The organism is Streptomyces sp. bgisy159 (assembly GCF_057707805.1).
Map to the genome: position 1 here is coordinate 115,019 of NZ_JBYIQX010000013.1, position 54,462 is coordinate 169,480.

General features: G+C 73.6%; 52 protein-coding genes and 1 riboswitch (1 of these 53 running past the window's edge). Of the genes, 25 read left to right on the forward strand and 27 right to left on the reverse strand.

Annotation, left to right across the window (positions count from 1 at the left end):
• Positions 1-148 carry the final stretch of an alpha/beta hydrolase gene (locus AC3ET3_RS15595; RefSeq protein WP_435612332.1) on the forward strand. The gene continues 2,639 nt to the left of window position 1, outside the view, so only the last 148 of its 2,787 coding nucleotides appear in the window; its start codon lies off the left edge, out of view; the stop codon is at positions 146-148.
• Positions 149-231: 83 nt separating this feature from the next.
• Here the strand turns inward: AC3ET3_RS15595 and AC3ET3_RS15600 are convergent, their stop codons facing one another.
• Positions 232-612: a PPOX class F420-dependent oxidoreductase gene (locus AC3ET3_RS15600; RefSeq protein WP_432136443.1), complete on the reverse strand. Its 381-nt coding sequence runs from the start codon at positions 610-612 to the stop codon at positions 232-234.
• A 357-nt stretch (positions 613-969) separates the two neighbouring features.
• On the opposite strand from AC3ET3_RS15600, the gene AC3ET3_RS15605 reads away from it, so the two are divergent.
• Together AC3ET3_RS15605 and AC3ET3_RS15610 are read left to right on the forward strand one after the other, a co-directional pair.
• A complete protein-coding gene (locus tag AC3ET3_RS15605) occupies positions 970-1,800 on the forward strand; it encodes an SAM-dependent methyltransferase (protein WP_432155229.1) in 831 nt (276 codons plus the stop codon).
• A 110-nt stretch (positions 1,801-1,910) separates the two neighbouring features.
• Entirely contained in the window at positions 1,911-3,302 is a 1,392-nt protein-coding gene (locus AC3ET3_RS15610; protein ID WP_432136441.1) for a S1 family peptidase, read from the forward strand.
• A gap of 63 nt (positions 3,303-3,365) precedes the next feature.
• Here AC3ET3_RS15610 and AC3ET3_RS15615 read toward each other — a convergent pair whose 3' ends face one another.
• Together AC3ET3_RS15615 and AC3ET3_RS15620 are read right to left on the reverse strand one after the other, a co-directional pair.
• Positions 3,366-3,539 carry a hypothetical protein gene (locus AC3ET3_RS15615; RefSeq protein WP_432136440.1) on the reverse strand — a complete coding sequence of 58 codons (174 nt, stop codon included), beginning with the start codon at positions 3,537-3,539 and terminating at the stop codon, positions 3,366-3,368.
• A 156-nt stretch (positions 3,540-3,695) separates the two neighbouring features.
• Positions 3,696-4,391, reverse strand: coding sequence for a L,D-transpeptidase family protein (locus tag AC3ET3_RS15620; protein ID WP_432136439.1), 696 nt, complete (start codon positions 4,389-4,391; stop codon positions 3,696-3,698).
• A gap of 182 nt (positions 4,392-4,573) precedes the next feature.
• On the opposite strand from AC3ET3_RS15620, the gene AC3ET3_RS15625 reads away from it, so the two are divergent.
• Positions 4,574-5,131: a hypothetical protein gene (locus AC3ET3_RS15625; RefSeq protein WP_432136438.1), complete on the forward strand. Its 558-nt coding sequence runs from the start codon at positions 4,574-4,576 to the stop codon at positions 5,129-5,131.
• Here AC3ET3_RS15625 and AC3ET3_RS15630 read toward each other — a convergent pair.
• From AC3ET3_RS15630 to AC3ET3_RS15645, 4 genes are all read right to left on the reverse strand, one after another.
• Complete coding sequence (locus AC3ET3_RS15630) at positions 5,122-6,036, reverse strand: SDR family oxidoreductase (RefSeq protein ID WP_435612333.1); 915 nt, start codon at positions 6,034-6,036, stop codon at positions 5,122-5,124. The genes AC3ET3_RS15625 and AC3ET3_RS15630 overlap by 10 nt on opposite strands.
• 106 nt (positions 6,037-6,142) lie before the next feature.
• Positions 6,143-6,772 carry an MBL fold metallo-hydrolase gene (locus AC3ET3_RS15635; RefSeq protein WP_432136436.1) on the reverse strand — a complete coding sequence of 210 codons (630 nt, stop codon included), beginning with the start codon at positions 6,770-6,772 and terminating at the stop codon, positions 6,143-6,145.
• Entirely contained in the window at positions 6,772-7,857 is a 1,086-nt protein-coding gene (locus AC3ET3_RS15640; RefSeq protein WP_435612334.1) for an S-(hydroxymethyl)mycothiol dehydrogenase, read from the reverse strand. Before AC3ET3_RS15640 ends, AC3ET3_RS15635 begins: the two co-directional genes overlap by 1 nt.
• A 212-nt stretch (positions 7,858-8,069) precedes the next feature.
• The gene (locus AC3ET3_RS15645) at positions 8,070-8,369 is read right to left on the reverse strand and encodes a hypothetical protein (RefSeq protein WP_432155231.1); all 300 of its coding nucleotides are present in this window, start codon (positions 8,367-8,369) and stop codon (positions 8,070-8,072) included.
• 172 nt (positions 8,370-8,541) lie between these two features.
• Here AC3ET3_RS15645 and AC3ET3_RS15650 point away from each other — a divergent pair, with 172 nt between their 5' ends.
• Complete coding sequence (locus AC3ET3_RS15650) at positions 8,542-8,910, forward strand: nuclear transport factor 2 family protein (protein ID WP_432136433.1); 369 nt, start codon at positions 8,542-8,544, stop codon at positions 8,908-8,910.
• Positions 8,911-8,986: 76 nt separating this feature from the next.
• A riboswitch (ZMP/ZTP riboswitch) is annotated at positions 8,987-9,072 on the forward strand.
• A 22-nt stretch (positions 9,073-9,094) separates the two neighbouring features.
• Entirely contained in the window at positions 9,095-9,940 is an 846-nt protein-coding gene (locus AC3ET3_RS15655) for a bifunctional 5,10-methylenetetrahydrofolate dehydrogenase/5,10-methenyltetrahydrofolate cyclohydrolase (RefSeq protein WP_432136432.1), read from the forward strand.
• A gap of 407 nt (positions 9,941-10,347) precedes the next feature.
• Here AC3ET3_RS15655 and AC3ET3_RS15660 read toward each other — a convergent pair whose 3' ends face one another.
• A complete protein-coding gene (locus AC3ET3_RS15660) occupies positions 10,348-10,716 on the reverse strand; it encodes a VOC family protein (protein WP_432136431.1) in 369 nt (122 codons plus the stop codon).
• Positions 10,717-11,207: 491 nt separating this feature from the next.
• On the opposite strand from AC3ET3_RS15660, the gene AC3ET3_RS15665 reads away from it, so the two are divergent.
• Entirely contained in the window at positions 11,208-12,473 is a 1,266-nt protein-coding gene (locus tag AC3ET3_RS15665; protein WP_435612335.1) for a YncE family protein, read from the forward strand.
• On the opposite strand, the gene AC3ET3_RS15670 is transcribed toward AC3ET3_RS15665, so the two are convergent.
• The 6 genes from AC3ET3_RS15670 to AC3ET3_RS15695 form a co-directional block, all read right to left on the reverse strand.
• Complete coding sequence (locus tag AC3ET3_RS15670) at positions 12,466-14,319, reverse strand: endoglycosylceramidase (protein ID WP_435612336.1); 1,854 nt, start codon at positions 14,317-14,319, stop codon at positions 12,466-12,468. The genes AC3ET3_RS15665 and AC3ET3_RS15670 overlap by 8 nt on opposite strands.
• Positions 14,320-14,434: 115 nt before the next feature.
• Complete coding sequence (locus tag AC3ET3_RS15675; RefSeq protein ID WP_435612352.1) at positions 14,435-14,920, reverse strand: metallophosphoesterase family protein; 486 nt, start codon at positions 14,918-14,920, stop codon at positions 14,435-14,437.
• A gap of 37 nt (positions 14,921-14,957) precedes the next feature.
• Positions 14,958-15,914 carry a dTDP-glucose 4,6-dehydratase gene (gene rfbB / locus AC3ET3_RS15680; RefSeq protein ID WP_435612337.1) on the reverse strand — a complete coding sequence of 319 codons (957 nt, stop codon included), beginning with the start codon at positions 15,912-15,914 and terminating at the stop codon, positions 14,958-14,960.
• Positions 15,915-15,964: 50 nt separating this feature from the next.
• A complete protein-coding gene (locus tag AC3ET3_RS15685) occupies positions 15,965-16,159 on the reverse strand; it encodes a hypothetical protein (RefSeq protein WP_435612338.1) in 195 nt (64 codons plus the stop codon).
• Positions 16,160-16,199: 40 nt separating this feature from the next.
• Positions 16,200-16,565, reverse strand: a complete 366-nt coding sequence (locus AC3ET3_RS15690; protein ID WP_432136426.1) for a DUF6479 family protein — start codon at positions 16,563-16,565, stop codon at positions 16,200-16,202.
• 66 nt (positions 16,566-16,631) lie between these two features.
• Positions 16,632-19,079, reverse strand: coding sequence for a SpoIIE family protein phosphatase (locus tag AC3ET3_RS15695; protein WP_432136425.1), 2,448 nt, complete (start codon positions 19,077-19,079; stop codon positions 16,632-16,634).
• Between the two features lie 239 nt (positions 19,080-19,318).
• On the opposite strand from AC3ET3_RS15695, the gene AC3ET3_RS15700 reads away from it, so the two are divergent.
• Complete coding sequence (locus AC3ET3_RS15700) at positions 19,319-21,469, forward strand: SpoIIE family protein phosphatase (protein WP_435612339.1); 2,151 nt, start codon at positions 19,319-19,321, stop codon at positions 21,467-21,469.
• A 119-nt stretch (positions 21,470-21,588) separates the two neighbouring features.
• Here the strand turns inward: AC3ET3_RS15700 and AC3ET3_RS15705 are convergent, their stop codons facing one another.
• A complete protein-coding gene (locus tag AC3ET3_RS15705; RefSeq protein WP_435612340.1) occupies positions 21,589-22,932 on the reverse strand; it encodes a S1 family peptidase in 1,344 nt (447 codons plus the stop codon).
• Positions 22,933-23,630: 698 nt separating this feature from the next.
• On the opposite strand from AC3ET3_RS15705, the gene AC3ET3_RS15710 reads away from it, so the two are divergent.
• From AC3ET3_RS15710 to AC3ET3_RS15735, 6 genes are all read left to right on the forward strand, one after another.
• Complete coding sequence (locus tag AC3ET3_RS15710; RefSeq protein WP_432136422.1) at positions 23,631-23,846, forward strand: type A2 lantipeptide; 216 nt, start codon at positions 23,631-23,633, stop codon at positions 23,844-23,846.
• 95 nt (positions 23,847-23,941) lie between these two features.
• On the forward strand, positions 23,942-24,748 hold the full coding sequence (locus tag AC3ET3_RS15715; protein ID WP_435612341.1) for an HlyD family efflux transporter periplasmic adaptor subunit: 807 nt from the start codon (positions 23,942-23,944) through the stop codon (positions 24,746-24,748).
• 116 nt (positions 24,749-24,864) lie between these two features.
• Positions 24,865-26,982, forward strand: coding sequence for an NHLP family bacteriocin export ABC transporter peptidase/permease/ATPase subunit (locus AC3ET3_RS15720; RefSeq protein WP_435612353.1), 2,118 nt, complete (start codon positions 24,865-24,867; stop codon positions 26,980-26,982).
• A gap of 1 nt (position 26,983) precedes the next feature.
• A complete protein-coding gene (locus tag AC3ET3_RS15725) occupies positions 26,984-29,818 on the forward strand; it encodes an NHLP bacteriocin export ABC transporter permease/ATPase subunit (protein ID WP_435612342.1) in 2,835 nt (944 codons plus the stop codon).
• Between the two features lie 74 nt (positions 29,819-29,892).
• On the forward strand, positions 29,893-30,894 hold the full coding sequence (locus AC3ET3_RS15730; protein ID WP_432136419.1) for a Ppx/GppA family phosphatase: 1,002 nt from the start codon (positions 29,893-29,895) through the stop codon (positions 30,892-30,894).
• 46 nt (positions 30,895-30,940) lie between these two features.
• The gene (locus tag AC3ET3_RS15735) at positions 30,941-31,135 is read left to right on the forward strand and encodes a hypothetical protein (protein ID WP_432155238.1); all 195 of its coding nucleotides are present in this window, start codon (positions 30,941-30,943) and stop codon (positions 31,133-31,135) included.
• On the opposite strand, the gene AC3ET3_RS15740 is transcribed toward AC3ET3_RS15735, so the two are convergent.
• Positions 31,132-31,740 carry a flavodoxin family protein gene (locus AC3ET3_RS15740; RefSeq protein WP_435612343.1) on the reverse strand — a complete coding sequence of 203 codons (609 nt, stop codon included), beginning with the start codon at positions 31,738-31,740 and terminating at the stop codon, positions 31,132-31,134. The genes AC3ET3_RS15735 and AC3ET3_RS15740 overlap by 4 nt on opposite strands.
• A gap of 23 nt (positions 31,741-31,763) precedes the next feature.
• Here AC3ET3_RS15740 and AC3ET3_RS15745 point away from each other — a divergent pair, with 23 nt between their 5' ends.
• Genes AC3ET3_RS15745 through AC3ET3_RS15755 form a run of 3 tightly spaced genes read left to right on the forward strand, consistent with a single transcriptional unit; the run spans position 31,764 to position 33,674 of the window.
• Positions 31,764-32,768 carry an iron-containing redox enzyme family protein gene (locus AC3ET3_RS15745; protein WP_432136416.1) on the forward strand — a complete coding sequence of 335 codons (1,005 nt, stop codon included), beginning with the start codon at positions 31,764-31,766 and terminating at the stop codon, positions 32,766-32,768.
• 53 nt (positions 32,769-32,821) lie between these two features.
• Positions 32,822-33,478, forward strand: a complete 657-nt coding sequence (locus AC3ET3_RS15750) for a HemK2/MTQ2 family protein methyltransferase (protein ID WP_432136415.1) — start codon at positions 32,822-32,824, stop codon at positions 33,476-33,478.
• Entirely contained in the window at positions 33,459-33,674 is a 216-nt protein-coding gene (locus AC3ET3_RS15755) for a CDGSH iron-sulfur domain-containing protein (protein WP_432136414.1), read from the forward strand. The genes AC3ET3_RS15750 and AC3ET3_RS15755 overlap by 20 nt, the downstream gene beginning before the upstream one ends.
• A 156-nt stretch (positions 33,675-33,830) precedes the next feature.
• Here the strand turns inward: AC3ET3_RS15755 and AC3ET3_RS15760 are convergent, their stop codons facing one another.
• On the reverse strand, positions 33,831-34,253 hold the full coding sequence (locus AC3ET3_RS15760) for a subtilase-type protease inhibitor (protein WP_432136413.1): 423 nt from the start codon (positions 34,251-34,253) through the stop codon (positions 33,831-33,833).
• A 325-nt stretch (positions 34,254-34,578) separates the two neighbouring features.
• Between AC3ET3_RS15760 and AC3ET3_RS15765 the strand changes: the two genes are divergently transcribed.
• Complete coding sequence (locus AC3ET3_RS15765; protein WP_432155241.1) at positions 34,579-35,184, forward strand: hypothetical protein; 606 nt, start codon at positions 34,579-34,581, stop codon at positions 35,182-35,184.
• Positions 35,185-35,430: 246 nt separating this feature from the next.
• Positions 35,431-36,597 carry a lactate 2-monooxygenase gene (locus tag AC3ET3_RS15770; RefSeq protein WP_432155242.1) on the forward strand — a complete coding sequence of 389 codons (1,167 nt, stop codon included), beginning with the start codon at positions 35,431-35,433 and terminating at the stop codon, positions 36,595-36,597.
• A gap of 45 nt (positions 36,598-36,642) precedes the next feature.
• Here the strand turns inward: AC3ET3_RS15770 and AC3ET3_RS15775 are convergent, their stop codons facing one another.
• From AC3ET3_RS15775 to AC3ET3_RS15785, 3 genes are all read right to left on the reverse strand, one after another.
• On the reverse strand, positions 36,643-38,292 hold the full coding sequence (locus tag AC3ET3_RS15775) for a ricin-type beta-trefoil lectin domain protein (protein ID WP_435612344.1): 1,650 nt from the start codon (positions 38,290-38,292) through the stop codon (positions 36,643-36,645).
• Between the two features lie 406 nt (positions 38,293-38,698).
• Positions 38,699-39,076 carry a toxin Doc gene (locus AC3ET3_RS15780; RefSeq protein ID WP_432136410.1) on the reverse strand — a complete coding sequence of 126 codons (378 nt, stop codon included), beginning with the start codon at positions 39,074-39,076 and terminating at the stop codon, positions 38,699-38,701.
• A 3-nt stretch (positions 39,077-39,079) separates the two neighbouring features.
• Complete coding sequence (locus AC3ET3_RS15785) at positions 39,080-39,325, reverse strand: hypothetical protein (protein WP_432136409.1); 246 nt, start codon at positions 39,323-39,325, stop codon at positions 39,080-39,082.
• Between the two features lie 175 nt (positions 39,326-39,500).
• Here AC3ET3_RS15785 and qcrB point away from each other — a divergent pair, with 175 nt between their 5' ends.
• Positions 39,501-41,027 carry a cytochrome bc1 complex cytochrome b subunit gene (gene qcrB, locus AC3ET3_RS15790; protein ID WP_432136408.1) on the forward strand — a complete coding sequence of 509 codons (1,527 nt, stop codon included), beginning with the start codon at positions 39,501-39,503 and terminating at the stop codon, positions 41,025-41,027.
• Positions 41,028-41,032: 5 nt separating this feature from the next.
• Here the strand turns inward: qcrB and AC3ET3_RS15795 are convergent, their stop codons facing one another.
• The gene (locus tag AC3ET3_RS15795) at positions 41,033-43,273 is read right to left on the reverse strand and encodes a glycoside hydrolase family 9 protein (protein WP_435612345.1); all 2,241 of its coding nucleotides are present in this window, start codon (positions 43,271-43,273) and stop codon (positions 41,033-41,035) included.
• 384 nt (positions 43,274-43,657) lie between these two features.
• On the opposite strand from AC3ET3_RS15795, the gene AC3ET3_RS15800 reads away from it, so the two are divergent.
• Positions 43,658-46,027, forward strand: a complete 2,370-nt coding sequence (locus AC3ET3_RS15800; protein ID WP_432155245.1) for a SpoIIE family protein phosphatase — start codon at positions 43,658-43,660, stop codon at positions 46,025-46,027.
• Positions 46,028-46,463: 436 nt separating this feature from the next.
• Here AC3ET3_RS15800 and AC3ET3_RS15805 read toward each other — a convergent pair whose 3' ends face one another.
• Positions 46,464-47,006, reverse strand: a complete 543-nt coding sequence (locus AC3ET3_RS15805; protein ID WP_432155246.1) for a flavoprotein — start codon at positions 47,004-47,006, stop codon at positions 46,464-46,466.
• 45 nt (positions 47,007-47,051) lie between these two features.
• The gene (locus tag AC3ET3_RS15810; RefSeq protein WP_435612346.1) at positions 47,052-47,510 is read right to left on the reverse strand and encodes a nuclear transport factor 2 family protein; all 459 of its coding nucleotides are present in this window, start codon (positions 47,508-47,510) and stop codon (positions 47,052-47,054) included.
• 127 nt (positions 47,511-47,637) lie between these two features.
• On the opposite strand from AC3ET3_RS15810, the gene AC3ET3_RS15815 reads away from it, so the two are divergent.
• Entirely contained in the window at positions 47,638-48,222 is a 585-nt protein-coding gene (locus AC3ET3_RS15815) for a TetR/AcrR family transcriptional regulator (protein WP_435612347.1), read from the forward strand.
• A gap of 19 nt (positions 48,223-48,241) precedes the next feature.
• On the opposite strand, the gene AC3ET3_RS15820 is transcribed toward AC3ET3_RS15815, so the two are convergent.
• Positions 48,242-48,457 carry a ferredoxin gene (locus AC3ET3_RS15820; RefSeq protein WP_432136402.1) on the reverse strand — a complete coding sequence of 72 codons (216 nt, stop codon included), beginning with the start codon at positions 48,455-48,457 and terminating at the stop codon, positions 48,242-48,244.
• A gap of 8 nt (positions 48,458-48,465) precedes the next feature.
• Entirely contained in the window at positions 48,466-49,665 is a 1,200-nt protein-coding gene (locus tag AC3ET3_RS15825) for a cytochrome P450 (protein WP_432155249.1), read from the reverse strand.
• A 340-nt stretch (positions 49,666-50,005) separates the two neighbouring features.
• Between AC3ET3_RS15825 and AC3ET3_RS15830 the strand changes: the two genes are divergently transcribed.
• Positions 50,006-50,629 (forward strand): LysE/ArgO family amino acid transporter, encoded by a 624-nt coding sequence (locus AC3ET3_RS15830; protein ID WP_432136400.1) that lies wholly within the window; start codon positions 50,006-50,008, stop codon positions 50,627-50,629.
• 498 nt (positions 50,630-51,127) lie between these two features.
• Here the strand turns inward: AC3ET3_RS15830 and AC3ET3_RS15835 are convergent, their stop codons facing one another.
• Positions 51,128-52,045, reverse strand: coding sequence for a cation diffusion facilitator family transporter (locus AC3ET3_RS15835; RefSeq protein WP_435612348.1), 918 nt, complete (start codon positions 52,043-52,045; stop codon positions 51,128-51,130).
• Between the two features lie 204 nt (positions 52,046-52,249).
• Between AC3ET3_RS15835 and AC3ET3_RS15840 the strand changes: the two genes are divergently transcribed.
• Together AC3ET3_RS15840 and AC3ET3_RS15845 are read left to right on the forward strand one after the other, a co-directional pair.
• On the forward strand, positions 52,250-53,269 hold the full coding sequence (locus AC3ET3_RS15840; RefSeq protein ID WP_432136399.1) for a glutathione S-transferase family protein: 1,020 nt from the start codon (positions 52,250-52,252) through the stop codon (positions 53,267-53,269).
• Positions 53,270-53,345: 76 nt separating this feature from the next.
• Complete coding sequence (locus tag AC3ET3_RS15845; RefSeq protein WP_435612349.1) at positions 53,346-53,672, forward strand: DUF4235 domain-containing protein; 327 nt, start codon at positions 53,346-53,348, stop codon at positions 53,670-53,672.
• Positions 53,673-53,825: 153 nt separating this feature from the next.
• Here AC3ET3_RS15845 and AC3ET3_RS15850 read toward each other — a convergent pair whose 3' ends face one another.
• Positions 53,826-54,287 carry a pyridoxamine 5'-phosphate oxidase family protein gene (locus AC3ET3_RS15850; RefSeq protein WP_432136397.1) on the reverse strand — a complete coding sequence of 154 codons (462 nt, stop codon included), beginning with the start codon at positions 54,285-54,287 and terminating at the stop codon, positions 53,826-53,828.
• Positions 54,288-54,462: the final 175 nt, after the last annotated feature.

Sequence of the window (54,462 nt, forward strand, 5' to 3'; positions counted from 1 at the left end):
CACCGGCGTCGACTGGAGCGTGCCGACCGTCGTCGACGACGTGAGGGAGCGCGCCGAGTCGGTGCGGTTCGAGGAGATCAGCTGGGACGACGACGAACCCCGGCCCGGCGGCCTGGTGTTGACGGGCACGGTGCTGGACGCGTCGTAGTCCGTAGGTGCCGAGGGGGCCCGGGCCACGCGGTCCGGGCCCCTGTGCGCGTCAGCGCCGCGCGCTGCGCGGGCGTACCGGTGTCACAGGGTGACGCGGATACCGACGGTGCGGTCGGCGCCGCCGCGGAGCCGGCTGCCCAGCAGGGTGAGCCGACCCATGATGCCGTACTTGCGGGCGATGAGCTGCCGGTAGCGGCCGGCGGTGGCCGCGTCCACGACCTCGGCGGTGGCCGGGACCTGCTCGCCGGTCGGACGGCCGCGCATGTCGCAGGGGCCGACGAGGACGTCGCCGCGCGCCCGGATCCGGCGCACCTTCCAGGAGTCGGCCGCGGTCCACACCCCGAGGCCGTCCCCGTCGCGCACCACCCACACCGGCGTCGGGACGCCGGTGCCGTTCTTGCGGTAGCTGGTGATCAGCAGGTACTTGCCCGCGCTGAGCGCGTCCAGCGTCGTGTCGTCCATGGCGGGCAGTCTAGGCCGACGCCCCCGCGCCTGTCCGGGTCAACGGCGCCGGGTGGCCGAGGCGGTACGGCGGCGACGACGGGCGACCGCCTGCCGGCGGGCGTGGCCGTGGCGGATCCCGGCCCCGGAGGGGGCCGCTCAGCGCGCGGGGCTGCGGCCGTCCGGTGTACGGCCTCGCCGGGGACTGCCGCCGAGGTGGCCGGATCCAGCCGTGCGTGGCCGGCGCCGCCGCTGCCGGAGGGGAGCCCCTGGGCCGAGCGCGGCGGCCGGGCCGTCGGATATGTGCTGTGGAGATCAACTGCTGGGTCTAGATTGCTCGTTGACCTCTGATTCACCAGCATCCGCAGGAGCCCAGCCGTGACCGACACCTCGCCGTCCGCAGCCCACGCCGCCAAGCAGCTGCGCGACCGTATCAACACCACCCAGCCGCACACCGCCCGGATCTGGAACTACTGGCTGGGCGGCAAGGACAACTACGAGGTCGACCGGGCGGCCGGGGACCAGATCCGGCAGCTCCACCCGGGCATCGGCGACTACGCGCGCGAGGACCGGCTCTTCCTGGGCCGCGCCGTGCGCCACCTGGTGACCGAGGCGGGCATCCGCCAGTTCCTCGACATCGGCACCGGGCTGCCCACCGCCGACAACACGCACGAGGTCGCGCAGCGGCTCGCCCCGGAGTCGCGGATCGTCTACGTCGACAACGACCCGCTGGTCCTGGCGCACGCCCGCGCGCTGCTCACCAGCACGCCGGAGGGCCGCACCGACTACCTCGACGAGGATCTGCGCAACATCGACGTGATACTCGAACACGCCGCCGAGATACTGGACTTCAGCCGTCCGGTGGCGCTGATGCTGCTGGGCGTGGTCATCTTCGTCGGCGACGACGAGGACCCCTACGGCCTGGTGCGGGGGCTGGTCGACCGGCTGCCCTCGGGCAGCCACCTGGTGCTGTCCCACACGGTGACCAGCCCGTCGATGCCGGACGTGGACGAGGCCGTGAAGTTCTGGAACGAGCACGGCACGCCGAAGCTGACCCAGCGCACCCCGGAGGCCGTCGCCCGGTTCTTCGACGGGCTTCAGCTGCTGGAGCCGGGCGTGGTGTCCTGTTCCCGCTGGCGCCCCGAGGGCACCGACGGCACCGAGCCGGAGGAGGTCGCGATGTTCGGCGGGGTCGCGGTCAAGCGATGATCGCCGCCGCCTGAACGCGGCCGGGCCTCGGCCCGTATGGAATGTGGGCACTCGACGACCGGAGCGCCCCGCGGTGTCGAGGCCGCGCGTTCGGTGTTCGGGAGCCATGCATGAGGCACGTACGACGACGAATCGTCCGGCGGGTGACACGGCTGGCGGCCGTCGGCGGGCTCCTCCTGGGAGGGGCGATGGTCACACAGGCGGCGCTGGCGAGCGAGCCGGCGGACGGTTCGGCGCTCCCCCGGGGCGCGGCACGGACCTTCGCGGAGACCGGCGCGGAGCTGGTGGCCCGGCTCGGTGACTCCCGTACGGCGGGCAGCTGGGTCGGGGCCGACGGGCGGACGGTGGTCGCGGTGACCGACGAGCGGACGGCGGCGCAGGTGCGGCGCTCGGGCGCCGAGGCGAAGGTCGTCGGGCACAGCATGAACGAGCTCAGGTCGGCCACGGAGGCGCTGCGTTCGGCGCCCCGGGTGCCGGGGACCGCCTGGGCCATGGACTATCAGCACAACCGGGTGGTGGTGCGCGGCGACAGCACGGTGTCGGCGGCGGACTGGGCGCGGCTGACCCGGGTGGCGGACCGGGTGGGGAGCTTCGTGAGGATGGAGCGCTCCGAGGGGACCTTCTCGCCGCGTCTCAACGGCGCCCAGCCGATCCTGTCGACCGGCGGCCGCTGCTCGGCCGGGTTCAACGTCACCGACGGGCGGCGGGACTACATCCTGACCGCGGGGCACTGCGGGCCGCAGGGTTCGGTGTGGTTCGCGGACACCGGCGGCAACCGGCAGGTGGGGCGCACGGTCGCGGCGAGCTTTCCCGGCGGGGACTTCTCCCTGGTGGAGTACGCGGGCGGCACGGCGGGCGAGGGCGCCGACGTGGTCGCCATCGGCAGCGGCACGGGGGTGCGGATCACGGGCCTGGGCGACGCGTCGGTGGGGCAGCGGGTCTTCCGCAGCGGCAGTACCAGCGGGCTGCGCGACGGCCGGGTGACCGCGCTCAACGCGACGGTGAACTATCCGGAGGGCACGGTCACGGGGCTGATCGAGACCGACGTGTGCGCCGAACCGGGGGACAGCGGTGGACCGTTGTTCTCGGAGGGGATCGCACTCGGCGTGACGTCCGGCGGCAGTGGCGACTGCGCGTCGGGCGGCACGACGTTCTTCCAGCCGGTCACGACGGCGCTGAGCCAGTTGAAGGTGAAGCTGATCGTGTCCGCGGGAGGCGCGGGCGGCCAGGGGGCCGGCAGCCAGAACGCGCCGTCGGCGGCGGCTCCGCAGCCGTCGGCACCGGCGAGCGCGCCGGACGCGGTCTCCCCCGGGGCCTCGGCTCCGGTGACGGACGGCACGGCCGGGCGGACGCTGGCCGCGCGACTCACCGACCCGCGCAACCTCGGGCCGGGTCTGCTGGTGATCGCGGGCAGTCTGGTGGCGCTGGCCGCCACCCGCTACATCCGCACGGAGCAGGATCGCAGGGCGTACCAACGCCATTACTCGACGACGTGGGGCTGAGGAGGGATCCGAGGGATCCGGGGGTCGTGGCGAGGGGGTCGGCCTCGCGCGGTGAGGCGGTGGTCAGGCCGCCTTCGCCCGCTGCGGGGCCACGGCGGCCCACTCCATGACGAGCCGCTGGTATTCCTCACGCTGCTCGACGCTCAGTGTCCCGCCCGACCGGAGCCACAGGGCCCGGATCTCCTCGTTGACCTCCACGGCCGATCGCTCGGAAACGGATTCAACACTGGTGGACATGGTGTGAATCTTACGGGGTAGGAGGTGAAGGCCGTGTGAGTTAATACGTAATATTCCAGACATTTCGGACCGTGTTACTGATCACGCGCACCACCGTGCCCCTGCACCGAGAGGCCGGGGCGGTCGGACCGCCCCGGCCTGGCCGGCTCAGGGTGCTCAGGTGCCGGGCTTGCGCCCGTAGACGTAGACGTCGTCGCCGTTCCTGAGCAGCGACCAGTACTTCGCGGCCGCCGTCTTGGTCATGTTCACACAGCCGTGGGAGCCCGGCGGGTTCCACATGGACACGCCGACCGAGTGGAAGGCCTGCCCGCCGTCGAAGAACTGGCTGTACGGCATGGGCACGTGGTAGATCGTCGAGAAGTGGTTCTTGTTGCGCCAGTAGACCTTCTTCAGCCCGGTGCGGGTCTCGTACCCGTCACGGCCGGTGCGCACCGGCACCGGACCGTAGACGAGCCGGCTGCCGTCCTGGATCCAGCTGATCTGCAGGCTGAGGTTGACGCAGGCGATGCGGCCCTTGTTCGTGGGGCACTTGCGGTCCCGGTTGGGGTTCTTGCCCACGGCCTTCTGCTTGTTCATGAGATCCATAACGCCCCAGGTGACGGGTCCCGCGTAGCCGATGTTCGGGCTGATGCCGTGCTTGGTCTGGAAGGCCTGGACGGCCTTGCAGTCGGCGGTGGACTGCCGGCCGTCGACGGGACGGCCGAGGAACCTCTCCACCTGCTTCTGGTACGGCCCCGCCTTCGTGGTGCAGCTCGCGGCCTCGGCCGGCGCCGCCCCCAGCACCATGGTCAGCGGCGCGACCAGCCCCGCCACCCCGAGGGCGACCACCCCTCGTCTGCGTACGTCCCCCATGCTGCTCCCTCATTCCGGCGTGTCGTCCGCGATGTCGTATTCCTAGACAGCCGGACGGCGCCCAGGGTTGCCCCGGCCGCGAGCCGTGACGAAACGGTGAACTTCGCCGCCCGGCGACCGTCGCGGTGCCGTGACCGCTGTGCGAGGCCCGCGCCGGCCGACGCTGCGGATACCGTGCGTCCATGTCTGCCTTCATACAGCAACTGCCCGCACTCATCGGCGTCGTGATCGGCGCGCTCGGATCCTACCTGGCCGTCGTCCGGGGTGACCGGGCGCGGTTCCGGCGGGAGCGGGCGGCACACTGGGAGGAGCGGCGGCTCATGGTCTACAGCGACTACGCGCGGGCGGTGAAGAAGTCGGTGACGGTCGCCTACCGGGTCGCCGCCCACCTGGGCAGCGGCTCGCATCCGCATCCCCTGTCGCCCGCGGAGGCGGAGCCGCTGCTGGTGGCGGCGGCGGACGTCCGTGATCCGGCCGGGGAGGCGCTGATCATGCTGGGCAGCCGGGAGGTGGTGGAACGGGCGCGGGCGTGGGTGACCGTGGTGATGGAGATGGAGGGGTCCGTCCGCGCCGGCGAGCGCGACCGGGCCGCCTGGCAGGCCCTGCTGGACCGGCAGCGGGCCGGCCGCGAGGGCTACTACGCCGCCGTGCGGGAGGACCTCGCCCTGCCGCCGGGGCACTCGGCACGCTGGCCGGTGACCGGACGGCAGGGAGCCGGGGCCGGTGATGCTCAGCGGTAGCCGGTGGTGTCGGCCGGCTTGCCCGCGTCCTGGACCTCCACCAGGTAGCGCCAGGCGTCCGGCCGGCTGCCGTCGAGGTCGGTGAAGCCGTACACCCGGGCGAGCCCGCCACTGGAGAGGGACTGTCCGTTCCAGCGCGCCACGTCCGGGTCGGCGGCGAGGGCGGCGACCGCCCGGCCGACGTAGCGGGGCGACTCCGAGATGGCGAAGTGCGGGACCTGTTCCAGGGCGTCGCGCCAGGTGTCCTCGCGGACGCCGAACTGGTCCAGCATGATCTCCGAGCGCAGCCAGCCCGGGGTGAGCGCGACGGCGGTGGCGCCGCGCGGGCCGAGTTCCCGGCCGAGGGCGAAGCCCATGCGCAGCACTGCGGTCTTGGCCAGGTCGTAGAAGAAGCTGTTGCGGTAGGTGTCGCGGTTGTACTCGGCGGTGCCGTCGGTGACCTCGACGACGAGTCCGCCGGGCCGGCGCAGCATCAGCGGCAGCGCGTGGTGGCTGGTGATCGCGTGGGTGTCGACCGCCAGCCGCAGCAGTCTGAGCCCGTTGTCGAGGTCGTGCTCCCAGACGGGGGTGTCCCACGCGAAGAGGTGTTCGCCGCCCCAGATGTCGTTGACGAGGACGTCGAGTGCGCCCTGTTCCTCGTCGATGCGGGCGATCAGCGCGCGCACCTGGTCGGGTTCGAGGTGGTCGGTGGCTACGGCTACGCCCCGGCCGCCGGCCCGGGTCACCAGGTCGGCGGTGTCCTCGATGGTCTCGGGGCGGTCGTACTCCGAGCGACGCGTTCGGGTGGTGCGGCCGGTGACGTAGACGGTGGCGCCGGCCGCGCCCAGTTCCACGGCGATCCCGCGGCCCGCGCCGCGGGTCGCCCCGGCCACCAGTGCCACCTTGCCGTCGAGCGGTCCTGACATGTCCTGCTGCCTCCCGGTCCCTTGTCTGCGGTGTCCCCTCAGGGTGGCGTGGAAACCGGACACCTTCTGTCGCCGTTTCCGGAGGGACACCGGACGGGCGGACCGCTCAGTGCCCGCGCCGCTCCCACTCCGCCAGGTGGGGAGCCTCGGCGCCGATGGTGGTGGAGTCGCCGTGGCCGGTGAGCACCTTGGTGCCGGCCGGCAGGGTGAGCAGCCGGTCGCGGATCGAGGCGACGATCGTCGGGAAGTGCGAGTACGACCGTCCGGTGGCCCCGGGGCCGCCCCGGAAGAGGGTGTCGCCGGTGAAGACGACACCGAGCCCGGGGTCGTGGAGGCACACCGCGCCGGGAGCGTGGCCGGGGGTGTGCAGGACGGTCAGGTCGGCGCCGCCGGCCTCGATGACCTGACCGTCGACGAGGTGCCCGTCGGGCTCGCGGTGGGGGTGAGTGAGCCTCCACAGCGGCAGGTCGTCGGGGTGCAGCCAGATGGTGGCGCCGGTGAGTTCGGCCAGCGCGGGGGCGGCGTCGATGTGGTCGTTGTGGGCGTGGGTGCAGACGATGGCGGTCAGCCGGCGGTCGCCGACGGCCTCGGCGACGGCACGGGCGTCGTGGGCGGCGTCGATGACGATCGCCTCGTGGTCGTCTCCGACGATCCACACGTTGTTCTCGACGTCCCAGCTGCCGCCGTCGAGGGTGAACCGGCCTGAGGTGACGAGGCGTTCGACGCGGGCGCCCATCACAGCACCACCACCGAGCGCAGCACGTCGCCGTGGTGCATCCGCTCGAACGCCTGCTCCACCTGGTCCAGCCCGACGGTCTCGGTGACGAACGCGTCGAGCGGCAGGCGGCCCTGCAGGTGCAGGTCGATCAGCATGGGGAAGTCGCGGGAGGGCAGGCAGTCGCCGTACCAGGAGGATTTCAGCGCCCCGCCCCGGCCGAAGACGTCCAGCAGCGGCAGTTCCAGCTTCATCTCCGGCGTGGGCACGCCGACGAGGACGACCGTGCCGGCCAGGTCCCGGGCGTAGAACGCCTGCCGGTAGGTCTCGGGGCGGCCGACCGCCTCGATGACCACGTCGGCGCCGAAACCGCCGGTCAGTTCGCGGATCGCCTCGACGGGATCGGTCTGCTCGGCGTTGACGGTGTGGGTGGCGCCGAGGGTACGGGCGGTGTCGAGCTTGCGGTCGTCGAGGTCGACGGCGATGACGCGGGCGGCGCTGGCCAGGTGCGCTCCGGCGACGGCCGCGCCGCCGACGCCGCCGCAGCCGATGACGGCGACGGAGTCACCGCGGCCCACGCCGCCGGTGTTGATCGCGGCGCCGATGCCGGCCATGACTCCGCAGCCGAGCAGTCCGGCCACCGCCGGGGAGACCGCGGGGTCGACCTTGGTGCACTGGCCGGCGGCCACCAGGGTCTTCTCGGCGAACGCACCGATGCCGAGGGCGGGCGAGAGCTCGGTGCCGTCGGTGAGGGTCATCTTCCGGGCGGCGTTGTGCGTGGCGAAGCAGTACCAGGGGCGGCCGCGCAGACAGGCCCGGCAGTTCCCGCACACCGCACGCCAGTTGAGGACCACGAAGTCGCCGGGCGCCACGTCGGTGACGTTCTCGCCGACCGACTCGACGACGCCCGCCGCCTCGTGGCCGAGCAGGAAGGGGAAGTCGTCGTTGATGCCGCCCTGTTTGTAGTGCAGATCGGTGTGGCAGACGCCGCACGCCTGCACCCGCACCACGGCCTCGCCGGGTCCGGGGTCAGGTACGACGACGGTCTCCACCCGTACCGGTTCGTTCTTGCCCGGTGCGATCACGCCGCGCACTTCCTGCGCCATCAGGCTGCCCCTTCCGTCGCGGATTGCTGTCCCTGCGACGACCCTAGACGCCGCTGATCGCCGAGGGGACCATCACGGCCGTCCGCCTGCGGGGGCGGCCCGGGCCCTGGGCGTATCGCCCCGCGACCTCGTACGGACGGAGGAGCGGAGCGGCGTCGGACGCTGAGAGGGGCCGCCCGGCCGGACGGCCCCTGGGGCGGTGCGGGCGGCGGTCAGGCCTGGACGGCGGGGAGCAGCCCGGTGACGGGGGCGACCAGGTCGGTGACCTGGTGGAGCTCGTTGAGCCGGTTCAGCTCGTTCACCTTGTTCAGCTCGGCCAGCTGGCGGGACACGCGGGGCATGTCGTCCCGGTGCTCGGCGGGGATGTCGCTGACGGCGAGCGAGTCCAGCGTGGCGATCGGGTTGATCTGGCCGGTTTCCGGGGCGCCGGCCGCGTTCGCCATCGGCGCGCCGAGGCCCGTGGCCCCGACGGCGAGACAGGCGGCGGCGACGATGCGTCGAGTGGAGATCATGCCCTCAGCAACGCGCGGAGGCCTGCCGCGGACACGGCCGGGCCGCACCGCTCACCCGTGAGGCGCACAGGCGGCCCTGCGCTTGCCGACCCGGTCGGGGCGGAGGACGCTCGGAGGTGAGGGTCACGCGGCATGTCTCCGCTCGGTCCGCGGCCCTCTCAGGGAGGTCACCATGGGCACCGCGACGGGCTCCAGCTTCGACAGCGAGACGCTGCGCAGGGCTGTGGAGGGAAACACCGGCAACAACCTGCTGTCGCTGTACGCCGACGACGCGGAGCTGCGCATCGTCGACCGCAACAGCCAGCCGAGCCACCCCACAGTGCTGCACGGCCGGGGTGAGATCGCCCGGATGCTCGACGACGTGTACAGCCGCGACATGACGCACCGGATGGAGGGGTGTGTGGTCCAGGGCGACCGGGCCGCCTACAGCGAGTCGTGCGAGTACGCGGACGGCGTCCGGGTCCTGTCGGAGTCGATGATCACACTGCGGGACGGCAAGATCGCCCAGCAGATCATGATCCAGGCGTGGGACGAGGAGTAGCCGAACGAGGAGGGCCGGTCGTCCGGGCCCGGGTCGCCCGTCCGGCGATCCGGGCCTTCTCACGTGCCGCTATCCTGTTCGAGGCCGTGACTGGCGCTGAGGTGGAGCACCACCGGGGAGCGGCCGGACAGACATCCGATGCCGTGCGCCTGGGCGACAAGCTCGACCAGCTCAGGAGTGGATCATGTCTCAGGCCCGGCTCATGGACGGCACCGCGCTCGCCCGCCGCATCGTCGAGGAGACCGCGAAGAAGGCGGCCGACCTCACCGGCCGCACCGGTACGACGCCCTGTCTGGCGACCGTCCTGGTCGGCGAGGACCCCGCGTCCGTCACCTACGTGCGGATGAAGCAGAACCGCTGCCGCAAGGCCGGCATCGGCTCGCGGCACGTGGCGCTGCCCGCCGCCACGACCACCGAGGAACTGGTGGACACGCTGGGCGCGTTGTCCGACGACCCGACCGTGCACGGCATCCTGCTGCAGCACCCGGTGGGCGACCACATCGACGAGCGGGCCGCGTTCGAGGCGATCGCTCCGCACAAGGACGTCGACGGGGTGACCTTCGCGTCGTTCGCGGCGATGAGCTTCGGCCTGCCGGGCTTCGTGTCCTGCACCCCGGGCGGCATCATGCGGCTCCTCGACGAGTACGACGTCGACCCGGCCGGCAAGCGAGCGGTGGTCGTGGGCCGCAGCGCCATCCTCGGCAAGCCGGCGGGCATGCTGCTGCTGGCCCGGGACGCCACCGTGACGTACTGCCACTCCCGCACCCGGGACCTGTCGGCGGCGGTGCGCGAGGCGGACATCGTGGTCGCCGCCGTGGGCCGTCCCGGGCTGATCACGGGCCGCGACCTCAAGCCGGGCGCGGTCGTGCTCGACGCCGGATACAACCCGGGCAACGTCGGCGACGTCGACTTCGACTCGGCCGTCGAACGGGCCTCACTGATCACGCCGGTACCGGGCGGCGTCGGCCCGATGACCATCGCCGTGCTGCTGGAACAGACGGTGCAGGCGGCGGTCCGGCAGCTCGGGTGAGCCGGCGGGCTCCGGCGCGCGGGGTGCGCAGAGGTCGGAGTATGTCGGGCAGACCCGGGGGGCCGGCATCATCCCCGCCCCCCGACCGGCCTCACGCCGGGCCCGGATGCCACCGCCACGCCGCAGCCCGCTCCACACGTCCGTCCCGGCTGTCGCGGGTGGGGGACCGCCGTCTCGACGCACCGCCCCGGTGCGCGGGTGGATCTCCACCGGAGCCAGGGCGGTTCACCACCTCGCCGATTCTCTGCGTGGCGGTCCGACGGCGATACGGTCCGCGTGGCGGGCGCCGGCGACCTGCAGGATCGCGCCCCTTGTCCTGGCCGTGCTGCGGCACGACCCGCGCTTGGCGGCCGACGGCGACGACGTGTCCGTCACCAGCGTCCGGCGCCCGGGTGACGAGAACGGCGTCACTGGGCCGGGATCGGCTGGGTGAGGTTCACCGGATTACCGTCGGGGTCCTGGATGTGGGCGACGCGCTGTCCCCACGGCATGTCGTTGGGGCCACCGCTGACCGAGCCGCCCAAGGCTGTCACCCGGGCCAGCGTCTCATCGACGTCGTCGACACAGATGCTGAGCAGGATTCGCGACGACTCCCGGTCCCCGGGGTTCGCCTTGGCCACCAGCCCGAGGTCGGTGTCGCCGATGCGCAGGCCGAGGTAGAAGACCGGGCCTTCCTCCGGTACCCGGAAGATCTCCTCGGCGTCGAACAGTTGCGTGTAGAAGGCGAGCAGGACGTCGTGGTCGGCGGTCAGGATGACTGGCTGGATGGTGGACATGGCACCCCTGTCGAGAACGGTCGTATCGCCGGGTAGACCGTTCGAGGACGGTGAACTCATCGGCCACCGCGCTGCCGGAAGAACTGCACCCCGCACCGCCGAGACGGTTCAGCTTCGGTGACGACCGCTCGGCCGGCTGCTCGCTGCCGTGGCCTGAAGCGCCGGCGCAGGTCCTTGTGCAGGACCAGGTACGGCAGCCCGGCCCCGGCCGGTCGTTGAAGGCTCAAGTCGGCTCGCGGGGAGACTTGGACTGGTCGCGCTGCGCGATCCTCCACGACAGCCAAGCGCTCGAACCACTCGTGCGGGGCACCCCGCCCATCCGCCCCCGCCATGTCGGTCACGGATCGATTTTGTCGTGTCCGCAGTCTTGTGGCGGAGGGCACCCCTTCCTTACTTTCCAGTAAATCCGCGTGAACGCAGCCGTGTTCAGTGACGGAAGAGCCGTACCGCCTTGCCCCCACACACCATCGCCCGCAGAGGAGGGAGCCCGCATGCCTGCCTTCAGACCCAGGTACCTGCGCTCCGTAGCCGCCGCCCTCGTCCTGACCGCCGCCGTCCCCGCGACCTCGGCCGGCGCCGCGTCCGACTCCGGTGCCGGCTCCGCCGGCGGCCTGCGGGAGGTGATGTTCGTGGGCAACAACTGGGACGGCACCGCGGACGTCATCAAGTCCTCCGGTGACTTCGCCAGGATCGGGCGGATCGACGTCGTCCCCGACAAGGACGCGCGGATGGCGGAGATCAACGCCAACCCGATCCGGTGGATCTACTTCATGGCGATCCGCAACAGCGTCGGCGAGGGCCACGACCAGTTCGTCGACGACATGTACTCCACGCCGGACGGCACCTCGGTGGTGGTGTCCCGGCCCAGCTTCGCCGACGTGGTGTCGATCGACCTGGCCACCGGGGCGGTCAACTGGCGCTTCCCGGTGTCCGGTTACCGCTCCGACCACATGGCGGTCTCACCGGACGGCAAGCGCGTCGCGGTCTCCGCCTCCCTGTCGAACACCGTGCACGTGCTGGACATCGACACCGGCGCGGAGCTGGGCCGCTTCGCCACCGGCGACAAGCCCCACGAGAACATCTTCACCAGGGACGGCAAGTACATCTACAACATGTCGATCGGCGACGTGAACACGGCGACCGACGCCCCCTGGCTGGACTGGACGAAGGGCGACCGGCACATCACCGTCGTCGACGCCACCACCTACCAGCAGGTCAAGGTCATCGACATGCGCTCGCGCCTGGACGCCATCGGGCTCAAGGACTACTCGGACGCGGTGCGCCCGGCCGTGTTCTCCCCCGACGAGTCCAAGCTGTACTTCCAGGTGTCGTTCTTCAACGGCTTCTTCGAGTACGACCTCGCCACGGACCGGATCACCCGGACGAAGACGCTGCCGAAGAACCCGGCCACCGGTGACGACCGCACCACGTTCGTCAACGACTCCCGCCACCACGGGCTGTCGATGAGCCCCGACGGCGCCAAGCTGTGCGTGGCGGGCACCATGGACGACTACGCGACGGTGGTCGACCGGGCCACCCTCCAGGAGGGCCCGCTGGTGACCGCGGCCAAGCCGTACTGGGCCACGGTCAGCGGCGACGGGAAGAGCTGTGTGATCTCCGAGAGCGGCGCCGACCAGGTCACCGCCATCAGCTTCGCCACCGGGCGCAAGACGGTGTCCGTCCCGGTCGGCGACCACCCGCAGCGGGTGCGTGTCGGCCACGTGGCCGCCGACTGGACGAGCCCGTCGGCTAGCTGATCCGCGCGGCCCACGCCGTCAGCTCGGCGCGGGCCGCGGCCAGCAGGTCCGCGGTCGGAGCCGTCGCCCCGTTGGTCACCAGCGCGTAGTGGACCCCCGGTTCCGGCGCGGTGAGCAGCAGGCGGCGGCTTCCCGTGCCGCCGGGCTCGGGCGCCACCGCGACCGGTGCGGCCGGGGTGTAGGACGGCGGGGCGTACACCGTGCCCAGGTCGGAGACGACGGTCGTCGCCGAGGCGGGGAAGGACGCCGGGAGGTGCAGCTCGGTGGGCGCCGCGGTGCCGTCGGAGCGCCAGACCAGCACGCCGTACTGGCCGGAGCCGACCAGCCGGGCCACGCTCGGCAGGGAGCCCGGCACCGGGTTCCAGGTCAGGACCGTGGAACCGTCGCGGGAGCGGTCCTCGTAGGTGAAGGCCAGGGTGGTGCCGGCGGTGGCGCTCGGGTAGAGGCGGTCCAGCAGCCGGGCGTCCTGGCGGAGGGTCACCGCCCCGCTGTCGTCGAGGCGTACGGCGGAGAGGTCCTCGTCGTTCCAGGCGTCCGCGGCGGTCAGGACCTTGTCCGGGTTGCCGTTCATCGGCTCCTGGTGGCGGCCGTGGTAGATGTCCCACTGCCACTGCTGGCCGGACAGGACCGGACCCGAGGCGGCCGGGTCGGACCACCAGGCGGCGCCCTTCACGCGGGAGTCGAGGCCCTGGTACATGGCCTTCAGGACGGTGGGGGCCTTGCCCGCGACCGTACCGGAGAGCGGGTGCCCGAACTCGCTGACGACGGCCGCGGTCCCGGCCGCCGCCGCGCGGTCGCGGACGGCGCCGAGGTCACCGGCGTACTGGCCGTCGGAGGCGTTGCCCCACATCAGGATCCCGGAAATGGCCTTCTGGTCGTAGAAGTGGGTGTTCAGGACGTAGCGCGGGCCGAGCCGGCCGGCGTCGAGCAGGCCGCCCTCGTGCCGCTGGAAGGAGATGTTGGAGTTCCAGAAGAGGTTCGGCTCGGCCAGGACGGGCTTGTCCTGCCAGCCGGCCGCGTCCATGCGGGCACGGAAGGCGGTGTAGAAGGGCCAGAGCAGGTCGCGCTCCCACACCCGGCTGCTCTGGCCGGGGTCGTAGGTGCCCGCGAACGGCTCGTTGTACGGGTCGAAGCCGACGATGTGGGCGAACTGCCCTTCGGTCAGGTGCTCGCGGATGTACGTCATGGTCCGCTGGGCGGTGGTGAGGAAGGCGTCCCGGAGGCCGTGCCGGTTGTGCCAGAAGTCGTACTGGGCGGCCTTCACGGCACCGTTCTGGGTGATGTTCTGGCCCCAGAAGAAGCAGATGCCGCAGGATTCGTCCGGGTAGCCGCCCAGGTCGACCGCCCATCGGGGAGCGCCGTCGCCCGTGTACCAGCTGTCCGGGTCGAACAGGTGACGGGAGTACAGGTCCTGGTGGAAATCGGGGTAGACCCGGAGACCGGCGTCGAGGAAGGCGCGCATCTGGTCGGTGGCGGCGGCCAGGTAGGCGGTGTCGACCCGGCCCCGCACCGGTTCGGCGTAGGCCCAGGAGAGCAGGAAGCGCACCGAGTTGCCGCCGCCGAGGGCGCGCAGCGCCCTGGCCGACGTGCGGGCGTCGGTGACGGAGGCGAAGGGCAGGCCGCCGTTCTCGGCCAGCTTGGCCTCGCCGGAGACGTCGTAGCCGCGCAGCACGACCTCGCGGCCGGTGGCGTCGGTGAAGCGGCCGTTCGACACGGTGAGCGCCGTGCCGTCGAACCAGAGGGAGTCGGGTGGGGTGGCGGCGGTGGCGGGCGGGGAGCCCGCCACCGTCAGGAATCCGCTGAGGACGACCAGAACAACGAGCAGACGGGCTCGAGTATGCGGCATGTCCCCCACCGTCCGGCGAGGTGCGTACCACGTCAATAGCTTCTGACCCATCAGTAAGTTGACTGATGGTCAGATAGACCGTGGTGTGATGCCGGCGGACGGGGCGGGCGCTGCTTCAGCGCGGCGGGAGCCGGTGCAGGGTCACGTCGGCGAGACGGCCGCCGGCCAGCTCCGCGGTCATGTAGGTGCAGTGGGGCTGCCGGCGCCGGTCGGTCGGCGACCCCGGGTTCAGCAGGCGCAGGCCCGTCGACGTGGTGGTGTCCCACGGGATGTGGCTGTGCCCGAAGACCAGGACGTCCAGGTCGGGGAAGCGGGCCGCGCAGCGCTCCTCGCGGCCCCGGGCGGGTCCGGTCTCGTGCACGACACCGAGGCGCAGGCCGGCCAGCTCGGCGTGCGCCACCTCCGGGAGCCGGGCCCGCAGCTCGGGCCCGTCGTTGTTGCCGTACACCGCGACGAGCCGTCGGCAGCGCCGCTCCAGCAGGTCGAGGGTGGCCGTGTCGACCCAGTCCCCGGCATGCACCACGACATCCGCCTGCGGGAGTTCGGCCGGCAGCGGCGCGGGCAGCTCCCGGGCGCGCCGGGGCAGGTGGGTGTCGGACATCAGCAGCAGACGTACCACGCGGGTCTCCCTCCTTCCGTCAGCGGTGCCGCTTCAGCGGCTCCCACCAGTCCCGGCGGTCCCGGTACCAGGCCACGGTGTCGGCGAGGCCGGTCGCGAAGTCGCGGCGCGGGCGGTAGCCCAGTTCCGTGCGGGCCTTGGTCCAGTCGAGGCTGTAGCGCCGGTCGTGGCCCTTGCGGTCGGCGACGTGGGCCACCCGGTCCCAGCCGGCTCCGCAGGCCTCAAGGAGCAGACCGGTCAGTTCCTTGTTGGTGAGTTCGGTGCCGCCGCCCAGGTGGTAGACCTCGCCCGGGCGGCCGCGGGTGCGGACCAGGTCGACGCCCCGGCAGTGGTCGTCGACGTGGAGCCAGTCGCGGACGTTGCCGCCGTCGCCGTAGAGCGGGACCCGTTCCCCGTCGAGGAGGTTGGTCACGAACAGCGGGACCAGCTTCTCGGGGAACTGGCGCGGGCCGTAGTTGTTGGAGCAGCGGGTGATCCGCACGTCGAGGCCGTGGGTGCGGTGGTAGGACAGGGCGATCAGGTCGGCCGACGCCTTCGACGCGGCGTACGGGGACGTCGGCCGCAGCGGCTGGTCCTCGGTCCAGGAGCCGTGCGGCGTGGATCCGTAGACCTCGTCGGTGGAGACCTGCACGAACGGGCCGGTGCCGTGCCGCAGCGCGGCGTCCAGCAGTGTCTGCGTACCGAGCACGTTGGTGCGCACGAAGGCGGCGGAGCCCTCGATCGAGCGGTCCACGTGGGACTCGGCGGCGAAGTGGACGACCTGGTCGGCGTCGGCGGTCAGCCTGCCGACGAGGCCGGCGTCACAGATGTCGCCGTGCACGAAGTCCAGCCGCGGATGGCCGGCCGGCAGGTTGGCCGGGGAGCCCGCGTAGGTCAGGGCGTCCAGCACGGTGACGTCCGCGACGTCCGCGGCGAGCAGGTGGCGGACGTAGGCGGAGCCGATGAAGCCGGCGCCTCCGGTGACGAGAAGGTTCATGGCCTGATCTCTACCTCGCCGGGGGCGCCGCGGGCCAGTGGGGGCCGGGATCAGTCCTCACCGCGGACGATGGTGCCCTCCACGCCCCGTCGCGTCCCCTGAGCCGGGTCCGGGCCGATCACGGCGGGTATCCAGGTGCGCAGCGCCCGGTCGGCGCGGCGCAGACGACGGGCGCGTGCCCAGCCGGTCTCGGGCCGGCGGGCGGCGGCGGGCTTCTCCTCGGCGTGCGCGGTCACGACGTTCATCACCTTCCTGCGGTGCGAGCGGCACCGTTCTCCGTGCGTGTCAGCGGACACCCGGCCCGCCGCTGCCGAAGGAGCCCCCGGTGCCGTCCTCCCAGCGCGGCCGGCGCTGTTCGCGGCTGTCCCGGCCCCCGGTGGGCCGCAGCTCGTGCGGCGTCAGCCGGATGTCGTCGGCGGGATCCGGCATCTCGTTGGGCTCCCGGGTACTGCGGGTCTCGTAGACCGGTCCGTTCGCGGGCGGCCGGGGCTGCTCGGCCGCCCCGGGCGGGGTGGGTTCGCGCCGACGCACGCCGATGCCGAGCCGTACGGCCCAGATCAGCGCGCCGGTGACGATGACGCCCGCGACCAGAACGGCGACCAGGCCCAGCGCATTGCCCGCGTCGGCGGCTTCGGTGACCGTAATGTCCATGTGGGCCCGGGTACCCACCGCTCGCCGGGCGATGCGCCCCCGCCCCGCGCTTCCCGCGCGTCCCCCTCACCGCCCGAGCACCACCTCGGACCACACCTGCTTGCCGCCGCTCACCGGCAGTGTGCCCCAGGCCTCGGACATGGCCTCCACCAGGAGGATGCCGCGCCCGCCGGTGGCCTCCCAGCCGAGGCTGGTGGGTTTGACGGGCGTGCGCGGTGAGGCGTCGGTGACGACGACGCGCAGCCGGTGGTTGATCAGCGTGAGGTCGAGGCGGACCCGGCCGTCGGTGTGCACGAGGGCGTTGGTGACCAGTTCGGAGACGACGAGCAGCGGGACGTCCATGGCGTCCCGGGGCACACCCCAGGCGCGCAGGGCGCGCCGGGTGAAGCGGCGGGCGTGACCGGCGGCCTCGGGGACCCGCCACACCGTCCAGCCCTCGCGCAGCGGCCGGACGGCCATGCCGTCGTAGCGCATCAGCAGCAGCGCCACGTCGTCGCCGCGGTGGGCGCCGCCGAGCAGCGCGTCGGCGACCAGACCGAGGTGGGCGGGGTCGGAGACGGCGAGTTCCGAGGCGAGCCGGTCCAGGCCGGCGTCGATGTCGGAGTCGGCGGACTCCACCAGCCCGTCGGTAGTCAGCGCCACCACGGTGCCGGGCAGCAGCCGCAGCGGGGTCATCGGGAAGTCGGCCTGGGTCAGCACGCCGAGCGGCGGCCCGCCTTCACCTTCGACGATGTCGGTGACGCCGTCCGGGTGACGCAGCACGGGCGGCGGGTGCCCGGCTCGCACGCACCAGGCGGTGCCCGCCTCCATGTCGAGGTCGACGTAGCAGCAGGTGACGAAGAGGTCGGTCTCCAGCTCCATCAGCAGCCGGTTGGCGTGGGAGACGACGACGTCCGCCGGGTGGCCCTCGGCGGCGTAGGCGCGCAGCGCGGTGCGCATCTGGCCCATGAGGGTGGCGGCGGCGGTGCTGTGGCCCTGCACGTCGCCGATGACCAGGGCGACGTGGTTGTCCGGCAGCGGGATCACGTCGTACCAGTCGCCGCCCACCTCCAGGCCCGCGGTGGCCGGGAGGTAGCGGGCGACGGCGACGCCGCCGGGGAGCTTGGGCAGGCGGCGCGGGAGGAGCTGGCGCTGGAGCATGCCGACGAGTTCGTGCTCGGCGTCGAAGGCGTGGGCCCGCATCAGGGCCTGGCCGACCAGGCCGGCGGAGGCGGTCAGCAGGGCGCGCTCGTCGGCGCCGAAGTCGTGCGGGGTGTCCCAGCCGATGAGGCAGGCGCCGGCCATGCGGCCCGCGGCGGGCAGGGGCAGGACGGCGAGGCCGCCGGGGCCGACCTCGGCGAGGGCGGGTTCCAGGGGGGTGCCGGCGGGCCAGATCCGCGCCCGGCCCTCGCGCAGCGCCGCGGCGAGGGTGGGCATGGCCCGCACCGGCGCGTCGGGCCATTCGGTGCGCCACTCCAGTCGCCACAGCTCGGGCCAGGAATCCGGTTCCGGCGGGTCGAGGACGGTGACGACGAGGCGGTCCCCCTCCAGTTCGGCGAGGGCCATCCGGTCGGCGTGCAGCGGTCGGCGCAGGGCGGCGACGACGGCCTGGCTGACGTCGCGGACGGTGCCGGCGGTGGCGAGGGCCGCGGCCAGACGCTGGACGCGGGCGACGTCGGTGACCTCGGGCCGCAGCGTGGACACGTCGGCGACGGTGCCGACCAGGCGGGCCGGGCGGCCCTCGCCGCCGGGCAGCAGATGGCCGCGCAGCCGCAGCCAGCGGGGCGGTCCGGCGGGCTGCAGGACCCGGAACTCCAGCTCCCGTTCGCCGATGGTCATGTGGTCGGCCTCCACGACCGACATCAGCGCGGGCAGGTCCTCGGGAACGGTCAGGCCGAGCAGGGTCTCCACGCGGCCGTCGAACTCGTCGCGGGTCACCCCGAACAGCTCCAGGATCTCGTCGCCCACGTCGGCCCGCCCGGTGTCCATCGCGAGGGTGAAGGAGTCCGCGCGGGGCACGCCGACCTCGTGGGGCACGGGTGGGCCGGGGGGCCGGGTGACCGCCTCGGCGACGAGTTCCAGGCAGGTTCGGCCGTCCGGGTCGAAGCCGTCGGGGCGCTCGGTGACGGCCAGCAGGCAGCCGCCGGTCTCGTCGGGCACCGGCAGGGCCGCGACATGGACGTCGCCGGACGGCATGCGCCGCGACTCGGCGCGGTCGGCCAGCTCCTCCGGCCCCAGCCACACCGGCCTTCCCCCGCGCTGCGCCTCGGCGGCCGGGGAACCGCCGTCCAGGGTGTAGCTCTCCCGCAGCCCGTAGACGGTGCGGGGCACGCCGGCCGACTCCGCCAGGCTGAGCATGTCACTGTTCTCCACGGCGACGTACACGCCGGCGAAGGAGGCGCCCGCGAAGACCAGGGCCTGTTCCAGCACCCGCCGAGTCCGCTCGGGCGAGAGGGGTCCTTCCGTGATCGCCCTGAGGGCGGCCTCGACGCGGGGCGTCCTCGTCCCGCGTCCTGTCGCACCCTGACTGACCACGTCCGCAATTACAGCGCGTATGGGGCGTGCGCGCAGCCCCTGGGACCGTTCGGTGCAGCCGCGTGCGCGCACCCGGCTGCCGCCGTGGGCCCGTTCGACGGCAGCCTGGCATATGCCCAGGTCTGTCGGGGTACCCGGGCGTTCCGGCATCGGTCGGCGCCGGTGCGCTCCGTCGTGTGCGCCGGGCAGTGACATGGCCGAGCGCCCCGCGCGGGCGGCCCGGGCGAGGAGATGATCGCGTGCGTGACGAGCAGACCCCGCGGCGGGCGACCGCCATCGCCGGCCCGCCGGCCGACGGGCCCCTGCTGTCGTCCGCGCTGCGGTCGCTGATGGACGCGACGGGCGCCCACTCGGGCGCCATGTACCTGCTCGCGGACGGTGAGCCGGTGCTGGAGATGGCGGTGATGGCGGGGCTGCCGCGGGCGTTCGCGGCGCCCTGGGAGCGGGTGGGCCTGAACACGCCGGTCCCGGTGGCCGTGGCGGCCCGCGAGCGGCGTCTGGTGTGGGTGGACGGCGAGGAGGAGATGGCCCACAGCTATCCGCGCATCGCGGTGGTGCTGCCGTACCCGTTCGCGCTGGCGGCGCTGCCGGTGGCGACCGAGGACCGGCTGTACGGCGCCGTCTTCGTGACGTGGCCGGGCACGCGTCCGCTGGAGCTGTCGGAGCGGGAGCGCCGGGAGCTGGTGGAGGGCTGCGACCGGCTGGCGCGGCTGCTGGAGGCCGCGGCGGCGGAGAACCGCTCCCCGCGTGCCGGGACGGACCTGCCGGGCCGGGTGCCCGTGTCGGGCGCCGCCGACTCGCTCGGCACGATGGAGGCGGCCCGGATGGTCGCCCGGCTGCCGTACGGGATGTGTTCGCTGGACGTGCACGGCCGGATCGGCTTCGCCAACGAGGCCGCGGGCGAGCTGCTCGGTGTGCCGGCCGACCGGCTGCCGGGCACCCGGCTGTGGGCGTCGGTGCCGTGGCTGGACGACCCGGTGTACGAGGAGCGTTACCAGGCCGCGCTGGTCAGCCAACGGCCGACCTCCTTCGTGGCGCTGCGGCCGCCCGCCGACTGGCTGTCGTTCCGGCTCTATCCCGACACGACGGGGCTGACCGTGCGGATCGCGCGTGCCCCGTCGGTCGCCGGGCCCGGGCGGTGGCCGGTGGGCCCCGCCGCCACGGAGCAGCACCCGCTGGTGACGATCGCGCAGGCGCTCAACATCGCGGGGGCGCTGACCGAGACGGTGGGGGTGCAGGACGTGGTGCGGCTGGTCGCGGACCAGATCGCGCCGGCCGTGGGGAGCAGGGCGCTGGCACTGCTCGCGGCACGGGCGGGACGGCTGCACGTGCTGGGGCACCACGGGTATCCGGACCCGCGGGCCCTGGAGCGGTGCGACGGGACGCCGCTGAGCACGCGCTCCCCGGGGGCCCAGGCGCTGACCAGCGGGGTGCCGGCGTTCTTCGACTCGTGGGAGCAGTTGGAGCGGCTGTACCCGGAGCGGCACGCGGCATCGGACGGCTTCGCGGCCTGGGCCTACCTGCCGTTGATCGCCTCGGGACGGCCGGTGGGCGCGTGCGTGCTGGCGTACGCGGAGCCGCACGTCTTCTCCACCCACGAGCGGGCGGTGCTGAGCAGTCTGGCCGGGCTGGTCGCGCAGGCGCTGGACCGGGCGCTGCTGTACGACGCCAAGCACCGGCTGGCGCACGGGCTGCAGCAGGCGCTGCTGCCCCACTCGCTGCCGGAGGTGCCGGGTTTCGAGGCCACCGCCCGCTATCTGCCGGCCACCCGGGGCATGGACATCGGCGGTGACTTCTACGACCTGGTGGCCACTCCCCCGCCGGCGGCGGTGATCGGGGACGTCCAGGGGCACAACGTGACGGCGGCGGGTCTGATGGGGCAGGTCCGTACGGCTGTCCGGGCGTACACGGCCGTCGGCCAGGAGCCCGGTGAGGTGATGCGCAGCACCAACCGGCTGCTCGTCGACCTCGGCTCCGACCTGTTCGCGAGCTGTCTGTACCTGAGGCTCCTCCCGCGGCGCGGGCGGGCGCTGATGGCGCGGGCCGGGCATCCGCCGCCGCTGCTGCGTGACGCCGACGGGCGGGTGCGGGTGCTGGACCTCCCGGGTGGGCCGCTGCTGGGCATCGACGGCACCGCGTCCTACCCGACGACCGAGGTCGGCCTGCCGCCCGGCTCTCTGCTCGTGCTGTACACGGACGGGCTGGTCGAGAGGCCGGGCACGGACATCGAGGAGGCGGTGGCCGTCCTTGCCCGGCGGCTGGCGGTGTCGGGCGACCGGCCGCTGGAGGAGGTCGCCGACCGGCTGGTGGGACATCACGCGGTGGCGGAGGAACGGCTGGACGATGTGGCGTTGCTGCTCCTGCGGGCGCGGGCCGACGGCACGGAGTGATCCGGGGCCCGTCGCAGGGCGTGCCCCGCGGGTGCCGGGCCCGGGGCCGGGCACGCGGGTACCGGTGCCCTGTGACGCAGTGTCCCGCGGGCCGCGTCACAGGGCCGTGGCCGAGGCGTCTAGCGCGTCGTCACGGCGTTCTGGTCGGCGCCGCCGCGGGCCCGGCCGCCGCCGGTCCGATCACCGCCGGCCTGGCCGCCACCCGCCTGGTCGTCGCCGGCCTGACCCCCGCCGGCCTCGTTGCCGCCCGCCTGGTCGCCTGCCTGGTCGCCTGCCTGGTTGTCCCCCGCCTGATTCCCGCCGGCCTGGTCGCCGCCGGCCTGGTCACCGGCTCCCGCGCCGCCCTGGGCGCCGTTGTCGCCGAGGGTCGCGCCGACCGCCGCGAGGGCGGTGGTGACGGGCTGGAAGAAGGTCTCACCGCCGTTCGTGCAGTCGCCGCTGCCACCGGAGGTCAGCCCGATCGCGAGGCCGTCCTGGGTGAAGAGGGAGCCGCCGCTGTCACCCGGTTCGGCGCAGACGTTCGTCTGGATGAGGCCGGTGACGGTGCCCTCGGGGTAGTTCACGGTGGCGTTCAGGCCGAGCACCTGGCCGTTGGCCAGGCCGGTGGTGCTGCCCATCCGGAAGACCTGCTGGCCGACGGTCGCGTCGGCGGCCCGGAGGATGGGGACGCGCTGGTTGCCGACGTCGACATCGCTGGGCGCCTGGGTGTTCGGGTCGTCGTACTTCACCAGGGCGAAGTCACCGGCGCCGGGGAAGGTGGCCTGGTCGACGGTGGCGATCGGCTGCCCGTTCGCGGAGTCCGACCACCGCTCGGCGGCGACGCCGCAGTGACCGGCCGTCAGGAAGGCGGGACTGCCGTCGCCGGCCACCACGTTGAAGCCGAGGGAGCAGCGTGATCCGGCGCTGAAGATGGCGTCGCCGCCGGAGACGAGGGGCTTGAAGGTGCCGGACGACTTCTTGAGGGTCGCCATGCCGGAACCGAGGCTCCGGACGGTGCTCTCCAGCCGGTTCCACTTGCCGCCGGTGACGGTGCTGTCGGCGGTGACGAGGATCTTGTTGGTCCTGGGGTCGACGGCCCAGGCGGTGCCCGCGATGGCGGCCCGGCTCTCCAGGGTGTGCGCGGCCGACTCCAGTTCGGCGGTGCTGTTCTCGACCTGGCGGACGGTGGCGCCTGCCCGCTCTGCCCGGTCGATGACGCTGCCGTCGGCGCCGTCGGCGACGTTGACCACGAGCCGTCGGCTGCCGCTGTCGTAGTAGGAGCCGGCGAAGGCGTCGCCGAGCAGCCGCTGTACCTGGACGGCGACCTCCGACGCGTCCGCCGCCTTGAGGGTCTTCGGCGCGGCCGAGGCGCCGCCGTCCTGGGAGGCGTTGGCGTTGGGCAGCAGCAGCGCCGCGGCTCCGAGCGCCGCCACACCGCCCACCGCTATCGCGGCCTTGCGCTTCGGCATTCGCTTGTGACTCAACTTCTCGACCTCCTGGGGGGAACGGGGTCTGCTGCCCTGCGGCAGCTCCGTACAGCGGCGCCTGGTCGGCCGTTGGTACGAGGGAGGCGCGCGGTGCGTTCAATTCCGTTTTTCGGCGCGCGGTCCGAGCCCTCGCGATCCGGCCATCCCACGGTCCCTGCCGAAGGTCTGACGCACCGCCCCGCGCGCCGGTGCGGCGGGGCGACGGCCGACGGCCCGCAGGACTGCGGTGACCGCCCCGGATGTCCTGAACGCATCGGTGACCGGCCGGCCGGTCCGGCGCCCGGTGCGCGACGTTCGGTGACCGTTCCCTGACGGAACGTCGCGCACGAGGAGCGGAATGACCGCTTCAGGGAATCTGCACACCGATTGCCCACCGGGGTCACCGCGGTCGGCACTCCTGCACAACTCCGCGACGGCGACCGCGCCTTTGGGACGGGAGTGCCGGTTTCGCCGCGCCGACGTCCCGCGCTCGTCCGAGCGGAGCCGGCCCGAGCTGTGAAGAAGTCGCCGCCAAGCCGTGCCCACACCCTCACGCTTTGACGGCGACGTGACGCAAGACCGCAGGTGGGAAGGGGCGTTGAGTGGAGTCGGCGGCCGGGGACCTGCTTTGATCCATCGCACCGCGGGGGTCCGCCAGACACCCGCGCTCCCCCTTTGTGAAAGACCCTGATGATCCATAGGAAGGGAAGTTCCTCATGAACTCCACCCCCCAGGTCGAGACCGCCGAGATCTCCGACGCCGACCTCGACAACGTCTCCGGCGGCCTGTCCGTGAACGCCCTGGGCACCGTCACCGGCCTGGTGGACGGCATCGCCCCGGTCAACGGCCTGGTCGACACGGCCGTCGGCACCGTCGAGGGTGTCACCGGTCTGAACACGGCGCCGGTCACCAACCTGGTCGCCGGTCTCTGATCGCGCCCGCGTCATCGTCGAGTCCCGGAGCCGCCTCCCGGCTCCGGGACTCTTCGGTGCCCCGGCCCACGTCGTGCCGTCGCAGAGGAGGTTCCATGCAGTTCCGCCAACAGGCCCTCGCCAAGCTCCAGTCGCCGGAGGAGCTCGACCTCCCGGTGCGGCTGGCCCGCCCGCAGGGCCGGCTGGTGCTGGCCGTGACCGTCGTCGCGCTGGCGGCCGCGTCCCTGTGGGCGGTCACCGGCTCGGTCACCGCCACGGTCGGCGCGCCCGCCGTCCTCACCCACGGCCAGGGCAGCTACATCCTGCAGAGCCCGGCCGCCGGCCAGGTCACCGCCGTCCTGGCGGAGGAGGGCGAGCGCCTGCCCGCCGACGCCCCCGTGCTGAGGGTCCGCACCGGCGAGGGCGAGGCGACCGTGCGCATGGTCGCCGCGGGCCGGATCACCACGCTCGCGGCGACGATCGGGCAGATCATCGCCACCGGCGCCGACGTGGCGGCCGTCGAGAAGGTCGCCCACGCCGACGACCCGCTGTACGCGACGGTGTACGTGCCCGCGCGGAACGCGGCGGCGATCCCGGAACACGCGGCCGTCGACCTGACCGTGCAGACGGTGCCGGCCGAGCGGTACGGGGTGCTGCGCGGCCATGTGGAGTCGGTGGACCGCACCGCCCAGTCGGCGCGGCGCATCGCGGCGTTCCTCGGCGACACCCAGCTCGGCGAGCAGTTCACCGCGGGCGGCCGCCCGGTCGCCGTGCTGGTCCGCCTGGACACCTCGGCGTCGACGAGGAGCGGTTACCGCTGGTCCTCCGAGGACGGCCCGCCGTACCCCCTCGCCTCCATGACCCTGGCCACCGGCTCGATCCGGCTGGCCGACCGGCATCCCGTCGATTGGCTGCTCCCGTGACCACCGCACGGCAGACCACCGCACGGCAGACCCGCGGCCGGCGCCGAGCGGCTCCGCCCCGGCGTGCCCTCCCCAAGGTCCGGTCCAGGGCCGTGCGCACCCCGACCGTGCTGCAGATGGAGGCCGTCGAGTGCGGTGCCGCCTCCCTCGCCATGGTCCTCGGCCACCACGGCCGGTACGTCCCGCTGGAGGAGCTGCGGATCGCCTGCGGCGTCTCCCGTGACGGCTCTCGGGCCGGCAACCTGCTCAAGGCGGCCCGCAGTCACGGTCTGACGGCCAAGGGCATGCAGATGGACCTGGCGGCCCTCGCGGAGGTCCGGGCGCCCGCGATCCTCTTCTGGGAGTTCAACCACTACGTCGTCTACGACGGCATGGGCCGCCGCCTCGGGCGGCGCGGGGTGTTCGTCAACGACCCAGGCACGGGCCGCCGCTTCGTGCCGCTGGAGGAGTTCGACGGCAGCTTCACCGGTGTGGTGCTGGTGATGGAGCCGGGCGAGGGCTTCACACGGGGCGGGCGCCGCCCGGGGGTTCTGGGCGCCCTGCCGGCCCGGCTGCGCGGCACGGCGGGCGCCCTCCCGGCGGCCGTTCTGGCGAGCCTGCTGCTGGTGCTGGTGGGCGCGGCGGTGCCGGCGCTCAGCCGGACCTACATCGACATGTTCCTGATCGACGGTCAGTCCTCCCTGCTGGGCACGCTGTTCGCGGCCATGGCCGTCTGCGTGCTGCTGACGGTGGCGCTGACCTGGTTGCAGCAGGCGAACCTGCACCACGGCCGGATCGTCTCCTCGACGCTGTCCAGCGCACGGTTCCTGCGCCATCTGCTGCGGCTGCCGGTCACGTTCTTCGCACAGCGCAGCCCGGCCGACCTCGTGCAGCGGCTGCAGTCCAACGACGCGGTGGCCGAGACCCTGGCCCGCGATCTGGCGGCGGCGGGCGTGGACGCGGTGGTGGTGGTCCTGTACGCGCTGCTGCTGTACACCTACGATCCCCAGCTGACGTTCGTCGGCATCGGGGTGGCGCTGCTGAACGTCGTGGCGATGCGGGTGGTGGTGCGGCTGCGGGCGACCCGTACGGCCAAACTGCGCGCGGACACCGCGCGGCTCACCAACACGGCGTACACGGGTCTGCAGCTGATCGAGACGATGAAGGCGACCGGCGGCGAGGACGGCTACTTCCGCAAGTGGGCCGGCCAGCACGCCACCACGTTGGAGGAGCAGCAGCGGCTGGGAGTGCCGAGCGCCTGGCTGGGGGTGGTGGCGCCGACGCTGGCGACGCTGAACAGCGCGCTGATCCTGTGGATCGGCGGCATGCGGGCGATCGAAGGCCATCTCTCGGTGGGTCTGCTGGTCGCCTTCCAGGCCCTGGTCGCCCGGTTCACCGCTCCGCTGACGCGGCTGAACGGCGTGGCGGGCCGCATCCAGGACTTCGCGGCGGACGTGGCCCGGCTGAAGGACGTGGAGAACTTCCGGGCCGACCCGCGCTACGACCGCCGCGGCGAGGCGGACTCGACGCGCCGGCTGCACGGGCACGTCGAGCTGGAGAACGTCACCTTCGGCTACAGCCCGCTGGACAAGCCGCTGCTGACCGGTTTCGACCTGACGGTCGGGCCGGGCCGCCAGGTGGCGCTGGTGGGCGGCTCCGGCAGCGGCAAGTCGACGGTCTCCCGGCTGATCGCGGGGCTCTACACCCCCTGGGAGGGGGTCGTCCGCATCGACGGGCAGCGCCTGGAGGACATTGCGCGCGGTGCGCTGGCCGCCTCGGTGGCCTTCGTCGACCAGGACGTCTTCCTGTTCGAGGGCACCGTCCGCGACAACGTGGCGCTCTGGGACCCGTCGATCCCGGACGACGCGGTGGTGGAGGCGCTGCGGGACGCGGCGCTGTACGACGTGGTGACGCGCCGGCCGGGCGGCATCCACGGCAAGGTCGAGCAGGACGGCCGGAACTTCTCCGGCGGGCAGCGCCAGCGCCTGGAGATCGCGCGGGCCCTGGTGCGCCGGCCGAGCGTCCTGGTGCTCGACGAGGTGACCAGCGCGCTGGACGCGGAGACCGAGCTGGTGGTCATGGACAACCTGCGCCGGCGCGGCTGCGCGTGCGTGGTGATCGCGCACCGGCTCAGCACCGTGCGGGACAGCGACGAGATCGTCGTCCTGCAGCACGGCACGGTCGTGGAACGCGGCCGGCACGAGGAACTGGTGGTGCGCGGCGGGGCGTACGCGGCGCTGGTCCGGGAGCGGTGAGATGACGGCCGTGTACGAGGGCGGCGCCGTCCACGACGGCGATCCGGTGCTCGCCGCGTTCGGCGGCGCGGGTACCCGGATCGACTGCGCGGGCCTCGCCCGGCTCGACCTGGAAGGGCCGCAGACGTTGTGGCTGGTGGCGTCCGGGGCGCTGGACCTGTTCGCGGTGGACGCCGGACATCAGGGGCACTGGCACCACCTGGGCCGGCTGGAGCCGGGCTGTCTGCTGCTCGGCCCGGTCGCCGGCCCCCGGCACACGCTGGTCGCCCGCCCGGTGCGGGACTGCGTGGTGCACCGGGTCGGGCTGCGTGAGCTGTACTCGCCCGCACCGGCCGGGACCTGGGTGTACGACGAGTACGGCACCGCCCGGTGCGTTCCGCCCGCGGCGAGCGCGCTGGAGCACGCGCTCGCGCTGGGAGTCGGCCGTGGCCTGTCGGTGCTGTTCGAGGCCCCGGTGGCCGGGCAGGACCCGGCGGCGGTCGCGGACGACGACGTGTTCTGGATGCAAGTGCCGCCGGGCGGTGTGCAGTACGGGTCGCTGTACGGTGCGGAGGCCGCCGCCGACCTGCTGATGGACCCGGCGGTGTGGCAGGGCATGGTCGATCAGCAGTACCGGCTGCTGACCGCGCTGGACCGCTGGATCGAGCAGCTGGAGCGCACCCACGAAAGCCGTGCGGCCGCCGGGATCAGGGCGGGCGAGGCGGTGAGGGCGCGGGCCGACCGCACTCTGCTGGCCTCGATCGGCCGGTCACCGGTCAAGCGCCCCACGGCCGCCGACGCCGACGCCACGTACGCGGCATGCGGCCTGGTCGCCCGGGCGGCCGGGATCAGCCTCGCCGAACCGGCGCGCACGGGGGCGGACGGCGACCGGCTCGATCCGGTGGAGCGGATCGCCCTCGCCTCCCGGGTGCGCACCCGTGCGGTCCGGCTGCGGGACCGCTGGTGGCGGGAGAACGTGGGCCCGCTGGTGGGCCGGCGGGCGCTGTCGGGCGCGCCGGTCGCACTGCTGTGGCGGCGCGGCGGCTACGTCGCGGTCCATCCCTCGACGGGGCGGGAGACCCCGGTGGAGAAGGCCAACGCGGCCGAGTTCGAGCCGCGCGCGGTGATGTTCTACCGGCCGCTGCCGGACCGGCCGCCGAGTCCCCTGCGGCTGGCGCGGTTCGTGCTGCGCGGCACGGGCGGTGACCTGGCCAACCTGCTGCTGAGCGGGCTGGTGACGGTGGCGGTCGGGGCGCTGGTGCCGATCGCGACGGGCAAGGTGCTCGGCGAGTACGTCCCGAGGGCGCAGGCCGGCCCGATCACCTGGCTCTGCCTGGCGGTGATGGTCGGCGGCGTGGTCGCGGCGGCGTACACGCTGCTGCAGAACCTGACCATCCTGCGGCTGGAGGGCCGGGTGGAAGCGACGCTCCAACCAGCCGTGTGGGACCGGTTGTTGCGGTTGCCCACCGCCTTCTTCGCCCAGCGGTCCACGGGTGAGCTGGCCAGTGCCGCCATGGGGGTCAGCTCGATCCGCCGGCTGCTGGCGGGCCTCGGGCCGTCGGTGGCGCAGTCCCTCACCGTCGGCGCGATGAACGTGGGCCTGCTGCTGTGGTACAGCGTGCCGATGGCACTGGTGGCGATCGGCATGCTGGTCGTGATCGCGGCGGTGTTCCTGGTGCTCGGGCTGTGGCAGGTGCGCTGGCAGCGGCGGCTGGTCACGCTCACCAACAAGCTGAACAACCAGGCGTTCCAGACCCTGCGCGGGCTGCCGAAGCTGCGGGTGGCGGCGGCCGAGAACTACGCCTACGCCGCCTGGGCCGCCCAGTTCGCGCGCAGCCGCGAACTGCAGCAGCGGCTGGGCCGGATCAGGAACCTGAACGCGGTGCTGGGCTCGGTGTACCTGCCGCTGTCCTCGCTGCTGATGTTCATGCTGCTGGCAGGTCCGGCGCGCGGCGCGCTGTCCGCGGCCGAGTTCCTCACCTTCACCACGTCGGTGACGATGCTGCTGACCTCGGTGACATCGCTGACCGGCGCGTTCGTGTCGGCGGTGGCCGCGCTGCCGCTGTACGAGGAGATCCGGCCGGTGCTGGAGGCGGCGCCCGAGGTGCGCCCGGCGAGCACCCGGCCGGGTCCGCTGTCGGGGGCGGTGGAGGCGCGGCGGCTGTCGTTCCGGTACTCCGACGACGGGCCGCTGGTGCTGGACGACGTCTCCCTCGACGTGCGGCCGGGGGAGTTCGTGGCGGTCGTCGGACCGAGCGGGTGCGGCAAGTCGACGCTGCTGCGGCTGCTGATCGGCTTCGACCGGCCGGTGTCGGGCAGTGTGCTCTACGACGGTCAGGACCTGGCCGCCCTGGACCAGTCGGCGGTGCGCCGGCAGTGCGGGGTGGTGCTGCAGCACGCGCAGCCGTTCACCGGCTCGTTGATGGAGGTCATCTGCGGCACCGAGTCCTACAGTCCCGAGGAGGTGATGGCGGCGGCCGAGCTGGCGGGTCTCGCGGAGGACATCCGGCGGATGCCGATGGGCCTGCACACCATCGTCTCGGGCAGCGGATCGGTCTCGGGCGGGCAGCGCCAGCGGCTGATGATCGCGCAGGCGCTGATCCGGCGCCCGCGGATCCTCTTCCTCGACGAGGCGACCAGCGCCCTGGACAACGAGACGCAGCGCGTCGTCATCGAGTCCACCCGTAAGATCCAGGCCACTCGGGTGGTCATCGCGCACCGCCTGTCCACGGTGCTGGACGCCGACCGCGTCGTCGTCATGGAGCGCGGCAGGATCATCCAACAGGGCACCCCGGCACGGCTTCTCGCGGACACCGGGGGCCGTCTGCACGAACTGGTGCGGCGCCAACTCGCTTAGCGTGGGCGGCCGGTTTCACGCCCGGCGGCCGCCGTGAGGGGCAGGAAGGGCGCCGTCTGGGTACTCGCCCGTCCATGAGAATCAGTGTGGTGGACGTGGGATCGAACACGGTCCGGCTGGTGGTGGCGGACGCCACGGGCGGGGTGCCGTTGCCGGTGCACACGGTCAAGTGGCGGCTGAGGCTGTCGGAGCTGGTCCGGCCGGGGGAGCCCATCCCCGAGGAGGCCGTGGAACGGCTGGTCGACGCGGTCGGGGCGGCGGACCGTACGGCGGCTCGGTGGGGTGCGGCGGGGCCGCTGGCGTTCGCGACCGCGGTCGTGCGGGGCGCGCCGAACCGCACGGAGGTGCTGCGCGCGGTGCGGGAGCGTACCGAGGTGGCGCTGTGCACCCTGCCGGGCGAGGTGGAGGCCGAGCTGACGTTTCTGGGGGCACGGCGCTGGATGGGGTGGCGGTCGGGTCCGTTGACCCTGCTGGACATCGGCGGCGGCTCCTTCGAAGTGGCTTTCGGCCGGGGGCGGTTGCCCGATTTCGTGGCGGCGCTGCCGCTCGGCGCGGGCCGGCTCACCCATGAGTTCCTGCTCGCGGAGGACCCTCCCGACCCGGAAACGCTCCGGGCGCTGCGCCGCAAGCTGCGGCACGAACTGCGGGACGCCGCGGCCCGGATCCGCTGGGAGGGACCGCGCACGGCGGTGGCCACCTCCCGCACCTTCCAGCAGCTGGGCCGGCTGTGCGGGACGGCGCCCGGCCGGCACGGCCCCTTCGTGGAGCGGACTCTGTACCGGCGCGACCTGGGGCGGGCGGTCGAACGACTGTCCCTGCTGTCGGCGAAGGAGCGGGCGGCGCTGCCTGGGATCTCCGCGCCGCGCGCCGCACAGAGCCTGGCCGGCGCGGTGATCGGGCACACGGCGATGAAGCTGACGGGGCTGAAGTCGGTGACGCTCTGCCCCTGGGCGCTCCGGGAAGGGGTGCTGTTGCGCCACATCGAGGACGGCCCGTCCTGGTGGGCGGAGGTCGGCCGGCTCTCCGACGGGGCGCTGCCCCGTGAGCCGGCACCCCTGCGGGTCGCGGGCCGCTGACCCGGCAGATCCGGGTGAAATCGAACGATCAGGAGAGGAGCAGCACGTGTCCGAGCAGAAGAACCCCCGGGAACCGTCCGAGACGGCGCTGGAGGAGGTCATGCGGGAACTGTCGGAGGCCGCGCACCGCGTCACCGACCCGGAGGACGAGCCGGGCCGGGACGGCGGTGAGGCGGGCGAGGCGATCACGCCCAACGTCCGCGCCCAGGAGGAGTCCCAGGGCGACGGGGGCCGGCCCTAGCCGGGCGGCGCTCCCAGCGGACGTTCCGCGAGGGCCCGGGCCACGCCGTGGAGGTTGGCGGCCATGGCCCGGCCCGTGCGGTCGGACCGTTCGTGGCCGCGCTCGTCGTCGAGGTAGTCCGGGCCGGGCCCGGGGCCCAGGTGCCAGTAGGTCCAGGCCTGGCCGGGGACGGTGTAGCCGATGTCGGCGAGCGCCCCGGAGATCTCGCTGATGACGTGGTGGGCGCCGTCCTCGTTGCCGGTGACGACCACGCCGGCCACCCGGTTGTAGGCGACCGGCCGGCCCTCGTCGTCCGTCTCGGACATCATGGCGTCCATCCGTTCCAGGACGCGCTGCGCGACGGAGGAGGGCCGGCCGAGCCAGGTCGGCGAGGCGACGACGAGGATGGCGCTGGACAGCAGCTTGTCGTGGACGCGGGGCCACATGTCGCCGTCGTGCACCGCCTCGCTGGTCACACCGGGGGCGATGTCCAGGTCGACGGCCCGCACCACGTCGACCTCCACGCCGTCCTTCTCCAGCTGGTCGGTCACGACGCGGGCCAGCGCCTCGGTGTTGGAGGAGTCGGGCGACCTCTTGAGAGTGCAGTTGATCACGAGTGCCTTCATGCCGCCCCGGGTACCCACCGCACATGACCTACGACCATCGGGATCCCGTCCTGCCCCCGGCCCGGGGTCCGGTCTCCGCGGCCGTCGAGCGGTACCTGACGGGTGACGGCCCGCCGCCGTCCCCCGCGGCCGCGGCGGCCGCCCCGCCGTACGACGACGACCTGCAGCTGGCCCTGTACCTCTGCTACGAGCTGCACTACCGGGGTTTCGCGGGAGTTTCCGGCGACCGGGAGTGGGATTGCGCGCTGCTGCGGGTCCGGGCCGCGCTGGAGGACCGTTTCCTGACCGCGCTGCGCGCCGACGTACCGGCCCGTGCGAGCGTCGACGACGCGCTCGCCGAGCTGCTGGTGGAGCCGGTCGAGGGCGACGGGGTCAGCCATTTCCTGCGGGACGAGGGCACCTTGGAGCAGTTGCGGGAGTACGCGGCGCTGCGTTCGGTGTACCACCTGAAGGAGGCCGACCCGCACGCCTGGGTACTGCCGCGGCTGTGGGGCCGGGCGAAGGCGGCCATGGCCGCCGTGGAGTACGACGAGTACGGCGGCGGCCGCGCCGACCGGGTCCACGCGGTGCTGTTCGCCGACCTGATGGCGGACCTGGGCCTGGACACCGCGTACGGCCGCTATCTGGACGCCGCGTGCGCCGAGGTCCTCGCCACGGTGAACCTGATGTCCCTGTTCGGGCTGCACCGATCGCTGCGGGGGGCGCTGGTGGGCCATTTCGCGGCGGTCGAGATCACCTCGTCGCCCGGTTCCCGGCGGCTCGCCGACGCGCTGCGCCGTACCGGGGCGGGGCCGGCGGCGGTGCGTTTCTACGACGAGCACGTGGAGGCGGACGCGGTGCACGAGCAGGTGGTCCGGCACGAGGTGATCGCCGGTCTGCTCGGGGCGGAGCCCGGGCTGGCGCCCGACGTGGCGTTCGGGATCGACGCCACCGGCCTGCTGGAGGGCCGGCTGGGCGACCGGCTGCTCACCGCGTGGCGCTCCGGCCGTTCGGCACTGCGGCTGCGGCCGGAGCCGGTCCCGGGATGACCGGAACCACCTGAACAGACCATATTTCCTTTTTGTCCGGGTACTGGGATCGGATGAATCCGTTGGCACCCCCGGGCGTCTACGCACCGCAGGAGGACACCGCCCTCCTCGCCGGAGCTCTCTCCCACGAACCGCTCCCCGAGGACGCGGACGTCCTCGACGTCGGCACCGGCACCGGCGCGCTGGCCCTCGCAGCGGCCCGGCGCGGCTCCCGCGTCACCGCCGTCGACGTCTCCCGGCGCGCGGTGTGGACCGCTCGGCTGAACGCGCTGCGGGCCGGGCTGCCGATGCGCATCCGGCACGGCGACCTCTTCGATCCGGTACGCGGACGGGCCTTCGACCTGATCCTCGCCAACCCGCCGTACGTCCCCGCCCCGCCCTCCGACGGCGCCGTGCCGCACGGTCCGGCGCGGGCCTGGGACGCGGGACGCGACGGGCGCCTGCTGCTGGACCGGATCTGCCGCGAGGCGCCGGCCCTGCTGCACCCCGGCGGGGTCCTGCTGCTGGTGCACTCCGGGCTGAGCGATCCCGGCCGGACCCTGACGCACCTGCGGGCATCCGGCCTGAAGGCGTCGGTGACCCTGCGGCGGCGCGTTCCGTTCGGGCCCGTCCTGCGGGAGCGCTCGGCGTGGCTGCGGGAGCGGGGGCTGCTGCCCGCCGACGAGGAGAGGGAAGAGCTGGTGGTCGTCCGTGCCGAACTCCCCCGCTGACCGCCCCCGCCGGATCGCCGCGCGACGCCGGGGCCCGCTACTGGTGGAAGGCCCCGTGGAGATCGAGCTGGAGGACGGCACGGTCGTCTCCAGCGACCGGTTCCGGGTGGCGGTGTGCACCTGCGGCCGCAGCCGGCGTTTCCCCTGGTGCGACACCAGTCACCGGGACCGGGCTCCCGCCCGACGGCGGGAGTGAGCCGCGCACACGAATGACCCCAGGGGTCGGACAGGCGGCCCCACTCCGCCCGTCCGACCCCTGGGCAACGAGATCGCTGCGGTCCCGTGTCAGGACTCGCACTCCCCAGTCACGAGCCTCTCGCGGCACTCACGGGGAACCACGCGATCCCGGTCTCTAGAACGCGAAGAGGCTGCTGCCGCTCGCGTTCATCAGGCACTCGTTGGCAAAAGTGCGCTCGTAGGAGACCCGCAGACCCTGCCAGACACCGTCGACGGTGACGACCACGGGCGCGTACTCCCTGGTGCAGATGGCGGGCCCGGGCTCCGCCAGCGCGTCCAGATCGCCGTCGGCGGCGCGCAGTTCGGCGCAGGCCGAGGCCGGCGCCGGATGCGTACCGGAGGACGTCGGCGCGCAGCTCAGGGTGACGGCTCGGGACGGGTTCACCTGGGCCGCGCTCTCGCCGTGGCCCATGGTCAGCACCAGGGCGGACGGGGCGTAGAGCGAGTCGGTGGCGGCGACCGCGCTCCCGGCCAGGGGAGCGCAGACGGCGGTGGCCGTCAGGGCCAGGGTCGCCGCCCAACGCGCGGTGTTCCGCATTGTGTGCATCCTTCCGCTGAAGTTCGAGGGTGGGCCGGCCCGCACCTGTGGGTGCCGGACGCGGCGAGCGCGAGTCTGCCGAGTCCGCGGCGGAAACTCACATCGACCCCACGGGTTTCAGTAACCTTGCGTATTGAATCAGTGGCGCGAAGTCACGGAGTTCGAACGTTCAAACCCCGGAACCAGGCGGCTCCCGCTCCGCCCGATCAGCCACCTGGCCGAAAACCCTATGCTCGTTAATCGTCCTGAAACATTCAGCTTCCGCCCTCCGGGGACCACTTGGCGACCCCTTGCGTTCATGGACCTGCGCGGTAATGGTCATTACATGACCATGAGCGAGCCGACGAGCGGGCGGGGCGAGGCGGTGCGCGGCTGGTTCGCCGACCATGTGCCGCACGGCCTGTTCGACGAGCTGACCGAGGTGCGCGTCGACCGCGAGGAGATCACCGTGATCGGGCGGATCCCCGCACCCCCGCTCGCCGCCGGGACACCCGCCGCGGAGCGCGTCGTGGCGGTCGAGGCCCGGGTCCAGGAGTTCCGGGAGCGCACCCGGCAGAGCCGCACCGCCGTCGCCCGCGAGGCGCGGCAGCGCTTCGGCCGGACGGTGTCGTGGGGCGTCGACTGCGCCGGGGAGCGGGTCCTGTTCGCCCCGCTGACCACACCGGTGATGACACGGTTGCGGCAGCCCGAGCGCCAGGTGCTGGACACCCTGATCGCCGGGGGCGTCGCCCGCAGCCGCAGCGACGCGCTCGCCTGGTGTGTCCGGCTGGTGGGCCGCCACACCGGCGACTGGCTCACCGACCTGCGCTCCTCGCTGGAGGAGGTACGCCGGGTGCGGGAGCGGGGCCCGGACGTGGAACACCCCTACGGCGCGAGGGCGGACGGTCGGCGAGCCGGCAAGGACGCGTCGGCGGGTGACGGCGCCGGGTGACCGCGCGGGTGAGTGCGGCGGGCGAGTGCGGCGCATGACCGCTCCGGCATCCCTGCCGGAGGCCGTCGGCCGGACCGGCCCCTCGGGGCGCGGCGGCGGGGACCGGTCACGAGCGGGCGCACGGAGCCGGTAGCCCCCGGACACCGGGCAGCACGACTCCCGTCGGGATCTGGCGCCCCGGTCCCGCATACCCGCCGGTATGGTCGGGCGCGGCGCATGCTCGACGACGAGAGGCGGGACGGCCCCATGGCCAGGCACTGGGCGGACTTCCAGTACGAGATCTACCTCAACGGCATGACGGGTGCGGTGCCCCGGCTGCCCACCGAACTGGGCCGTCTCGAAGAACTCACCGAGCAGCGGCTCGGACCGGGTCCGGTCGGCTATGTGGCGGGCAGCGCCGGCGACGGGAGCACCGCGCGGGCGAACCTGGCGGCCCTGGAGCGGCGCAGGATCGTGCCGCGCATGCTGCGCGACGTGCGCGAGCGGGATCTCTCGGTGGAGGTGCTGGGCCGCACACTGCCCGCGCCGCTGGCGCTCGCCCCGATCGGCGTGCTGTCGATCATGCATCCGGAGGCGGAGCCGGCCGCCGCCCGGGCCGCCGCCGCGCAGGGCGTGCCGTTCGTGTTGTCCTCGGCGTCCAGCACACCGATGGAGCAGGTCGCCGAGGCGATGGGGGACGCCGAGCGCTGGTTCCAGCTGTACTGGTCCAAGGACCGCGAGGTCACCCGCAGCTTCCTCGGCCGGGCGAGGGCCAGCGGGTTCTCGGTGCTGGTCGTCACGCTGGACACCCCGCTGCTGGCCTGGCGGCCGCGCGACCTGGACCAGGCGTACCTGCCGTTCCTGCACGGCGTGGGCACCGCCAACCACTTCACCGACCCGGCGTTCCGGGCGGGCCTGGCCAAGCCGGTGCACGAGGACCTCAACGCGGCCGTGCTGCATTTCGTCAACCTGTTCGCGGACCCGGGGAAGACCTGGCCGGATCTGGCGTTCCTGCGGGAGAACTGGGACGGGCCGATCGTGCTGAAGGGGATCCTGCACCCGGACGACGCCCGGCTGGCGGCGGACGCCGGGATGGACGGCGTGGTGGTCTCCAACCACGGCGGCCGGCAGGTGGCCGGCTCGGTCGCCGCCGCCGACGCGCTGCCGGGTGTGGCCCGGGCGGTCGGCGACCGGCTGACCGTGTTGTTCGACAGCGGGGTGCGCTCCGGGGACGACGTCTTCAAGGCGCTCGCCCTCGGCGCCCGGGCGGTCCTGCTGGGCCGGCCGTACGCGTACGGCCTGGCCCTGGACGGGCAGCCCGGCGTCGAGCACGTGATCCGCTGCCTGCTCGCCGAGTTCGACCTCACGCTGGCCCTGTCGGGCCACGCCCGGCCGGGCACCGTCGGTGCGGACGACCTGGTCGATGCCGGGTGACCGACCGGTCCGGGGCCGGGCGCCGACGTCAGGCGGTGCGGTCGGTCAGGCGGTGCGGTCGGTCAGGTCCACCTGCCGCGCCGACGCCCCCGCGGTACCCCTGATCGACAGCGATCCGGCGCCGGCGGCCACCGGGTCGGTCCGCCAGCGCTGCCCGGACGAGCCGTCGCGGACCTTGGCCACGAGATCGGCGCCGGCCTCCCCGCCGACGGGGGCGAGCGCGAGGGCCTCGTCCCAACGGGGCAGCAACTCGCCCTGCACGGTGAGGTCGTAGCGGACGTCGTCACCCCGGGCGGAGTCCGGCTCGGCACACGCGCCGAGGATCACCACCCCGGCGTCGGCGTGCGAGTCCAGACACAGCTCGGGCGCGGCGACGCTGCGCAGCTGGCCGTCGTTCTCGTACGTCCACTGCTGGGCCCGGTCGGCGGAGCAGACCGCCAGTTCGACGCCGGAGCCCTGCTGCGGCGCGCCGCCGGTGGCGAGGCACAGTCCGGAGGCGGTGTTGCGCAGTCTGGCCGGTTTGGGCACACCGGTCGCTCCCCCGGTGCCGGGGGTGGTCGGGGCGCCGGTGGCGGGGGCCTGGGCGCCGGTGCCGGGGAGGGCGCCCCCGCCGGTGGCACTGGTGGAGGCGGCCGGGTCGGCGCCCCCGCCGTCGGACCACATGCCGGCCGCGAGCAGGGTGGCCAGCAGACCGGCCGAGGCGAGTCCGACGCCGGTGAGCAGCGCCCGCGGCGAGTTCTTGGCGCCCTGCACGCGTCGTACGGAGGCGGGGACACGGTCCCGCAGCCGCCGTCGGGTGCCGCGCGGGCGGCCGCCGCGGTGCCGGGCGGAGCCGCGCAGCAGCGCCGGCTGCTGGCGGAGGCGGCCGGGGCGGGTCTCCAGATAGCGCTGGGCGCCCAAGCCGAGCACCGACTCGGCGAGCAGTAGCCCCAACTCCCGCTCGAAATGGCTGAGTTGTTCTGCCGCGGCCCGGCAGTAGCGGCAGTCGTCGAGGTGCCGGCGCACATCGGGGAGCAGTTCGCGGCCGCGTCGCAGGGGGACGTCGAGGAGGCGGTTGTGGAAGCGGCAGTCCTTGCTCGGCGCGAGTTCCCGGTGGGCGCGGACGATGCCGTCGCGCAGCTTCTCCCGGGCTCCGTCGAGCGCGGCGGCCGCGGTGTCGGCGGGTATGCCGAGCAGCACGGCGGCGACGGCCACCGGCTCGGCCTCGACCTCGACGTGCCACAGCACCGAGCGCTCCACGGCGGGCAGGCCCTCGAAGGACTGTGCGGTCAGCGTCCGGTGGTCCGGTGTCGGCGCACCGACGGCACGCAGGGCGCGCGCACCGGACGGCTTGCGCAGCGCGGGCAGGACGCCGGTGAGGCGTTCGGTGCCGGCCCACAGCAGGGCGGTGTCGCGTACGGTCACCAGCAGCCGGGGGCGCAGCGCGGTGCCGGGCTCGCCCAGCTTGAGCCGGTCGAGGACCTGGTGGAAGGCGGCGCCGGTGACCATGGCCGAGACGCTCGCGGCGGAGTCCAGGCAGATCACCGCGTAGTCGTGGACCGGCTTCCAGTGCCGTGCGATGAGCAGGGCGGTGGACTGGGCGACCTGGTGGTCGGGGCCGCCGCGCACGCCGAGGGCGAGCGACTCGTCGGACTCGGCCTCGGCGGTGCCGGGCGGCGGCGGGTACGACGGACGGGGCGGGTGGGGGGTGGGCACTGAGCGGATTCCTTTGGTACGAACCTGGTTCGGCACGGTGGGGAGGCCCTGCCGTCACCCCCGCGCGAGTGGTTCACCCTTGCACAGCGGAGTCGTGCGCAACAAGGCACTCGATCGAGATCGGCCTTATTGAAAGAAAGTCGACAGGGCGGGCCAAGTCGGACCCCTCGCGCACTTGTTCGCTCCCCCTGGCGCTCCGGCGCGCACCCCGTGTGAACCGAGCGCACGCACCGCAGTCCCGCGCACGCTCCCGGCCCGCCGGACCGGGGAGTGGACTGGAGGCCGGCCTTTCCTCCGAGGCCCCGCGCGGAACGGCGGCTCTTCCGCGCGAAACGGCCGCCGGCCCTGTTCCCCCCGCCCCGGGCCGGCGGCGCGGGAGTGCGGCGTGCGCAGTCGGCCCCGGGGCTCAGATCTGCCAGGAGCGCAGGCGGTCGGCGGCGCCGTACACATCGGACTTGCCGGACATCAGATCCCGGGCGAGGTCCACCAGCGCGCCGTAGGGCGGATCGATGCCGACGCCGCTGACGTACATGTAGGCGAGGGCGGTGGCGCAGGCGAAGCGCGCGTTCGCCGACGGCAGCGGCTTGAGCACGGCGAGGGTGTGCAGCAGCGCGGCGGCCCGCCAGGCCGGGTCCGAGTCCACGCCCAGGCGGGGCGGGTCGACCCGGTGCCGGGCGACGGCGGCGACCAGCGCGGAGAAGTCGTTGATCGTGGGCTGGTCGGGGAGCACCTCTTCATGGCGCTGCAGCAGCCAGGGCACGTCGATATGGATGACGGGTGTCATCGGTCAGGCGACCCGCCCCTCGCCCCGGACGGGCGTTTCGTCGTCGGGGAACGCGGCCGCGAACTCGTCGGCGTGCCCGGCGAAGAACTGCCGGAAGGCCTCCGCGCCCTCCTGCAACGCGCGGTGGCGGGCTATGTCGGCGGCGGCCGCCTCGCGGACGAGCGCCTTCATCGACGTACCGCGCTCCTTGGCGATCTGGCGGAGGTCCTCTAGCTCGCGATCGCTGAACTCCACGTTGAGAGCTGGCATGACCTCACGGTACCGCTCGGGTACTGCGGCGTAAATATCCCCAGGTCAGGTGTGCGACTCGCTGGTACCGGCCGACGGGGGGCGCTGAGACCCGCGTCACACCTGGCCGTCCCCTGTCACATTCCCGCCCGCTGCCGTGTCCCAGGGGTGAGCGCGCCACCGGGGAGGTCCACGCATGTCCGAAACCGCTGTTCCGGAAGTGACCGGCAGATCCGCGGGCGGGGAGGGGGGACGAGGTGAGCGGGTCGCCGACTGGTTCGACGGACGCCTCGGCATCCACACCCTGGGCCGCAGGTACCTGCGCAAGGTGTTCCCGGACCACTGGTCGTTCCTGCTCGGCGAGATATGCCTGTACAGCTTCGCCGTGCTGGTCCTGACCGGTGTCTGTCTGACGTTCTTCTTCCACCCGTCGATGAACGAGGTGACGTACCACGGCGGGTACGCGCCGCTCAACGGCGTCCGGATGTCGGAGGCGTACGCGTCGACGCTCGACATCAGCTTCGAGGTGCGCGGCGGTCTGCTGATGCGGCAGCTGCACCACTGGGCGGCCCTGGTCTTCGTGGCCGGGATGCTCACCCACATGATGCGGCACTTCTTCACGGGGTCGTTCCGCAGGCCCCGGGAGGTGAACTGGCTGTTCGGCTGGGCGCTGCTGTTCCTCGGGCTGTTCGAGGGCCTGTTCGGCTACTCACTGCCGGACGACCTGCTGTCGGGCACCGGGCTGCGCTTCCTCGACGGGGCGCTGCTGTCGGTCCCGGTCGTCGGGACGTATCTGTCGATGTTCCTGTTCGGCGGGGAGTTCCCCGGCCACGACGTCGTCGGCCGGCTCTACTCGCTGCACGTCCTGGTGGTGCCGGGAATCATGGCGGCCCTGGTGGTGGTGCACGTCTTGCTGGTCGTGTACCACAAGCACACCCAGTTCGCCGGTCCCGGACGCACCGAACGCAACGTGGTGGGCGCCCCGTTCATGCCGGTGTACCTGGCGAAGGCGGGCGGCTTCTTCTTCCTCGCCTTCGGGGTCCTCACCCTCGTGGCGACGGTGGCGACGATCAACCCGGTCTGGGCCTACGGCCCCTACCGGCCCGACCAGGTGTCCACCGGCGCGCAGCCGGACTGGTACCTGGGCTTCGCCGAGGGGCTGCTGCGCATCATGCCGGGGTGGGAGATCACGCTGGGCGGCCACACCCTGGCCCTCGGGGTACTGGTCCCGATCGTGGTCTTCCCGCTGCTGCTGGTCTTCCTCGGCGTCTACCCGTTCCTGGAGGCCCGGGTCACCGGCGACCGGCACGAGCACCACCTCCTGGACCGCCCCCGCGACCGGCCCGGCCGCACGGCGATCGGTGCGGCATGGATCAGCCTCTACCTGGTGCTCCTCGCGGGCGGCGGCAACGACATCGCGGCGACCCGTCTGCACCTGTCGGTCAACGCGGTCACCTGGGCGATCCGCATCGGCGTGTTCGTCGTCCCGGCCCTGGTCTTCGTCGTCACGCGCCGCGTGTGCCTCGGCCTGCGCCTGCGCGACAGGGAACTGGTCGAGCACGGCCGGGCGACCGGTGTGATCGTCCGGCTGCCGCACGGCGAGTACGTGGAGCTGCACGAGCCCCTGGACGCGGCCCGCCGCCACACCCTGACCGCCCGTGAACGGCCGGGCCCGCCGGTGGCGCACGGGAGCCCGGCCGAACCGGTGGAGGGTGAGCGGTAGCGCGCCTACGCCTGGTCGGCCACGAAGGACGCCATGCGGGTCAGGGCGGAGTTCCAGTTGATGGTGTGCTCGTTCGTCGACCAGGACTGGATGTCGTCGATGTAGCAGAACTGGCCGACGCAGCCCTGGAGCTTACTCTGCGCCAGCGGGTCCTGGATGCTGGAGTTGGGCCCCCCGGCAAGGGTGCCGGCCGGCGGGTTGGGCTGGCTCGGGTCGAGCTGGTGGGCGTACCAGCGGGCGTGCTGGTTGTGCGAGTTCACCTCGCCGTAGCCGGTGACGTAGGACGTGTTGAGGGCGTTGCGGCCGAGGATGTAGTCCATGCTCTGCACCGCGCCGTCCCGGTACTTGCGGGCCCCCGTCAGGTCGTAGGCGGTGGCGAGGACGACCGCGTTGTGCAGGACCTGATGGTTGGATCCCCAGTCGTAGAGGTTGTCGGCGGGGGCGTACGGCATGCCGTACGGGTGGGCCCGCAGCGTGGCCAGGTAGCGGTTCGCGCCCTGGACGACCGACCGGCGCACCTTGTCCCGCCCGGGCAGCCGGTTGGGCACCAGCGCCAGGTCGAGCCGGCCGGCGGCGGCGGTGTTGCCCCAGTCGTAGCTCACCGGGCCGAAGATGTCGGCGGTGTGCACCGGGGAGTTCAGGATGTGGTCCTGGAACTGCTTCTCGCCGGTGGTCAGGTACAGCTCGGCCGCGGCCCAGTAGAACTCGTCGGCGACGTTGTCGTCGGGGTAGGCGCCGCCGCCGGTGCCGTCGTCCGGGTCGGCGTAGACGTCCGGGTGGGCGAGCGCGGCCGTCCATGCCTTGCGCGCCGCGGTGAGCGCCTCGGCCGCGAACTCCCTGTCGTACGAGCAGTACAGCCGGGCCGCCTGGGCGGCGGTGGCCGCCAGGTTGAGGGTGGCGGCGGTGGTCGGCGGGTGCAGCTCGCGCTTCTGCGGGTCGTCGGCGGGCATCAGGGGCAGTCCGGTCCACTGCTCGTCGTGGATCTTGTGGTGGGCCATGCCGGCCAGCGGCTGCCCGTCCGGCACCTGCATCTTCATCAGGAACTCCAGCTCCCAGCGCGCCTCGTCGAGGAGGTCCGGCACGTGGTTGCCGCTCTCCGGGATGGCGAGGGTGCCGTCGCCGAGCTTGTCCTGCCGCCCGGTGCGGGCGTACCGGGCGCGCTCGTAGGTGCTGAGCAGTTCCCAGGCGGAGATGCCGCCGTTGACCACGTACTTGCCGTGGTCGCCGGCGTCGTACCAGCCGCCGGTGACGTCGAGCCGGTAGTCGCAGACGCCCGGCTGGCAGGGCACGTCGGAGTCGCCCTGGTTGGGGGCGACGCCGACGTGGCCGGCGGCACGGCCGTAGCCGGGGCGCAGGTCGTCGCGGACCGGGATGCCGCTGCGCTGGGTGTAGTAGTACTTCGCGGCGTCCAGGCGCAGCCGTTCGTAGGCGGCGGTGCCGAGGTCGAAGGGGTGGCTGGTCTCGCCGTCGGCGACCAGGGTGAAGCCGGTGCCGCGGCCCCGGTAGGAGCCGAAGTCGATGGAGTGGACGTTCTGCCCGGAGGAGGCGTCCGTGCCGCGCGGCACGGTCCAGCCGTGGGCGACGGTCCAGCCCCGGGCGTTCTTCAGCTTCCAGCGCAGACGGGTGGTGGCGTCGGTGACGAGGGTGGCGTTCTTGGGGCCCGCGGGCAGGTAGCCGACCTGGTTGACGCGGACGCGCGGCCCGGTGTCGGGTTCGTACACCTCCGGGGGCACCCCGCCGAGCAGCGAGACGTCGTCCACGCAGAACCGCCAGGAGTCCGCGCTGCCGCCGACCTGGAAGGCGACCTGGCCCTGGGTGGTGTCGACGGGCGAGGTGAAGGTGTAGCTGTAGGTGTCCCCGCTCTCGGTCACGACCGGGGCCGCCTCCTGCCAGGTGTCGTAGGGCGTGACGGCGAGGCCGACGATCGCGCGTACGACGTGGCCGTCGGGCAGTCCGGAGGCGCTGAAGGAGAAGCGGTAGGTCTCGCCCTTGACCAGGGTGATGTCGTTCTGGCCGATGGCGGAGTCCCAGCGGTTGGCCGTGCCGCCCGGCACGTCGGCGCACAGCCGGCCGTCGGCGAGGCCGGCGGTGACGTTGCTGGTCCACCAGGGGTCGGTGGTGGTGTCGAAGGTGCCGTTGCGGACCTGTTCCACCTCGTCGGCACCGGCCTGCTGGGCGGGCAGCGCGGTGAGCGCGGCGCCCAGCAGGGCGGTGAGGGTGAGCAGGCTGGTTCTGCGTCGTTGCACGTCTGGGCTCCTCGGGGAGGTGCGGGTGCGCTGAGCCTCTGGGAGCGCTCCCATGAATTGGGAGCGCTCCCAGTGGACGGACGCAGGCCATGTTTGTGGGAGGTATGACATGCCGTCAACGGTCCGGACGGCACTTGCCGCCGACCGGACCGGAGGATCCCGCTATGCCGTGAACCTGCTGATTCCCGCCGCCCGGTGGGGGTGGCCGGGGTCCGACGCCGGTCAGCGAGGGCCTCAGCGGGCAGTCCGCCGGCCGGCACGGGCGCGGCGCTTCCGGCGCTCCCGGCGGTGGGGGTCGACGTCCACCCGCGGGCATGACGCACTAGGCTGGAGCCCGACGTGACGTGCCTGCTCACTGTGAGTGTCCGCGATGGAGTGGCGAGGATGAGCCCGGTCTATCCGTTCGACGATGCCGCGACGGCACGCGCTGTCGTCGACGACGCCGGCATCCTCGTCGAGTGGAGTTCGGGCGCCCGGGCGCTGCTGGGCTGGGACGCGGCCGAGGTCGTCGGCCGTCCCGCAGGCCTCCTGCTGGCCGACGGCGCCATGCCGGTGCCCGCCGGGCCCCGCTGGGACGGCACTCTCACCCTGCGCCACCGGCGGGGCGGAACGGTCGCGGTGTGGCTGCTCGCCCACCGTCGCCCGCCGCCGGACGACGGGCCGGGGCAGTGGCTCCTGGTCACGCCGCTGCGCGCGGACCTGCCGCCCTCCCCCGACGACCCTCTCGCCGAGGCGGGCCTGATCCAGTCGCCGTGCGCGACCGCCGTGTACGACGAGTGGCTGCGGCTGTACCGGCTCAATGACGCGATGGCCGAGGTCATCGGGCTGCCGGAGGAGCGGGTCCGGGGGCTGCGGCTGTCCGAGATCGGCGGCAAGCCGCAGAGCGAGGAGCTGGAGGCGCGGCTGCGGCGGGTGCTGGCCACCGGCCGCCCCGACGAGGTGCAGATGTACCTGCGGGCCGGCGGCGAGGAGCACGCGCACGCCTGGCTGGCCCGGATGGCCCCGGTCACCGACTCCGGAGGCCGGATGCGGGGCGTGACCCTGGCCGTCCACGACTTCACCGACCACTACCGGGCCCGCGAACGGCTGCGGCTGGTCAACGAGGCGAGTGTGCGCATCGGCACCACCCTCGACGTGGTCCGCACCGCGCAGGAACTGGCCGACGTCTGCGTCCCCGCGCTCGCCGACTTCGTCAGCGTCGATCTCCTGGATTCCCGGGAGGGCGAGCCCCCGGCCAGGCTGACCGCCCCGGTCCGCCTGCGCCGGGTCGCGCACCGGTCGGTGACGCCGGGCAACCCCCAGGCCGTGGCCGAGCCCGGCGACGTGCAGGCGTACCCGGCCGGATCGCCGCAGGCCGACTCTCTGCTGGCCGACCGGACCATCGTCGGAGCGGTGGCTGGCGGCGGCCTGGACCCCTGGCTGGCCCAGGACCCGCTGCGCCGGGCGCGGGTGCGCGAGTTCGGCATCCACAGCACGATGTCCGTGCCGGTCCGGGCGCGCGGGGTGACCCTCGGTGTCGCGGTCCTCACCCGGTTCGACCGCCCCGACCCGTTCACCTCAGACGACGTGCTGCTCGCCGAGGAGATCACCGCTCGGGCCGCGATCTGCGTCGACAACGCGCGCCGGTTCTCCCGCGAGCGCGAGACCGCCCTCGCCCTGCAGCGCAGCCTGCTCCCGCGCAGCCTGCCGCGCACCGCCGCCGTCGACGCCGCCTTCCGTTACCTGCCGGCCGCCCGCGCCGGGGTGGGCGGCGACTGGTTCGACGTGATCCCGCTGTCCGGGATGCGGGTCGCACTGGTCGTGGGCGACGTCGTCGGGCACGGCATCCAGGCGTCGGCGACGATGGGCCGGCTGCGCACCGCCGTGCGCACCCTCGCCGACATCGACCTCGCGCCCGACGAACTGCTCACCCACCTCGACGACCTGGTGGTCCGGCTGTCGCAGGAGTCCGGCGGGGAGGGCAGCCCCGGCGAGCTCGGCGCGACCTGCCTGTACGCGGTGTACGACCCGGTGTCGCGCCGCTGCACACTGGCCCGGGCCGGGCATCCGGCTCCGGTTCTGCTGCCGCCCGGCGGGACGCCGCACCCGGTGGAACTGCCCGCCGGACCGCCGCTCGGGGTCGGCGGGCTGCCCTTCGAGTCGGCGGAGCTACGGCTGACCGAGGGCAGTGTGCTCGCCTTCTACACGGACGGGCTGACCGGGGCGCGCGATCCGGACACCGGCCCCGGACACCGGATGCTGTGCGGGGCGCTGGCGGCGTACTCCGAGTCGCTGGACGAGACCTGCGACCGGGTCCTGCACACCGTGCTGCCACCGGGCGGCGTCGCCGACGACGTGGCGCTGCTGCTGGCGCGCACCCGGGGGCTGCCCGCCTCGCAGGTGGCGACGTGGGACATCCCGGCGGACCCGGCGCTGGTCGCGCCGATCCGCAAGCAGGTGGTGGCCCAGCTGGACGAGTGGAGGCTGAGCGAGGCCGGCTTCACCACCGAGCTGGTGGTGAGCGAGCTGGTCACCAATGCCATCCGCTACGGTGCCCACCCGGTGCGGCTGCGGCTCATCCACGACACCGCGACGCTGATCTGCGAGGTTTCCGACACCAGCCACACCGCGCCGCACCTGCGCCGGGCCAAGACCTGGGACGAGGGTGGCCGGGGTCTCCTGCTGGTCGCCCAGCTGACCCGGCGGTGGGGCAGCAGACACACCACCGAGGGCAAGACCATCTGGGCCGAGCTGGGGTTGCTGGAAGAGGAGTGAGCGGGGCGTCGCGGCCCGGGGGCGGACGCCGTGGGCGAGAGGACGACGGCGAGGTGCCCGCCCTCCGCGCGGCCGCACGGTGGCGGCGACTCACCGGCCGCCGACCGGACCCGGCCGGCGGTCGCCCAGCTGGAGCGCGAGGGCCGGCCGACCCGGCGGACCGCTCCTGGACACCCGGGGCGCCCTCGCCGCTCCCGGCCGGGACCGGTGGGCGGAAGGGCCCCGGGAACGTACACCGCGGCGCGACCGCGCGCTCGACCCTGACCCTCCGGTGCTCCCCCGCGACCGCCGCCCGCCCCGCGCGCGCCGTGCCGACGCCGGGCCTGCGGGTGCCGGGCCTGCGGGTGCCGCGGCCGCCTCGCCACCGTGCGGCCGTTACCACTCCCCACCGAGGACGGTGCCACTGCCGGTCCCCCTCGGCAGCGTGCGGACCGCTTCAGCCGACCGTGTCCGGCAGCAGGTCGAACGCCCGGGACCAGCCGAAGCCGCGGGGCCGGCCGTCCTCCCCCGCCTCTCCGTCGTAGGGCGCGCCGAAGCGTACGCCCATCGCGCTCAGCCGGGTCAGGGACTCCCGGTAGGCGGGGTGGGCGGCCAGCGCCCCGGCCACACAGGGCAGGACGGCGATCGGAACACCCAGTCCGGACGCCTCGCACAGGGTGCCGACGGCGAGCGTGTCGGCCAGGCCGGCGGCCCATTTGTTGAGGGTGTTGAAGGTGGCGGGGGCGACGACCACGGCGTCGGGGGCGGGGAAGGGGCGCGGGTCACCGGGGCGGCGCCACGCCGAGCGGACGGGGCGCCCGGTGCGGGCCTCGGCCTCGGCCACGTCGAAGAACCCGCCGCTCACGGCGAGCGGGGTCGCGATGACGCCGACCTCCCAGTTCCGCTCCTGGGCGGCGCCGATCAGCTCGCCGACGCCCGCGGCCGCACCCGCGGCGCAGACGACGACGTAGAGGCAGGGCTTCGCGTCCTGTTCGATCACGGGGACGACCCTACTGACGATTCCGCCCGGAGTTCCAGGGTGGCCCTAGCGCAGCGGGAAGCTCTGTCCGCGCTCGGCCTCGGGGCGCGGGCCGAAGATGCGGCGGTCCGCCTCCTCGATCGGCACGTCGTCGATGCTCGCCTCGCGCCGGGTCATCAGCCCCCGCTCGTCGAACTCCCACAGTTCGTTGCCGTACGAGCGCCACCACCGGCCGCCGGCGTCGCGGCACTCGTACTGGAAGCGGACGGCGATGCGGTTGCCGTCGAAGGCCCACAGGTCCTTGCGCAGCGCGTACTCCCGCTCGCGCGCCCACTTGGCGGTGAGGAAGGCGGTGATCTCGGCGCGGCCGGTGAGGAAGGTGTCGCGGTTGCGCCACACCGAGTCCGGCGAGTAGGCGAGCGCGACCTGGTGCGGGTCCCGGGTGTTCCAGGCGTCCTCGGCGGCCTGCACCTTCCGCGCGGCGGTCTCCCGGGAGAACGGGGGCAGGGGCGGGCGGTCGGTCATGGGTGAACCTCCGTGCGACGGGCTGGGCCGGGCGGCCGGGCTGGGCGGACGCAAGGGAGAACGGCCGTTCTCAACCTGCCCTGCTACCGTAGGAGAACGTGCGTTCTCAGGTCAAGGAGGGTCCCGCATGGACAGCGCCACAGCCCGTGAGCGGGCGCTGGACGCCGCCGAGAAGCTGTTCTACGGACGGGGCGTCCAGTCGGTCGGCATGGACGACGTCCGGGGCGCGTCAGGGGTCTCGCTCAAGCGGCTCTACCAGCTCTTCCCGGCGAAGGAGCGATTGGTGGTGGCGTATCTGGAGCGGCGCGACGTGCGCTGGCGGGCGGAACTCGCGCGCCACGTGGAGCGGCACCCCGAGCCGCAGCGGCGGATCCTGGCCGTCTTCGACTGGCTGGAGCGGTGGTTCGGAGCGGAGGACTTCCGCGGCTGCGCCTGGATCAACTCCCACGGTGAACTGGGCGCCGTCTCGGAGCCGGTGGCCGAGCAGGTGAGGGCCCACAAGCGGGCGTTCCGCGACTGGCTCGGGACCCTGGTGGCCGACGCCGGGCTGCCCGACGCCCTCGCCGGGCAGTTGTTCCTGCTCGCCGAGGGCGCCATGGTCACGGCGGGCATCACCGGCTCCGTCGAACCCGCCGGCGAGGCCCGCGCGGCCGCGCGGCTGCTGCTGCGGGCCCCGGCCGCGTCAGACGCCGGCACCGCGCGAGCGGGTTGACGGCCGGCCGGATCCGGGGTCACTCCGTGACGGTGATCGCCCGGACGGGGCAGGCGCGAGCGGCCTCCCGGACCGTGGGGTCCATCGGGCCCCTGCCGTCCGCGGGGTCGATGCCGTCCTCCCGGCCGGGCAGGAGCGTGCCGAAGCCGTCGTCGTCCTGGGTGAAGACCCCCGGGGCGGACAGGGCGCACTGTCCGGCGCCGATACAGAGATCCGTGTCGATGTCGATCCGCATGAGACCTCTCACCAGGTCACGGGGAGTTCCAGCATCCCCTGGATGGTGTCGCCGGGCTTGTGCGGGATCTCCTCGGCGGGGACCGCCAGCCGCAGGCCGGGCAGCCGCTCGAACAGGGAGCGCAGGGCGATCTCCAGCTCGGCCCGGGCGAGGTTCTGGCCGAGGCACTGGTGGACACCGAAGCCGAAGGCGAGGTGATGGCGGGCCGGCCGGTGCCAGTCGAGGCGGTCGGGCTCGGGGAAGGCGCTCTCGTCGCGGTTGATGACGGAGGTCGCGAAGACCACCCCCTCGCCGGCCCGGATGGTCACCCCGCCCGCCTCGATGTCCTCAGTGGCCAGCCGCAGCAGGCCGTCCGCGATGGACAGCACCCGCATCAGCTCCTCGACGGCGGCGGGCAGCAGCGCCGGATCGGCGCGCAGTTCCGCAAGGCGGTCCGGATGCTGGAGCAGGGCGAGCACGCCGAGGGAGATCATGTTCGCGGTCGTTTCGTGGCCCGCGACCAGCAGCACCAGGGCCAGGGCCGCCGCCTCCTCCCGGTCCAGCTCCCCGTCGCGCAACTGCTGGTGCACCAGGGCGTCGAGCACGCCCGAACCCTGCGGTTCCCGGCTCTTGCGGTCGATCAGCGCTCCGAGGTAGTCGTCCAGTTCGGCACGGGCGGCCCGGACGTCGGCCGGGTCCCGGCCGCGCAGCAGGCGCCGGGACCGCTCCTCGAAGAACTCGTGGTCGGCGTACGGGACGCCGAGCAGGGCGCAGATCACCATCGAGGGCACCGGCAGCGCGAAGGCGCCGACCAGGTCGGCGGGCGGGCCCTGGGCGACCAGCGCGTCGATCCGTCCGTCGACGACGCGCCGGATGGCGGGCCGCAGTTCGGCGGCGCGCTTGAGGGTGAAGCTGGAGACGAGCATCCTTCGCTGGGCACGGTGCCGGGGCTCGTCGACCCCCACCAGGGCGACGCTGCGGTCACGCAGCGCGGCGACGCGGGCCGCGGTCGCCGGGTAGCCGGGGCGGGTGCGGTCGGAGGACAACCGGGGATCGGCGAGCAGGGTCCGGGCGAGGGCGTGACCGGTGACCAGCCAGGCGGTGCGGCCGTCGTAGAGCGTGACGCGGCTCAGCGGCCGGTCGGCGCGCAGCGGGTCGTAGGCGGCGGGCGGGTGGTAGGGGCAGGTGCGGTCCTGGGGGTAGGCGACCGGGGCCGGGAGTTCCGTCATGGGGGGCCTCGCAAGCGGTCGGAAGCAGGTGCCGATCATCATTAGATGCCCCAGGCACTTATAGGGCGACGCGGAGTTCGGCCACATCGACGAAAGGGGCACTCTGGCCGGAACCCGGTGTGCCGGGAGCGTGCGGGCCCCTGCACGGCCCGCTGTCCGCTGCCGTGCCCGTTCGCCACCGCAGCCCGGACCACGGCCGAATTCGGTTGCCCTCGGGACGGGTCCGGCTCCAGGATCCGGCCATGACCTTCTTCGACGCCCTGCCGCTGTCCGCCGCCGTCCGTCCGGCGCGCCGACAGCAGCGGTCCCGCCCGTCCCGGAGGCCCGAGCCCGCGCCCCGATGACGGGCGCGCTCCTCGCGGGGCTGATCGCGGGCTACGGCATCGCGGTGCCCGTCGGCGCCGTCGCCACCTACCTGGTCTCTCTCACCGCCCGGACGTCGCTGCGCATCGGGGTGTGCGCCGCGCTCGGCATCGCCACCGCCGACGGGATCTACGCGCTCGCGGCCACCGTCGGCGGGGGCGCACTGGCCGACGCGCTGCGGCCGGTGCTGACACCACTGCGCTGGGTCTCGGCGGCGGTGCTGCTGGCGCTGGCCGTACGGGGTGCGGTCGCGGCGGTACGGGGCTACCGGGCGCACCGCCTCGCCGTTCGGCCGGAGCCGCCACCGCCCACCGCGGCCCGCGCCTACCTGGCGCTGCTCGGCATCACCCTGCTGAACCCCGTCACCGTGATCTACTTCGCCGCCCTCGTCGTCGGCAGCGGGACGGCCGGCACCGCCGGCGCCCTGGAGGAGGGGGTCTTCGTCCTCGCCGCCTTCACCGCCTCGGCCAGCTGGCAGCTGCTGGTCGCCGGCGGCGGCGCCCTGCTGGGACGCACCCTGACCGGGCACCGGGGCCGTCTGGTGACCGCCCTGCTGTCCGGTGCGGTCATCGCGGGGCTGGCGGTGGAGATGGTGGTGTGACCCGGGGCGTCAGGGCTGATGACGGGGAGGGCGGGCGGCGACGGCAGCGGCGCCCGACGTACGCGGCCGGTGCGCCGCCCGTGGCCCGCCGCCGGGGGCCCTGCAGGAACACGGCCCGAGCGCGCGCGGGGCCGGAGCACCGCCCCGGCCCCGCGGGCCGGAGAGCTTCCGTGGCGCCGCGGCCGGTCGTGGGGCGACACGCGCGCCCGGCGCGCCCCCCCCCCGCTGTCCGCACGGCTGACGCGATCTCCGGAGCGGCCCGACCGGCGCCCCGCCCGTCTCCGCGACCACGACACGGCCCCGGGGGGCCGGGGAGCCCGCACGACGACCCTGCCGCGCAGTGCCCGGATCGGCGCCGCCGGCGTGGCTCCCCCGACCCGCCCGAACGGCGCGGCCCCGGACGCCGCGGGCGGGCCCGGGACACGCGGCGGTCCCGTGATGGACCACGTGGTGGGTGCAGCGGCAGGCATGAACGCGGTGTCTCGGGGGACCCGGAGGTCAGGCCCCGCCGCGTTCCCCCGTCGCGGCGGGGCTCTCCTGTCGCCCCGTGGCGCTGTCGGTGATGTCGAGGAAGATTTCCCCGGCCTCGGGCACGGTGAGGGCGATCGACCGCTTGATGCGGTCGGCGACCACCTCGACGCGTTCGCTGTCCAGGCCGGGCGCCAGGTCGACCCGGGCGGCCACCAGGGCGGAGTCCAGCCCGGTCTTCATGGTGTAGAGGGCCTCGACGCTGTCGATCTCCGGCTGGGCCGCGAGCAGTGCCCGGATGCGGTCGCCGGCCTCGGAGTCGGCGGCCTCCCCGATCAGCTGGTCGCGGGCCTCACGGCCGAGGCGGTAGGCGACGAAGACGAGCAGCGCACCGATCGAGAGGGAGGCCGCCGCCTCCCACACCGGGTTCCCGGTGGCCATGTGCAGGGCCATGCCCCCGGCGGCCAGCGTGACGCCGAGAACCGCCGTGCCGTCCTCGGCGACCACGGTGCGCAGCGCCGGGTCGCGCATCCCGGCGGCCGCGCCGCCCTGCAGGTGGACCTGGTGCAAGGCGCGGACCAGGGAGGTGCCCTCGGCCAGGAAGGCCAGACCGAGCACGATCAGGCCCGCGACATAGCCCCGGAAGTCCTCGTCGGCGCCGCCGTGCAGGGCCTCCGCGCCCTGGAAGAAGGAGAAGCAACCGCCCATGACGAAGATCCCCACGGCGGCGAGCAGGGACCAGAAGAAGCGTTCCTTGCCGTATCCGAAGGGGTGGCGCCGGTCGGCGGGGCGCCGGCTGCGGCGCAGCGCGGCCAGGAGGAAGACTTCGTTGAGGCTGTCGGCCACGGAGTGCGCGGCTTCCGACAGCAGGGCGGGTGAGCCCGCCATCAGGCCGCCGACCGCCTTCGCCACGGCGATCAGCAGATTGGCCCCCAGAGCCACGAGCACGGTGATCCGCGTACGACGATCGGCCCCGTGCCCGCTGCCGGTCCCGGGGTTGCTGTCCGGCTCATTCAAAGCTGTCTCACTCACCTCACGCCGACTGCCCCCGCCCGGCGGGTCCATTCCGTGCGGTGGGCACAAATCGGGGAACGCACGAATCGGGGAACGCGGAACAGACACGAGGCGGACCGGACGGAACCGGGAGGACCCATGAGCGCCGGCGGCGACGGCAACGCGCAGTACGGACACAAGCAGTTCCGGCGGTCGCGCAGTCACTTCACGGACCGGATCACGGCGGACGGCCGGGACGGCTGGCCGGTGGAGAGCGGCCGGTACCGGCTGGTGGTCAGCCGTGCCTGTCCCTGGGCGAGCCGGGCGGTGGTCTCGCGGCGGCTGCTGGGCCTGGAGGACGCCCTCCCGATGGCCGTCACCGACCCCGTGCAGGACGACCGCAGCTGGCGCTTCACCCTGGATCCCGGTGGCCGGGATCCCGTCCTCGGGATCCGTTTCCTCAGCGAGGCGTACGAGAGGCGGGAGCCGGGTCACCCCGGCGGGGTGAGTGTGCCCGCGGTGGTGGACGTGCCCACGGGGCGGCTCGTCACCAACGACTACCAGCGGCTCACCCTGGACCTGGCCACCGAGTGGACCGCGTGGCACCGGCCGGGGGCACCGGACCTCTACCCCGAGCGGCTGCGCGACGAGATCGACGCAGTGATGGCCCAGGTCTACGAGGACGTCAACAACGGGGTGTACCGGGCCGGGTTCGCCCCGGGGCAGGAGGAGTACGAGGAGGCGTGCGCCGCGGTCTTCCGGCGGCTGGAGGCGGTCTCCGGGCGACTGGCCGGGCAGCGGTACCTGGTCGGTGACACGATCACCGAGGCGGACATCCGGCTGTTCACCACGCTGGTCCGCTTCGACGCCGTCTACCACGGCCACTTCAAGTGCAACCGCTGGAAGCTGACGGAGGACCCGGTGCTGTGGAGCTACGCCCGTGATCTCTTCCAGACGCCGGGCTTCGGTGACACCGTCGACTTCGACCACATCAAGCGGCACTACTACCGGGTGCACACCGGCATCAACCCGACCCGTGTCGTGCCGCTCGGACCGGACCTGTCCGGCTGGCTGACACCGCATCACCGGGAGCAGCTGGGCGGGCGTCCGTTCGGTGACGGGACGCCGCCGGGGCCGGTCCGGGCCGAGGAGGAGGTTCCGGCGTCCGGGCGGCCCTGACGGGGCGTCGGGCGGCGTCGGGCGGCATCAGGTGCGAGCCTGGCCGATGATCGCAGGAACACACTAGGAGGCCCACGTGGCGAAGAAGCGGAAACTCTCCCTCGTCTACCAGCCCATCGGACTCGCGTTCGGCTGGGCGGGCGGGGCCTTGGCGGCCTACGCGTTCCGCAGGACGTGGCAGGCCCTGCGGCACGAGGACGACGCCCCCGACCCGCTGGACCGGGAGCGGAGCTGGGGGGAGGTGCTGCTGGCGGCGGCGATCCAGGGCGCGATCTTCTCGGTGGTCCGCGGCGCCGCGGACCGCGCCGGCGCCAAGGCGATCGAGCGGTCCACGGGCGTCTGGCCCGCCAAGGAGCCGAAGGACGCGAAGGGCCGCGGGGACACCAAGTCGGGCCGCGCCTGACTCCCGGCCACGGGCCCGCCGGGGTCCCGCCCGGCCGTTCCTTGCCTTGCCGGGGGACGGGCGGCCGGGGCCCCGCGGGGCGGTCGCACGGGGGCGCGTAGTCGGCCGGGGCGGGTCCGCGGGACCTTCCAGGCCCGGCGCGCTGCCCGGCGGTCAGTCGGTGGGGAGCCACTTTCCGTCGCGCATCAGCTCGCGGCCGTCGATCTCGTTGGCCTCCCGCCAGGCCTGGACGCGGTGGGGGTGGAGGCGGAAGTAGAGGTAGGGGGTGGACAGTTCGCGGGGGTCGAAGCCCGTCTTGGCGGCGAAGACCTCGGCGTCCTCCTCGGGCAGGTCCCGCGGCTCGACCGCGTCGGCGGTGACCTCGACCATGACCACGTCCCGGGTCGGGCCGATGCCGAGGCGGGCCCGCCGGGTGCGCCGCAGGTTGCGGCCGGTGACGCCGGCGGCCGGCGTGGCGATCAGCAGCGTGGCGCCGTCCCAGACGAAGGACAGCGGGACGAGGTGTGCGCCGCCGTTGTCTCCGGCGGTGGCGACCCAGGCGTCGACGTCCTGTTCCAGCCGCCGCAAGGTGTCGTGTCGGCGCTGCTCGGCGGTGCGTGCGGGTTCTTCGCTCATGCCCCCAGTGTGGCCGCCGACCGGCCCCGCATACGCGTGTTTCCGCCTTGTCGCCCGGATGGCGGTTCCAGCCCGCCCCCACCTGCGACGGGGCGCCGACGCTGGCGAGTGAGCAGCATCACGCCACTTCCTGGACACCTGTCCAGCTATAGTGAGCCGCACTGCTGGACAACTG

Bases quoted from the DNA above. Each gene is read 5' to 3' on its own strand.
- AC3ET3_RS15600 (WP_432136443.1), bottom strand. From the start codon at position 612: ATGGACGACACGACGCTGGACGCGCTCAGCGCGGGCAAGTACCTGCTG.
- AC3ET3_RS15610 (WP_432136441.1), top strand. From the start codon at position 1,911: ATGAGGCACGTACGACGACGAATCGTCCGGCGGGTGACACGGCTGGCG.
- AC3ET3_RS15615 (WP_432136440.1), bottom strand. From the start codon at position 3,539: ATGTCCACCAGTGTTGAATCCGTTTCCGAGCGATCGGCCGTGGAGGTC.
- AC3ET3_RS15620 (WP_432136439.1), bottom strand. From the start codon at position 4,391: ATGGGGGACGTACGCAGACGAGGGGTGGTCGCCCTCGGGGTGGCGGGG.
- AC3ET3_RS15625 (WP_432136438.1), top strand. From the start codon at position 4,574: ATGTCTGCCTTCATACAGCAACTGCCCGCACTCATCGGCGTCGTGATC.
- AC3ET3_RS15630 (WP_435612333.1), bottom strand. From the start codon at position 6,036: ATGTCAGGACCGCTCGACGGCAAGGTGGCACTGGTGGCCGGGGCGACC.
- AC3ET3_RS15635 (WP_432136436.1), bottom strand. From the start codon at position 6,772: ATGGGCGCCCGCGTCGAACGCCTCGTCACCTCAGGCCGGTTCACCCTC.
- AC3ET3_RS15640 (WP_435612334.1), bottom strand. From the start codon at position 7,857: ATGGCGCAGGAAGTGCGCGGCGTGATCGCACCGGGCAAGAACGAACCG.
- AC3ET3_RS15645 (WP_432155231.1), bottom strand. From the start codon at position 8,369: ATGATCTCCACTCGACGCATCGTCGCCGCCGCCTGTCTCGCCGTCGGG.
- AC3ET3_RS15650 (WP_432136433.1), top strand. From the start codon at position 8,542: ATGGGCACCGCGACGGGCTCCAGCTTCGACAGCGAGACGCTGCGCAGG.
- AC3ET3_RS15655 (WP_432136432.1), top strand. From the start codon at position 9,095: ATGTCTCAGGCCCGGCTCATGGACGGCACCGCGCTCGCCCGCCGCATC.
- AC3ET3_RS15660 (WP_432136431.1), bottom strand. From the start codon at position 10,716: ATGTCCACCATCCAGCCAGTCATCCTGACCGCCGACCACGACGTCCTG.
- AC3ET3_RS15665 (WP_435612335.1), top strand. From the start codon at position 11,208: ATGCCTGCCTTCAGACCCAGGTACCTGCGCTCCGTAGCCGCCGCCCTC.
- AC3ET3_RS15670 (WP_435612336.1), bottom strand. From the start codon at position 14,319: ATGCCGCATACTCGAGCCCGTCTGCTCGTTGTTCTGGTCGTCCTCAGC.
- AC3ET3_RS15675 (WP_435612352.1), bottom strand. From the start codon at position 14,920: ATGTCCGACACCCACCTGCCCCGGCGCGCCCGGGAGCTGCCCGCGCCG.
- rfbB (WP_435612337.1), bottom strand. From the start codon at position 15,914: ATGAACCTTCTCGTCACCGGAGGCGCCGGCTTCATCGGCTCCGCCTAC.
- AC3ET3_RS15685 (WP_435612338.1), bottom strand. From the start codon at position 16,159: ATGAACGTCGTGACCGCGCACGCCGAGGAGAAGCCCGCCGCCGCCCGC.
- AC3ET3_RS15690 (WP_432136426.1), bottom strand. From the start codon at position 16,565: ATGGACATTACGGTCACCGAAGCCGCCGACGCGGGCAATGCGCTGGGC.
- AC3ET3_RS15710 (WP_432136422.1), top strand. From the start codon at position 23,631: ATGAACTCCACCCCCCAGGTCGAGACCGCCGAGATCTCCGACGCCGAC.
- AC3ET3_RS15715 (WP_435612341.1), top strand. From the start codon at position 23,942: ATGCAGTTCCGCCAACAGGCCCTCGCCAAGCTCCAGTCGCCGGAGGAG.
- AC3ET3_RS15720 (WP_435612353.1), top strand. From the start codon at position 24,865: ATGGAGGCCGTCGAGTGCGGTGCCGCCTCCCTCGCCATGGTCCTCGGC.
- AC3ET3_RS15725 (WP_435612342.1), top strand. From the start codon at position 26,984: ATGACGGCCGTGTACGAGGGCGGCGCCGTCCACGACGGCGATCCGGTG.
- AC3ET3_RS15730 (WP_432136419.1), top strand. From the start codon at position 29,893: ATGAGAATCAGTGTGGTGGACGTGGGATCGAACACGGTCCGGCTGGTG.
- AC3ET3_RS15740 (WP_435612343.1), bottom strand. From the start codon at position 31,740: ATGAAGGCACTCGTGATCAACTGCACTCTCAAGAGGTCGCCCGACTCC.
- AC3ET3_RS15745 (WP_432136416.1), top strand. From the start codon at position 31,764: ATGACCTACGACCATCGGGATCCCGTCCTGCCCCCGGCCCGGGGTCCG.
- AC3ET3_RS15750 (WP_432136415.1), top strand. From the start codon at position 32,822: ATGAATCCGTTGGCACCCCCGGGCGTCTACGCACCGCAGGAGGACACC.
- AC3ET3_RS15760 (WP_432136413.1), bottom strand. From the start codon at position 34,253: ATGCGGAACACCGCGCGTTGGGCGGCGACCCTGGCCCTGACGGCCACC.
- AC3ET3_RS15765 (WP_432155241.1), top strand. From the start codon at position 34,579: ATGACCATGAGCGAGCCGACGAGCGGGCGGGGCGAGGCGGTGCGCGGC.
- AC3ET3_RS15770 (WP_432155242.1), top strand. From the start codon at position 35,431: ATGGCCAGGCACTGGGCGGACTTCCAGTACGAGATCTACCTCAACGGC.
- AC3ET3_RS15780 (WP_432136410.1), bottom strand. From the start codon at position 39,076: ATGACACCCGTCATCCATATCGACGTGCCCTGGCTGCTGCAGCGCCAT.
- AC3ET3_RS15785 (WP_432136409.1), bottom strand. From the start codon at position 39,325: ATGCCAGCTCTCAACGTGGAGTTCAGCGATCGCGAGCTAGAGGACCTC.
- qcrB (WP_432136408.1), top strand. From the start codon at position 39,501: ATGTCCGAAACCGCTGTTCCGGAAGTGACCGGCAGATCCGCGGGCGGG.
- AC3ET3_RS15800 (WP_432155245.1), top strand. From the start codon at position 43,658: ATGAGCCCGGTCTATCCGTTCGACGATGCCGCGACGGCACGCGCTGTC.
- AC3ET3_RS15810 (WP_435612346.1), bottom strand. From the start codon at position 47,510: ATGACCGACCGCCCGCCCCTGCCCCCGTTCTCCCGGGAGACCGCCGCG.
- AC3ET3_RS15815 (WP_435612347.1), top strand. From the start codon at position 47,638: ATGGACAGCGCCACAGCCCGTGAGCGGGCGCTGGACGCCGCCGAGAAG.
- AC3ET3_RS15820 (WP_432136402.1), bottom strand. From the start codon at position 48,457: ATGCGGATCGACATCGACACGGATCTCTGTATCGGCGCCGGACAGTGC.
- AC3ET3_RS15825 (WP_432155249.1), bottom strand. From the start codon at position 49,665: ATGACGGAACTCCCGGCCCCGGTCGCCTACCCCCAGGACCGCACCTGC.
- AC3ET3_RS15830 (WP_432136400.1), top strand. From the start codon at position 50,006: ATGACGGGCGCGCTCCTCGCGGGGCTGATCGCGGGCTACGGCATCGCG.
- AC3ET3_RS15840 (WP_432136399.1), top strand. From the start codon at position 52,250: ATGAGCGCCGGCGGCGACGGCAACGCGCAGTACGGACACAAGCAGTTC.
- AC3ET3_RS15850 (WP_432136397.1), bottom strand. From the start codon at position 54,287: ATGAGCGAAGAACCCGCACGCACCGCCGAGCAGCGCCGACACGACACC.